The sequence below is a fragment of the uncultured Devosia sp. genome (assembly GCF_964244875.1).
Classification (GTDB): domain Bacteria; phylum Pseudomonadota; class Alphaproteobacteria; order Rhizobiales; family Devosiaceae; genus Devosia.
The window spans coordinates 282038-339708 of sequence record NZ_CAXTKA010000002.1; the positions used below are offsets into that span (position 1 = coordinate 282038).

The 57671-nt window shown below is 64.2% G+C and carries 53 protein-coding genes and 1 pseudogene (2 of these 54 running past the window's edge); 15 read left to right on the forward strand and 39 right to left on the reverse strand.

Going from position 1 to position 57671, the window contains the following annotated elements; all coding sequences use genetic code 11:
• A protein-coding gene (locus tag ACFE8X_RS03835; protein WP_375450130.1) for a 2-hydroxyacid dehydrogenase crosses the window boundary here: on the forward strand, positions 1-404 show its 3' portion. 535 nt of this gene lie to the left of the window's left edge; only the last 404 of its 939 coding nucleotides appear in the window; the start codon falls outside the window, past its left edge; it ends in the stop codon at positions 402-404.
• Here ACFE8X_RS03835 and ACFE8X_RS03840 read toward each other — a convergent pair.
• Together ACFE8X_RS03840 and ACFE8X_RS03845 are read right to left on the reverse strand one after the other, a co-directional pair.
• Positions 398-1321 carry a GNAT family N-acetyltransferase gene (locus tag ACFE8X_RS03840; RefSeq protein ID WP_375450131.1) on the reverse strand — a complete coding sequence of 308 codons (924 nt, stop codon included), beginning with the start codon at positions 1319-1321 and terminating at the stop codon, positions 398-400. The genes ACFE8X_RS03835 and ACFE8X_RS03840 overlap by 7 nt on opposite strands.
• A gap of 54 nt (positions 1322-1375) precedes the next feature.
• Positions 1376-2716 (reverse strand): M17 family metallopeptidase, encoded by a 1341-nt coding sequence (locus ACFE8X_RS03845; RefSeq protein ID WP_375450132.1) that lies wholly within the window; start codon positions 2714-2716, stop codon positions 1376-1378.
• Between the two features lie 168 nt (positions 2717-2884).
• On the opposite strand from ACFE8X_RS03845, the gene ACFE8X_RS03850 reads away from it, so the two are divergent.
• Entirely contained in the window at positions 2885-3619 is a 735-nt protein-coding gene (locus tag ACFE8X_RS03850; RefSeq protein ID WP_375450133.1) for a tetratricopeptide repeat protein, read from the forward strand.
• 36 nt (positions 3620-3655) lie between these two features.
• On the opposite strand, the gene ACFE8X_RS03855 is transcribed toward ACFE8X_RS03850, so the two are convergent.
• From ACFE8X_RS03855 to ACFE8X_RS03890, 8 genes are all read right to left on the reverse strand, one after another.
• Entirely contained in the window at positions 3656-4657 is a 1002-nt protein-coding gene (locus tag ACFE8X_RS03855; RefSeq protein WP_375450134.1) for a type II secretion system F family protein, read from the reverse strand.
• Positions 4658-4694: 37 nt separating this feature from the next.
• Positions 4695-5669, reverse strand: coding sequence for a type II secretion system F family protein (locus ACFE8X_RS03860; protein ID WP_375450135.1), 975 nt, complete (start codon positions 5667-5669; stop codon positions 4695-4697).
• 4 nt (positions 5670-5673) lie between these two features.
• Entirely contained in the window at positions 5674-7149 is a 1476-nt protein-coding gene (locus tag ACFE8X_RS03865; protein WP_375450136.1) for a CpaF family protein, read from the reverse strand.
• A gap of 42 nt (positions 7150-7191) precedes the next feature.
• On the reverse strand, positions 7192-8463 hold the full coding sequence (locus ACFE8X_RS03870; RefSeq protein ID WP_375450137.1) for a CpaE family protein: 1272 nt from the start codon (positions 8461-8463) through the stop codon (positions 7192-7194).
• Between the two features lie 71 nt (positions 8464-8534).
• On the reverse strand, positions 8535-9962 hold the full coding sequence (locus ACFE8X_RS03875; protein WP_375450138.1) for a type II and III secretion system protein family protein: 1428 nt from the start codon (positions 9960-9962) through the stop codon (positions 8535-8537).
• A gap of 16 nt (positions 9963-9978) precedes the next feature.
• On the reverse strand, positions 9979-10881 hold the full coding sequence (gene cpaB, locus ACFE8X_RS03880) for a Flp pilus assembly protein CpaB (RefSeq protein ID WP_375450139.1): 903 nt from the start codon (positions 10879-10881) through the stop codon (positions 9979-9981).
• A gap of 197 nt (positions 10882-11078) precedes the next feature.
• Positions 11079-11579 (reverse strand): prepilin peptidase, encoded by a 501-nt coding sequence (locus tag ACFE8X_RS03885; RefSeq protein WP_375450140.1) that lies wholly within the window; start codon positions 11577-11579, stop codon positions 11079-11081.
• Positions 11580-11744: 165 nt separating this feature from the next.
• A complete protein-coding gene (locus tag ACFE8X_RS03890; protein WP_375450141.1) occupies positions 11745-11927 on the reverse strand; it encodes a Flp family type IVb pilin in 183 nt (60 codons plus the stop codon).
• 384 nt (positions 11928-12311) lie between these two features.
• Here ACFE8X_RS03890 and ACFE8X_RS03895 point away from each other — a divergent pair, with 384 nt between their 5' ends.
• The 4 genes from ACFE8X_RS03895 (at position 12312) to ACFE8X_RS03910 (ending at position 14754) form a co-directional block, all read left to right on the forward strand.
• Positions 12312-12761, forward strand: a complete 450-nt coding sequence (locus tag ACFE8X_RS03895) for a pilus assembly protein N-terminal domain-containing protein (protein WP_375450142.1) — start codon at positions 12312-12314, stop codon at positions 12759-12761.
• A gap of 140 nt (positions 12762-12901) precedes the next feature.
• A complete protein-coding gene (locus ACFE8X_RS03900) occupies positions 12902-13471 on the forward strand; it encodes a TadE/TadG family type IV pilus assembly protein (RefSeq protein WP_375450143.1) in 570 nt (189 codons plus the stop codon).
• Entirely contained in the window at positions 13468-14052 is a 585-nt protein-coding gene (locus ACFE8X_RS03905) for a TadE/TadG family type IV pilus assembly protein (protein WP_375450144.1), read from the forward strand. The genes ACFE8X_RS03900 and ACFE8X_RS03905 overlap by 4 nt, the downstream gene beginning before the upstream one ends.
• Before the next feature lie 78 nt (positions 14053-14130).
• A complete protein-coding gene (locus ACFE8X_RS03910) occupies positions 14131-14754 on the forward strand; it encodes an HAD family hydrolase (RefSeq protein ID WP_375450145.1) in 624 nt (207 codons plus the stop codon).
• Positions 14755-14905: 151 nt separating this feature from the next.
• On the opposite strand, the gene upp is transcribed toward ACFE8X_RS03910, so the two are convergent.
• From upp to ACFE8X_RS03975, 13 genes and pseudogenes are all read right to left on the reverse strand, one after another.
• Positions 14906-15550, reverse strand: coding sequence for a uracil phosphoribosyltransferase (gene upp, locus ACFE8X_RS03915; RefSeq protein WP_375450146.1), 645 nt, complete (start codon positions 15548-15550; stop codon positions 14906-14908).
• A gap of 15 nt (positions 15551-15565) precedes the next feature.
• Positions 15566-16783 (reverse strand): phosphopentomutase, encoded by a 1218-nt coding sequence (locus ACFE8X_RS03920; protein WP_375450147.1) that lies wholly within the window; start codon positions 16781-16783, stop codon positions 15566-15568.
• A 9-nt stretch (positions 16784-16792) separates the two neighbouring features.
• Positions 16793-18115, reverse strand: coding sequence for a thymidine phosphorylase (gene deoA, locus ACFE8X_RS03925; RefSeq protein ID WP_375450148.1), 1323 nt, complete (start codon positions 18113-18115; stop codon positions 16793-16795).
• A gap of 153 nt (positions 18116-18268) precedes the next feature.
• Positions 18269-20638, reverse strand: a complete 2370-nt coding sequence (locus ACFE8X_RS03930; RefSeq protein WP_375450149.1) for an aldehyde dehydrogenase family protein — start codon at positions 20636-20638, stop codon at positions 18269-18271.
• A 157-nt stretch (positions 20639-20795) separates the two neighbouring features.
• On the reverse strand, positions 20796-21785 hold the full coding sequence (gene deoC / locus ACFE8X_RS03935) for a deoxyribose-phosphate aldolase (protein ID WP_375450150.1): 990 nt from the start codon (positions 21783-21785) through the stop codon (positions 20796-20798).
• Positions 21782-22576, reverse strand: a complete 795-nt coding sequence (locus ACFE8X_RS03940) for a purine-nucleoside phosphorylase (protein WP_375450151.1) — start codon at positions 22574-22576, stop codon at positions 21782-21784. The genes deoC and ACFE8X_RS03940 overlap by 4 nt, the downstream gene beginning before the upstream one ends.
• Positions 22577-22673: 97 nt before the next feature.
• Positions 22674-23081 (reverse strand): cytidine deaminase, encoded by a 408-nt coding sequence (locus tag ACFE8X_RS03945; protein WP_375450152.1) that lies wholly within the window; start codon positions 23079-23081, stop codon positions 22674-22676.
• 19 nt (positions 23082-23100) lie between these two features.
• Positions 23101-24072 (reverse strand): ABC transporter permease, encoded by a 972-nt coding sequence (locus ACFE8X_RS03950; protein ID WP_375450153.1) that lies wholly within the window; start codon positions 24070-24072, stop codon positions 23101-23103.
• Positions 24072-25166 carry an ABC transporter permease gene (locus ACFE8X_RS03955; RefSeq protein WP_375450295.1) on the reverse strand — a complete coding sequence of 365 codons (1095 nt, stop codon included), beginning with the start codon at positions 25164-25166 and terminating at the stop codon, positions 24072-24074. Before ACFE8X_RS03955 ends, ACFE8X_RS03950 begins: the two co-directional genes overlap by 1 nt.
• Positions 25167-25297: 131 nt before the next feature.
• Positions 25298-26848 (reverse strand): annotated as a pseudogene (locus ACFE8X_RS03960) (ABC transporter ATP-binding protein); the annotation flags it as partial.
• A gap of 24 nt (positions 26849-26872) precedes the next feature.
• Positions 26873-27874: a BMP family protein gene (locus ACFE8X_RS03965; protein ID WP_375450154.1), complete on the reverse strand. Its 1002-nt coding sequence runs from the start codon at positions 27872-27874 to the stop codon at positions 26873-26875.
• A 169-nt stretch (positions 27875-28043) separates the two neighbouring features.
• Complete coding sequence (locus ACFE8X_RS03970; protein ID WP_375450155.1) at positions 28044-28166, reverse strand: hypothetical protein; 123 nt, start codon at positions 28164-28166, stop codon at positions 28044-28046.
• 100 nt (positions 28167-28266) lie between these two features.
• Entirely contained in the window at positions 28267-28746 is a 480-nt protein-coding gene (locus tag ACFE8X_RS03975) for a CoxG family protein (RefSeq protein ID WP_375450156.1), read from the reverse strand.
• Between the two features lie 233 nt (positions 28747-28979).
• Here ACFE8X_RS03975 and ACFE8X_RS03980 point away from each other — a divergent pair, with 233 nt between their 5' ends.
• From ACFE8X_RS03980 to ACFE8X_RS03990, 3 genes are read left to right on the forward strand one after another with little or no spacing between them, the layout of a single operon-like run.
• On the forward strand, positions 28980-30206 hold the full coding sequence (locus tag ACFE8X_RS03980) for a cell surface protein (protein ID WP_375450157.1): 1227 nt from the start codon (positions 28980-28982) through the stop codon (positions 30204-30206).
• Positions 30207-30238: 32 nt separating this feature from the next.
• Positions 30239-31177: a DUF6384 family protein gene (locus ACFE8X_RS03985; RefSeq protein ID WP_375450158.1), complete on the forward strand. Its 939-nt coding sequence runs from the start codon at positions 30239-30241 to the stop codon at positions 31175-31177.
• Between the two features lie 4 nt (positions 31178-31181).
• Positions 31182-32717, forward strand: a complete 1536-nt coding sequence (locus tag ACFE8X_RS03990; RefSeq protein WP_375450159.1) for a hypothetical protein — start codon at positions 31182-31184, stop codon at positions 32715-32717.
• Here ACFE8X_RS03990 and ACFE8X_RS03995 read toward each other — a convergent pair.
• The 15 genes from ACFE8X_RS03995 to ACFE8X_RS04065 all read right to left on the reverse strand — a co-directional run bounded on the left by ACFE8X_RS03995 (position 32714) and on the right by ACFE8X_RS04065 (position 48329).
• Complete coding sequence (locus ACFE8X_RS03995; protein ID WP_375450160.1) at positions 32714-33112, reverse strand: VOC family protein; 399 nt, start codon at positions 33110-33112, stop codon at positions 32714-32716. The genes ACFE8X_RS03990 and ACFE8X_RS03995 overlap by 4 nt on opposite strands.
• Positions 33113-33184: 72 nt before the next feature.
• Complete coding sequence (locus ACFE8X_RS04000; protein WP_375450161.1) at positions 33185-33772, reverse strand: SCO family protein; 588 nt, start codon at positions 33770-33772, stop codon at positions 33185-33187.
• 3 nt (positions 33773-33775) lie between these two features.
• Positions 33776-34276 carry a copper chaperone PCu(A)C gene (locus tag ACFE8X_RS04005; RefSeq protein WP_375450162.1) on the reverse strand — a complete coding sequence of 167 codons (501 nt, stop codon included), beginning with the start codon at positions 34274-34276 and terminating at the stop codon, positions 33776-33778.
• A gap of 46 nt (positions 34277-34322) precedes the next feature.
• Positions 34323-34703, reverse strand: a complete 381-nt coding sequence (locus tag ACFE8X_RS04010; protein WP_375450163.1) for a hypothetical protein — start codon at positions 34701-34703, stop codon at positions 34323-34325.
• A 71-nt stretch (positions 34704-34774) separates the two neighbouring features.
• A complete protein-coding gene (locus ACFE8X_RS04015; RefSeq protein ID WP_375450164.1) occupies positions 34775-35686 on the reverse strand; it encodes a LysR family transcriptional regulator in 912 nt (303 codons plus the stop codon).
• A gap of 42 nt (positions 35687-35728) precedes the next feature.
• Entirely contained in the window at positions 35729-36466 is a 738-nt protein-coding gene (locus ACFE8X_RS04020; protein ID WP_375450165.1) for a TSUP family transporter, read from the reverse strand.
• A gap of 101 nt (positions 36467-36567) precedes the next feature.
• Positions 36568-37863 carry a hypothetical protein gene (locus tag ACFE8X_RS04025; protein WP_375450166.1) on the reverse strand — a complete coding sequence of 432 codons (1296 nt, stop codon included), beginning with the start codon at positions 37861-37863 and terminating at the stop codon, positions 36568-36570.
• Positions 37864-38508: 645 nt separating this feature from the next.
• Positions 38509-39000, reverse strand: a complete 492-nt coding sequence (locus ACFE8X_RS04030) for a hypothetical protein (protein WP_375450167.1) — start codon at positions 38998-39000, stop codon at positions 38509-38511.
• A gap of 271 nt (positions 39001-39271) precedes the next feature.
• Positions 39272-41170, reverse strand: a complete 1899-nt coding sequence (locus tag ACFE8X_RS04035) for an ABC transporter ATP-binding protein (RefSeq protein WP_375450168.1) — start codon at positions 41168-41170, stop codon at positions 39272-39274.
• Complete coding sequence (locus ACFE8X_RS04040) at positions 41167-43023, reverse strand: ABC transporter ATP-binding protein (protein WP_375450169.1); 1857 nt, start codon at positions 43021-43023, stop codon at positions 41167-41169. The genes ACFE8X_RS04035 and ACFE8X_RS04040 overlap by 4 nt, the downstream gene beginning before the upstream one ends.
• A gap of 195 nt (positions 43024-43218) precedes the next feature.
• Positions 43219-44184: an acetylxylan esterase gene (locus tag ACFE8X_RS04045; RefSeq protein WP_375450170.1), complete on the reverse strand. Its 966-nt coding sequence runs from the start codon at positions 44182-44184 to the stop codon at positions 43219-43221.
• Between the two features lie 65 nt (positions 44185-44249).
• Positions 44250-45296 (reverse strand): heparan-alpha-glucosaminide N-acetyltransferase, encoded by a 1047-nt coding sequence (locus ACFE8X_RS04050; protein WP_375450171.1) that lies wholly within the window; start codon positions 45294-45296, stop codon positions 44250-44252.
• Complete coding sequence (gene recQ, locus ACFE8X_RS04055; protein WP_375450296.1) at positions 45289-47145, reverse strand: DNA helicase RecQ; 1857 nt, start codon at positions 47143-47145, stop codon at positions 45289-45291. The genes ACFE8X_RS04050 and recQ overlap by 8 nt, the downstream gene beginning before the upstream one ends.
• A 104-nt stretch (positions 47146-47249) precedes the next feature.
• Positions 47250-47567, reverse strand: coding sequence for a plasmid stabilization protein (locus tag ACFE8X_RS04060; protein WP_375450172.1), 318 nt, complete (start codon positions 47565-47567; stop codon positions 47250-47252).
• A 195-nt stretch (positions 47568-47762) separates the two neighbouring features.
• Entirely contained in the window at positions 47763-48329 is a 567-nt protein-coding gene (locus ACFE8X_RS04065; RefSeq protein WP_375450297.1) for a DNA-3-methyladenine glycosylase, read from the reverse strand.
• A 93-nt stretch (positions 48330-48422) separates the two neighbouring features.
• On the opposite strand from ACFE8X_RS04065, the gene ACFE8X_RS04070 reads away from it, so the two are divergent.
• Entirely contained in the window at positions 48423-48674 is a 252-nt protein-coding gene (locus ACFE8X_RS04070; protein WP_375450173.1) for a hypothetical protein, read from the forward strand.
• On the opposite strand, the gene treY is transcribed toward ACFE8X_RS04070, so the two are convergent.
• On the reverse strand, positions 48671-51133 hold the full coding sequence (gene treY / locus ACFE8X_RS04075; protein ID WP_375450174.1) for a malto-oligosyltrehalose synthase: 2463 nt from the start codon (positions 51131-51133) through the stop codon (positions 48671-48673). The two genes, ACFE8X_RS04070 and treY, sit on opposite strands and share 4 nt — an antisense overlap.
• 165 nt (positions 51134-51298) lie before the next feature.
• Between treY and ACFE8X_RS04080 the strand changes: the two genes are divergently transcribed.
• The 5 genes from ACFE8X_RS04080 to ACFE8X_RS04100 all read left to right on the forward strand — a co-directional run.
• Entirely contained in the window at positions 51299-52552 is a 1254-nt protein-coding gene (locus ACFE8X_RS04080) for a D-amino acid dehydrogenase (protein WP_375450175.1), read from the forward strand.
• Between the two features lie 173 nt (positions 52553-52725).
• On the forward strand, positions 52726-54138 hold the full coding sequence (locus ACFE8X_RS04085; RefSeq protein ID WP_375450176.1) for a cytochrome ubiquinol oxidase subunit I: 1413 nt from the start codon (positions 52726-52728) through the stop codon (positions 54136-54138).
• Entirely contained in the window at positions 54128-55132 is a 1005-nt protein-coding gene (gene cydB, locus ACFE8X_RS04090) for a cytochrome d ubiquinol oxidase subunit II (RefSeq protein WP_375450177.1), read from the forward strand. The genes ACFE8X_RS04085 and cydB overlap by 11 nt, the downstream gene beginning before the upstream one ends.
• Before the next feature lie 512 nt (positions 55133-55644).
• Positions 55645-56796 carry a glycosyl transferase family 1 gene (locus ACFE8X_RS04095; protein ID WP_375450178.1) on the forward strand — a complete coding sequence of 384 codons (1152 nt, stop codon included), beginning with the start codon at positions 55645-55647 and terminating at the stop codon, positions 56794-56796.
• Positions 56793-57671: the 5' portion of a glycosyltransferase family 2 protein gene (locus ACFE8X_RS04100; protein ID WP_375450179.1), read on the forward strand. It continues 153 nt past the right edge of the window; the window shows 879 of its 1032 coding nt (coding positions 1-879); its start codon is at positions 56793-56795; its stop codon lies beyond the right edge, outside the window. Before ACFE8X_RS04095 ends, ACFE8X_RS04100 begins: the two co-directional genes overlap by 4 nt.

Genomic DNA, 57671 nt, shown 5'->3' on the forward strand with positions numbered 1-57671 from the left:
TCGATGCGTTTCTCGGCGGCACCGACATCCTGGTCAACCTGCTGCCGCTGACGCCCGAAACCACGGGCATTCTCAACAGCGACACCTTCGCCAAGTTGCGGCGCGGCGGGCTCGAGGGCGGTCCGGTGATCATCAACGTAGCGCGCGGCGGGCACCAGCGCGAGGCCGATATCGCCCGGGCGCTGGGGGACGGAACTCTGGGCGCAGCGAGCCTGGATGTTTTCGAGGTCGAGCCGCTGCCAGCGACGAGCCCCCTCTGGGACATCCCCAATTGCTACATCACCCCCCATATCGCGGCGATTTCCAGCGAGACGGCCGGGGTGGCCTATTATGCGGCGATCATCAAGGATCACGAGGCGGGCAAGCCGCTGATCAACGTGGTGGATCGTGCGCGCGGCTACTGAAAACTCAAGGCCCAGTATTGCCCGTTGAGGTCGGCGCCGAAGGCATGGTGGCGTTCCTCCTCGACCAGTTCAAAGCCGGCCGCCTGATAGATGCGACGCGCCGAGACCAGACAATCCTGGGTCCAGAGGATCAGGCGGCGATAGCCGGCGGCACGCGAAAAACGGATGGTTTCATCGACCAGGCGCCTGCCGATGCCCAGGCCGCGAAAGGTGGGCTCGACATAGAGCATGCGCAATTGGGCGGTGCCCTCCTCGCCCGCCGCGGGTAAAACGAAGATCGAGCCGGCAAGGTCGCCCCCGTAGTCGGCAATCCAGAGCGCCTTGGTGGTGGGGTCGGGAGCGCTGTCCAGGTCCGCGTAAAGTCGGGTGATCAGCAGCTCGAAATCCCGGTTCCAGCCCTGTTCGAGATGATAGAGCAGGCCCTGACGGGCAATCAGCTGGCCAATTTCACCGATGCGCGGAGGCCGCAAGGTGAGCGCACTATCGGGGGCGGGACCGGCGAGAATGGTCTGGATGCGGCGCATGGCAGCCACGAGGTCATGCCGGCCCATCAGATCGAGGGGCGCGAGCAGTTCGGCGGCCGCCGCTTCACTGCCGGCATCGAGCTCATCACGAACCGCATCGCCTTGCGATGTCAGCGCCAGAGTGTTGGAGCGCTTATCGGTGCCGGGCAGGCTGGTCAGCAGGCCTTGATCGCTGAGACGCCAAACCAGCCGGCTCATCTGTCCGCGATCCATAAGTAAAGCCTCGCACAACGCGCTCGCGGTGGTGGCGCCACGCTTGCCGATTTCGTGGACGACGCGCGCTTCGCTCAACGCATAGGGGGTGCTGTGCATCCCCTCCTCCAACAGCCCGATGATGCGGGTGTAAAACCGATTGAACGCGCGCATTTCGGCAATAGCGTCTGGCAAGGTCATCGGTTGTTCCAACCCGTTTGTTGAAACAGTCAACCATTTGGTTGCCTAAGTCAACTATGCTGGGAAGCGATGTTTGAGCACGCCATAGACCGAGCGGATACCCTGATCGGTGGCGCCCATCGGCCGGCCGGCGCGCGCTTCGGATGCCCAAGCCATGATGTCGAGATGCACCCAGGCCTTGGCGTTGCCGACAAAGCGGCGCAGGAACAGCGCGGCGGTGATGGAGCCGGCAAAGCCCCCGGTGCCGGCATTGTTCACGTCGGCGATCTTGGAGGCCAGCATCGCATCATAGGGCGACCAGAGCGGCAATTGCCAAAGCGGGTCGTCGGCGGCAAGACCGGCGGTCATCAGATCGGTGGCGAGGGCATCGTCGGTGCAATAGAGCGGCGGCAGGTCGGGGCCCAGGGCCACGCGGGCGGCGCCGGTCAGGGTCGCCATGTCGAGCAGGATGACGGGACTTTCCTCGTCCGCCAGGGCCAGGGCATCGGCCAGGATCAGGCGCCCCTCGGCATCGGTATTGCCGATCTCGACGGTCAGGCCCTTGCGCGAGGGAAGCACGTCGCCGGGGCGGAACGCGCTTCCGGCAATGGCATTTTCTACCACCGGGATCAGGACGCGCAAGCGCACCCGAAGGCACGCATCGACGATGGCGCTGGCAAGGCCCAGCACGTTGGCTGCGCCGCCCATGTCCTTCTTCATCAGCAGCATGCCGGCGGCGGTCTTGATGTCGAGCCCGCCGGTATCGAAGGTAACGCCCTTGCCCACCAGGGTCACCTTGGGATCGTCCAGCCTGCCCCAACTCAGATCGAGCAGGCGCGGGGCTTCGGCACTGGCCCGGCCGACGGCGTGGATCATGGGAAAATTGGCGGCCAGCAGGTCATCGCCCACAGTGGCCCGCACGTCCATCTGGCGGGCGGCGGCAAAGGCGCGGATTTCGCGCTCGAAGGCCTCGGGGCCCAGATCGTTGGCGGCGGTGTTGATCAGATCGCGCGCCAGACAGGCAGCCGTGGTCTGGCGCGCGATCTCGGCACTATCGGCGCCGGCCGGCGCGGCCAGGGTCGGCGCTGCCTTGCCGGTGCGGTAGCGGGTGAACCGATAGGCACCCAGATGAAAGCCAATGGCCGCCAGCGTCGGATCACCATAGGCGCCGTCGAGTTGATAGTGTCCGGCGGCAAGATGCGCCCCCGCCAGGCCCGCCACCAGTGCGGGGCGCTCCGCCGGCGTACCGGTGCCGAACAGATAGGCAGCAATAGCGCCGGTTTGGTCCGGCATAGCGAGCAGGCGCCCGCGCTGGCCGGAAAAGCCGTTGGCGACGGCCCAGGCGACTTGCGTGGCGGCAAGGCCGGCGGCCGCCAAGTCATCTTCTTCGACAAAGATCAGCGGCGTGGGGTTCATCAGCGCTCTCCGCAGGAATCGAGGGTCTTGGTGTAGCCCCGACCCAAGCCGTCGGCAACGGCGGTTTTAACCACCTGTTAGGGTTAATGTTTTATTGAGAGTGGAATGCGGTCACGCTGGCCAGGGAGTGCATTGCAAGTGTTGCCTGCCATTGGTTTTGCGAGAAACATGCGCATTGTGCTGCTGGCCGGCGTGGCGGCGGCGGCAATGTCGGGCTGCGCCATGAACAGCACCGTCTCTCCCGATTATGCCGGCCAGCCCCGGCTGCAGGGCCAGCAGGGGCTGGTGGACCTGGCGGCGCGCTACAAATCCAACCCCGACGACAAGACGATTGCCATTCACTATGCGGCGGCGTTGCGCGCCCAAGGCCAGAGCGGCCAGGCGGCGGCGGTGCTGGAAGTGAGCATGGCGCGCCATCCGCGCGACGTGGAGGTGAGCGTTGCCTATGCCAAGGCGCTGACGGCGGAGGCGCGGTTCGAGCAGGCGCTGACCGTGATCGACAATTCGATCCGTCCGGATGCGCCGGACTGGAATGCGCTGTCGGTCAAGGGAGCCATCCTGGACCAGATGGGCCGTAGCCCCGAGGCAAGGCAGCTCTATGGCCAGGCCTTGACCATCGCACCCGGAGAAGCCTCGATCGAGGCCAATTACGGGTTGTCCTATGCCATGACCAATGATCTGGGCTCGGCCGAGCAGCACTTGCGCCGCGCCGTCGCCATGGCTGGCGCCACCAGCCAGATCCGGCAGAACCTGGCTTTGGTGGTGGGCCTGCAGGGTCGGTTCGATGAGTGCCAGGCCATCTATGCGGCCGAATTGCCACCCGACCAGGTCGAGGCCAATATGGCCTATGTGCGGGCGCTGCTGACCCAGCAGAACCGCTGGGATGTCGTCGCCAAGGGATAAAGCCTGCCGCGTGCCACGATGGCAACCGGGTCCCCCCTAGCCGCCCATCGGATTGTTCTGGACCGCGAACACCTTGATCATCGCCGGGGCGATGATGACGATGAACAGCACCGGCAGAAAAAACAGGATCAGCGGCACCGTCATTTTCGGCGGCAGGGACGCCGCCTTCTTTTCGGCGTCCATCATGCGGGTTTCGCGGCCTTCCTCGGCCATGACGCGCAGGGCCTGGCCAACCGAAGTGCCGTAGCGATCGGCCTGGATCAGGGCAGTCATCACCGAGCGGACATTGTCGAGCCCGGTGCGGCGCGCCAGGTTTTCATAGGCGCGGCTGCGATCCTCCAGAAACGAGAGTTCCGCATTGGTCAGGGTCAGCTCCTCGGCGAGCTGGGCCGATTGATTGCCGATCTCCTTGGCGACCCGCTTGATGGCGTGTTCCACCGACATGCCGGCCTCTACGCAAAGCAGCATCAGATCGAGCGTATCGGGCCAGGCCCGCTTGATCGATTTCTGGCGTTTGACGGTGGCGTTCTTGAGCATTACGACCGGCAGGTAGGAGCCGACAAGCCCCGCGCCGATGCCGTACACGACATTGAGATAGGCCGGCCGGCTGCCGGGGGCCAGAAACAGGTAGGCCGTCACCAGCACGAAGATGATAATGGGGGTGATGAAGCGCATGAACAGGAACGTGGTCAGATGCCCCTGCCCGCGATAGCCGGCGATGGCGAGTTTATCGACCGTTGCATCGTCCTGGAATGCCTTTTTGAGATCGAAACCTTCAACGATCGCCTTCATGTAATTCTTGGTTTCGGCCTGGCGGCGCATGGTGCTGCGCTGGTCGATCGGACCCGAACCGCGCAGGCGGGCCATTTCCTCGGCGCGCAACTTGTCGCGTTCGAGCGCCACGCGCTTGATGCGGGTGCGCATCTCGGTCTTGACCACGAAGGAACTGCCGAAGGTAAACACCACCGCAGCCACCGAAATGGCGGCCAGGACGGAAATCAGGAAGTCCGGCGAGGTCAGAAGATCGATATAGTTCATGATGTTGTCACCCCGGACCGCGCCGGCCGGCCCTCGCCTAAAAGTCGAACTGCACCATTTTTGTCATCACGAAAATGCCCATGGCCAGCATGCCGGCGCCCACGCCGGCCCAGATATAGCCGAGCTGGGTGGTCCAGAACGGCTGCAGGTAAAGCGGGGATGTCAGCGACACCAACGTGGCGACGATGAAGGGCAGCGCACCGATGATCATGGCCGAGGCCTTCGCTTCGGACGACATCGCCTTGATCTTCTGCTTCATCTTCTTGCGGTTGCGCAGTACGCGCGCCAGATTGCCCAGCGCCTCGCTCAGGTTGCCGCCGGCCTGTTGCTGCACGGTAATGACGACGACAAAGAAATTGACCTCGGGCAGCGGCACGCGATCGAGCAGTACGGTGACCGCTTCGGTCATGGACATGCCGAAGGCCTGCTGATCGAGGATGCGGGCAAATTCGGACTTCACCGGTTCCTTGGAATCCTTGGCCACCACGCGGATGGAGTCGTTGAGCGGCAGGCCGGTCTTGACGCCGCGCACGATGGCTTCGACGGCGTTGGGCAATTCGTCGAGGAACAGGCTCTGGTATTTCTTGCGCTTGCGATTGACCCACATGCGCGGCAGCAGATAGGCGCCAGCCAGCCCGAAAATGGCGGCGAAATAGATCGGCACCTGGACGATGAACAGGATGACCGTCAGGCCGATGCCGAACAGCACGCTGTTACGAATGAACGCTGCCGGCTTGATGGTCATGCCGGCCTGGAACAGCAGCGCCGGCAGGGGAATGCGTTTCTTGCGGTTGAGCAGGTCGTTCTGGGTCTTGAGCGCCTGCTGCACGCTTTTGCGGCGCGAGTCGCGGGTCTTGGCGGCATCCATCTCGCGCCGGTTGGCCTGAATATCGCCCTGAAAGGCCTTGCGGCGCTTTTCGGCGCGCCCGCCCCCCAGCATGGACGGCACCAGCGCAAAGCCCGCGGCGCCGACGGTCACTATGGCCAGAAAAGCGAGGAGAAGGACGTTCATGGCTTCATGAATCCAGCAGTTCGCGTTGCTCGGTGTTGGATTTTTCCAGCGCCTCGACCAGATTGGCTTCTTCGTTGAAGTATTTCGCGCGCTCGGTGAATGCCGGCTTGGTGATGCCGGTGGAGCGGTGGCGGCCCATCAGCATGCCGGCGCTGTCCTCGCCCATGATGTCATAGAGGAACACGTCCTGGGTGACGATCACGTCGCCTTCCATGCCCAGCACTTCGGTGATGTGGGTGATGCGGCGCGAACCGTCGCGCAGTCGGGCGGCCTGCACCACCACGTCGATGGACGAGCAGATCATCTCGCGAATGGTGCGGCTGGGCAGGGCATAGCCGCCCATGGTGATCATGGATTCAAGGCGGCTGAGCGCCTCGCGCGGCGAGTTGGCGTGCAGCGTGCCCATCGAGCCGTCATGGCCGGTGTTCATGGCCTGCAGCAGATCGAAGGCCTCGGGTCCGCGCACTTCGCCCACGATGATGCGTTCGGGGCGCATGCGCAGGCAGTTCTTGATCAGGTCGCGCATGGTGATTTCGCCTTCGCCCTCAAGATTGGGCGGCCGGGTTTCCAGGCGCACCACGTGGGGCTGCTGCAATTGCAGTTCGGCGGAATCTTCGCAGGTGATGACGCGTTCGTCCTTCTCGATGAAGGCGGTCAGGCAGTTGAGCAGCGTGGTCTTGCCCGAACCGGTACCGCCCGAGATCAGCACATTGGCGCGCACCCGGCCCAGGATGCGCAGCACCTCGGCGCCTTCGGGCGAGATGGAGGCATATTTGACCAATTGCTGGAGGGTCAGCTTGTCCTTCTTGAACTTACGGATGGTGAGCGCGGCCCCGTCGATGGACAGCGGGGGGGCGATCACGTTGACGCGGCTGCCATCGGGCAAGCGGGCGTCGCAGATGGGGGAGCTTTCATCGACGCGGCGGCCGACCTGGGACACGATGCGCTGGCACACATTCATCAGGTGCGCATCGTCGCGGAAGCGCACGTTGGTGAGCTTCACCCGCCCGGCGACTTCGATATAGCACTTCTGGGACCCGTTCACCATGATGTCGGAGATGTCGTCACGCGCCAGCAGCGGCTCGAGCGGCCCATAGCCCAGAACGTCGTTGCAGATATCCTCGAGCAGGTCTTCCTGCTCGGAGATGGACATGATGATGGATTTGAGCGCAATGATTTCGGCGACGATGTCGCGAATTTCCTCGCGTGCGGCGTCCTGGTCCATCGTTGCCAGCTGGCTCAGGTCGATGGAGTCGATCAGCGCGTTGAAGATTGCCGACTTGGTCTGGAAATAATCCTTGTCGCGCTGCGCGTCGACAGGCGAGCGGACATCCACGATCTCCTCGCGCAGGCGGGCAGCGGAGCCATCGGGATCGGCGGCGCGACGGGCGGGCTCCGGGCGAGCCGGACTGGCGACTGGACGCGCCAGTTCCGCGACCCCCGGGGTATTGCCGCCAAATGATGTGCGCTTGCCAAACATGGGTACTACCGTTTCAACGTGACGAGCTTAGGAGATCGCTGGTTAAGCCCGCTTTTTCAGGAAAGTGGGCATTTTCATGAGTGCAGCACCCTTGCCTGCCGATTGCACGGCCTGGCGGCCGGTCACATGCAGGCCGACGGCGCGATAGGTGTCGTTGATCTTGCTGTTGGCCGAGACCTCGGCGATCATCTGGCCATTGTTGGCGGCGGTGCCGAACAGGGCAGCGTCGAACGGGATGGTGCCCAGGAGCCGGCATTCGATGGAGGCGGCGAATTCGGCGGCGCTGATCTCGGGGCGGCGCGGCAGGCCGAGCTTGTTGATGATCAGGTTGGGTGCGGTTTCCGACGGGCGCAAGGCCTTGATGGTATCGGCCAGGTTCTTGGCGTTGCGCAGGTTGGCCAAGTCCGGTTCGGCCACGATCACCACTTCATCGATGGTGGCCAGGGTGTGGCGTATCCAGGCATTCCAGGCATGGGGAATGTCGAGCACCACGACGGGCATGGTGTTTTGGCTGAGCTCGATGATCTGCTCGAATTCGCGCTCCTCGAAATCGAAGGTGCGATCAAGAGTGACCGGAGCGGTCAGCAGGTTGATGTGGTTGGCCGCCTTGCTCATCAGCCGATCGAGCATGGTCTGGTCGATCTTCTGGTTGACGTTGAGCGCGTCGGCCAGGCCATGGGGCGGGTCCTGGTTGAAATTCAGCCCGGCGGTGCCGAAGGCCAGGTCCATGTCCAGGATCAGCGAATCCTGGCGCAAAGCCTGGGAAATCGCCCAGGCGACATTGTGGGCGACGGTGGACCCGCCGGCGCCGCCCTTGGCCGAAACGAACCCCACGGTACGCCCGATGGGGGCCGCGCCTTCGGAGGCGAACAGTTCGGTGATGGCGGTGACGATCGACTGCGCCGAAGTCGGCAGCACGATATATTCGGACACCCCGCCCCGGATCAGTTCGCGATAGAGCAGCACGTCGTTGACGTGGCCGAGCAGAATCAGGCGGGTCGAGGCGTCGCAGACCTCGGCCAGCCGGGCGAGCGATGCGGGAATTTCGCTGGGCGGCAGGGTGGTTTCCACCATGATCAGGTTGGGCGTGGGATTGGATTTGTAGGTTTCGACGGCGCCGTCGAGGCCACCATTGTGGGTGGTCAGCGCCACCTTGGACATGCGCCGGTCGTGAATGGCGCTTTCCACCAGTTGGGCGGTCTGGGAATGCTCGCAAAAGGCCTGGATGGTGATGCGCGGAATGAGCCGCGCGCCGCCAACGATGTCGGCGGCCGGCTCTTCGGCCCTCTTGGGGTCCGGGTTGAGAAAACTCATGACGCTTCAAGCTCCTTGCTGCCGGTCGCCCGGCGCCGTCTCATTGTTTGCCGCCCGTGGGCAGCCACAGCTCAGTCGAGCACGAAGCCCACCGAGCCGTTCAACGTGCCGCGCATGCCATTGCCGCCGCCGACGCCATATTGGGTTTGCATGTGCCCCAGGAAAATCGCCTCGGCGTCGCTGGCCGGCACGAAGGCGTCGGTGGGCAGCGGCAGGGCCTGGGTCGTCGGCTTGGCGATAAAGGGGGTCACCAGAATCACCAGTTCGGTCTGGCTGTGCTGGAACTCGCGGGAGCGGAACAGCGCGCCCAGGATGGGGATATTGCCCAGGCCGGGCAGGCCGCTGATCTGCTGGCGCACCTTGTCCTGGATGATGCCGGCGATGGCCAGGGTTTCCCCGGCGCGCAGCTCGACCGAGGTTTTGGCGCTGCGCGTATTGAAGCCGGGGATATCCTCGGTGCCATTGTTGAACGACTGCTCGGACAATTCGGAGACTTCGGTTTCGACGGCGAGGCCAATCAGCCCGCTGGACTTGATGGTGGGGGTGAACTTTAGCTTCACGCCGAAGTCCTTGAGGGTATAGATGCGCTCGCCGTCGTCGATGGAGCTGAGCACCGGGATCTGGCCGCCGGCGAGGAATTCGGCGGTCTGGCCGGAAATGGCGGTCAGGGCCGGTTCGGCCAGCGTGCGCACCGCGCCACGCGTTTCCAGCGCGCGCAGTTCGGCGCTGATGGAGACATTGGGCACTTCGAAGTCGGCGCCGATCCCGTTGGGCAAGGCCGTCTGGGCGCTGCCGAAACTGGCATTGAGCGAGCCGACGCTGAGCGAGCCGCTCAGATTGATCCCCAACTGCTTGACCGCATCGCGCGATACTTCGGCGACGGTGACCTGCAACAGCACCTGTTGGCCGCCCGAAACGTCGATGACGCTGGCGACATTGGTAGGATCGCCGGCATATTGGATGGCAATCGCCAAGGCGCGGTCGGCATCCTGGCTCGAGGCGACGGTGCCCGAGAGCACCACGCGGTTGGTATCGTCCTTGAGATTGACCGAGTCGACCTGGATGGCCGAGCCGGGCAGGATCCGGGCGAGCGCGGCCTCCAGCGCTTCCCCGACCTGGGACGGCTCCTTGGCCACCTTGAGGTCGAGCACGGCGATGGCTTGCCCGTTGGCATCGAGGAACAGGATATTGGTGTTGCCGCCCAGAATGCCCTGGATGATGGCGCGGCGGGTGGTGCGCATGATGGCCCCGGCCACGGTGGGCTGGGACACGACGACCTCGGCCACGTCCGCCGGCAGGTCCAGGATCATCGACTTGTTGGTTTCAAGCGCGATGCTGCGGGTGCGGCCGTAATCGGAGATGGTCATCTGCGCCTGCTGCTGGGCATAGGCGCCGGTGGTGCCCAGGGCCGAGCCGGCCAGCATTGTGCCGAGCATCAGGGCGGCGAACCCCGCCTGGCGCAGCGCTTTGAAGCAAGGATGGATGGTCGGGGTGAACATGATGGTTTCCTCGCTCCTATTGGGGCACGGACTGGGGCGGGATCGCCGCCATCGGCGGGGTGGCGTAGCTGGCCGGCTCGACCGTCGGCTGGACCCCGGCAGGCGGCGTGACCCCCGAGATGACGTTCTGCTCCTGGCCGAAGCGGATGACGCGGACCGAGGCGGTGGTGCCGTCGCGGGCAATGGTGTTGTCGTTGAAATCGGTGATGGAGCGCAGCGACAGCGACAGCACCCCGCGCGAGGCCGCATTGACCAGCGATTCGGCCTGGCCGGGGGTCAATTCCAGCGTGGCGATGGTGCTGTCGGCAAAGATCTGCGCCTGGGGACCGCCCTCGGCATTTTCAGCAGTCGCACCGCCCGATGCGCCCACTTCGCCGAGCCGGTTGCCAATGGCCAGCACGCGGGCATTGGCCAGCACCAGTTCGGACACCTGGCCCTGATCGCCCTGGCTTGTCAGCAGCACGTCGACATGATCATTGGGCACGATATAGCCGCCGGCGCTGGCCTCGGGATTGACCGGCACGGACACGCCGCGCATGCCCTTGCTCAGGACGGCGGACATGTAGCCCTGCGCGTCGGTCACCAGCTTTTGCTGGCGGATCGGCTCGCCGGGAAAGAACTCGAAGCGCGCCACCGCGCCAGCCAGCTCGGTCGGCGCATCGGGCATGGCGGAGATGGTGACATATTCGGAGCGGATGGCGCCTTCCGGCCAGTCCTGCCATTCGACGGTGGCGGGGCTCAGGCGCTCGCCCATGCCGATGGGGCCGCGGGCCACCAGGATCTGGGTCTTGGCTTCCTGGCGCACCACTTCATTGGTGACCACATTGGTGGTGGCCGGGCGACCGCGCGTGACTAGGAAGGCAGCCAGCCCGCCGGCGACGAGCGCCACAAGCAACAGAATAATGCGTGCCGGTTTCATGACCCACTCCGGTTCTGTGGCGCGACGCGCCCATTCCCACCGGACAATTCTGTACGCAAAGGGTCAAAGTTTGGTTAAGAGGAGCTTTGCAGTTGCGGTTACCGAGCCGTAAATATTCGCGTTTTGCAAAATTGTCCGGCGCCAAGAACATTCAAGCCGTTACCGGGGCGCAGGAAGGGCACGCTCCGGCGCATTCTTCAGGCGGCGAGCTGCTGGAAGATGACCGAATTGGAATAGACCAGCATGCCCGCAGCGGCCATGGCAATGCCATAGGGGACGCCGGACTTGGGATCGTGCAGGCGTTCGAGCCAGCGATAGCGGGCGATGAGCGGCGTCAGCGGCATGCCGCGCAGCGCCAGGATGGTGAGCGTCAGCACGCCCCCGGCGAGGCCCGAATAAATCACGAACATCGGCGTCAGCCCGAAGCCGAGCCACAGGGTCGTGGCCGCCGCCAGCTTGGCATCGCCGCCACCGACCCAGCGCAGGGCAAACAGCACGAACCCCACGACCAGCACCAGCAGGGCGCACATGACATGGAGCGCCAATTGTTGCAGCGGCAGGTTGATGGCGATGGCCATGACGAAAAAGCCGGCGACCAGCACCAGGACCAGCTTGTTGGAAATCTTCATGGTCAGAAGGTCAGAGGAGGCGGCCAGTGCCATGGCAGAGGGAAAGAACAGCAATGCAATAGTGGACATGTGCCGCCTCGGAAGCGTTGCGGGTCAAATCCGCTTGCCCGCACTCTGCGGCAAACGCGTTAAGGAAGAGCCAATGAGAAAGGGGAGAAGCAAATGCCTCTCCCCTTCTGGATCCGTTGCCAGCACGCCGTGCGGTCGCCTGCGCCCGGCAATGGGTCCGCTTGATCAGGCAGCCGGGACGGCCACGTTCAGGCGGCCGGCAATGCCGTTAAACAGAGTGCTGAGGTTGCCGCCGACCAGGGTGGCTGCAGCAATCAGGGCGACGGAAATCAGGGCGGCGATCAGGCCGTATTCGATAGCGGTTGCGCCGGACTCGTCCTGGGCGAAACGTGCGAAAATCTTCTTCATAGTGGCTCCTTGCTCACGTCATCCAGTGACGCCATGGTTCGACACGTCACACATCGAACATGACCGGAAGTTAGCTGAGACTTCTTGAAATTGCGTTAATCGGTCGATCACGCCAAAGCAGCAATCTGGATATTTCTCATAGTTTTCAAAGGTTTAATGATATAGCTCACATTTTATGAATTCCGGACTCGGACTGGCTATAGTACATATAAAGAGCGTAATACTCTGTCAGCTTTAACAATTGCGCTCAGCTACAGGTCATCAAGACGTGATGACAGCGCCAATCTGTCGATGTGACTGTGATCGGCAAGTCTCGACGTTTGCCATTTATTCACCATTCGTCGCGAAAATAGATCAAAGCGTATCAGCATCCGGAACCGTTCGATGTCCAAGTTCACCGCCGCTCTCGCGTTGCTGTTCACCCTGGCCGGCGTCGTCGCACCGGCCTGGGCGCAGGACAGCGCCCCGATCACCGTCAATGTGAACATGGCGCGCGTGCTGCGCATCAACTCCCCCGCCGCCACCGTGATCGTGGGCAATCCTGGGATTGCCGATGTCACTATCCAGGACCCGCAAACGCTGGTGCTGACCGGCAAGAGTTTCGGGCAGACCAATCTGATCGTCCTGGACGGCGCGGGCAACCCGGTGGCCGATACCCTGGTCAATGTGGTGCAGCTTCAAGCTGGCGTGCTGACGGTTTACCAGGGCAGTGCCCGCACGAGCCTGGCCTGTGCGCCGGTGTGCCAGCCCACGATCATGCTGGGCGACCAGAACGACTTCACCAGCAGCCAGGTCGACTCGTCCAACATGATCAAAGGCACCGCTGCCGACTAAGGGCGTGCCGGCGGATGCGTAGTTCGCCTTAATCCGCCATTAACCGAACGGCCAAAGTTTGCCGGACGTACCGATGCTTGCTAACCATCGATTAGCCATAGCGCCCTAGCGTTCAGCCGTTGAAGGCGGGCGCGTCACCCATGAGCAGACCACTGACATCGCTGATCGGGCGATCGCTTCTGAAGCCGTTGGCCCGGTTCTGTCGCGACGACAGCGGGGTCACCGCCATCGAGTTCGGCATCCTGGCATTTCCCTTCTTTGCCATTGTCGGTGCGATCCTGGAAACCTCGATCGTGTTTCTGGCCGGCCAGTTCCTCGATAGCGCGGTGCAAGACGCCAGTCGCGCAATCCGCACCGGCCAGTTGCAAACCAGTAATTACACGCTGCAGAATTTTGAAGACTTGGTCTGCAGCAGGCTTAGCGGCCTGTTTTCAGACTGTGCAGGCCTGCAGATTTATGTGCATCCGGTAGACGATTTTGCGTCGGCCACCATCCCGTATCCGCTTTCGCGCACCTGCACCAATACCTGCCCATGGCTGTTTCCGGAGGAGTTTCGCCCCGGCTCGGCATCCAATACGGTGGTGGTGCAAGTTTATTACAAGTGGCCGCTGGTCTTGCCGGCAGGACCGTTCTCATCCACCGCCCAGCCCGATGGCACGCAGCTATTGGGTGCCGTGCGGGTGTTCCGCAACGAGCCATTCAACTCATGAGCTGGCGGGCGCATTTAGAGCAGTCGCTGAACCGCTTCCGCCACGATGCAACGGGAGTGGCGGCGGTCGAGTTTGCGCTCATCCTGCCAATCATGCTGCTGCTTTATATCGGAGCGGTGGAAGCCAGCTCGCTGATCTCCATGGACCGCCGGGTGCAGACCATCGCCGGCACCATGGGCGATCTGGTGGCGCGGGCCAATGGCAAGATTTCGGCCTGCGAGATCAAAGACTATTTCCAGGCGGCGTCGGGCATCATGGCGCCCTATCCCGTCGGCGACACCAAGCAGATCGTGACCTCGGTGTTCGTCAAGCCGAACGGCACGACGGAAATCGCGTGGTCCAAGGCCGCGGGCGGCGCGACCCCCCATGTGGCGGGACAGACCTATCCGCTGCCCGCCGAGATGAAGGCCATATCGCTCAACACCTATGTCATCGTGTCCGAAGCCACCTACGACTACCTGCCCATTACCGGCTTCATCTACGAGGAGGCCATCCAATTGCGGCGCGAGAACTTTTTCCTGACGCGCTTTGAAGGGGCCATCGATATCAATCCCACTTCGACGGCGGCTTGTCCGGGCTGACCCCAGGGGCGTCGCACTGCGCTTGCAAGGGTCCAAAGCCCGTGGCACAAGCCGGCAGGTTGTTCGCAGCGAGACATCATGGCCGACGATACGCTCATTCCCGTTTTCGATCTTGGCGGCGTCTTCGTCGATTGGAACCCGATGTATCTGTTCCGCAAGCTCTTCGACACCGAAGAGGACGCGCAATGGTTCAAGGACACTATCTGCACGCTGGACTGGAACCTGGAGTTCGATGCCGGCGAGATCTATGCCGAGGGCGTGGCCAAGCTGATCACCCGGTTTCCCAAATACTGGCGCGAAATCCAGGCGTTCGATCTGCGCTGGAAGGAAACGCTGGGGCCGTTCATCCAGGGGACCATCGATATCCATGACGAGTTGATCGCCCAGGATATCCCCACTTTCGCCATCACCAATTTTTCCTGGGAAAAATGGGTCAGTTGCCTGCCAGAATGGCCGTTTCTCGAAAAGTTCGACGGCGTGATCGTGTCCGGGCTCGAAGGGTTGGTGAAACCCGATCCACGCATCTATCGCGTATTCTGCGAGCGCTACGGCATGGCTCCCGACAGTTGCGTGTTCATTGACGACAGCGAGCCCAACGTGATCTCGGCGCGCAAGTTCGGCATGAAGGCGATCCATTTCACCGAGCCAAAAGCGCTGCGCAAAGAGCTGATCAACTTGGGCTTGCCGCTCGGGGGGAAGTAGCTCTTATTCCTCTCCCCATCGGGGAGAGGGTGGATCGGCGAAGCCGAGACGGGTGAGGGGGATTTCGTTGCCAACTCCAAACTCTCGTTAGCCCCTGACACCCCTTCGTCCGGCGCTGCACGTCACCTTCTGCCCGACGGGGAGAAGAAAACTACCTCGTCCCGTACATGCGATCGCCCGCATCGCCCAGTCCGGGGATGATGTAGCCCTTCTCATTGAGATGGCTGTCGATGGACGCGGTGAAAATCGGCACGTCGGGATGGCTTGCGGTGAACCGCTCCACGCCTTCGGGCGCCGCCAACAGGCACAAGAACCGGATATTGTTGGCGCCGCGCTCCTTGAGCTTGTCGATGGCGGCGGTGGCCGAATTGGCGGTGGCCAGCATCGGATCGACAACGATGATCAGCCGATCCTCAAGATTGGACGGGGCTTTGAAGTAGTATTCCACCGGCTGCAGCGTCTCATGGTCGCGATAGATGCCGATATGGGCGACGCGGGCCGCCGGCACCAGGTCGAGCATGCCATCGAGCAGGCCGTTGCCGGCCCGCAGGATGGAGGCGAACACCAGTTTCTTGCCCTTGATGGCAGGCGCCATCATCTCGGACATGGGGGTCTCGATCGGGATCATCTCGAGTTCGAGATCGCGCGTCACCTCATAGCACATCAGATGGGCAATCTCGCGCAACAGGCGGCGAAACCCGGCGATCGAGGTGTCCTTGTCGCGCATGATGGTCAGCTTGTGCTGGATCAGCGGGTGATCGATGACGGTGACGTTATGGCGGCTGACATCGTTCATCGACAGGTCCAATCATTACAAGAAGCTGCGCCCATGGACGCCGGGAGGCAGGCCGAGCCAATGGGCGATGCTTTCGCCAATATCGGCGAAGGTGGAGCGGATGCCAATCTCGCCCGGTGGAAGGGCTGGGGAAAACATCAGGATGGGGATCTGCTCGCGGGTATGGTCGCTGCCGGGCCAGGTCGGATCATTGCCGTGGTCGGCGGTCAGGATCAGCAGGTCGTCATGGTTGAGCGTGGCGATCAGTTCGGGCAGGCGGCGGTCGAACGCTTCCAGCGCCGCCGCATAGCCGGGCACGTCGCGGCGGTGGCCGTATTCGCTGTCGAAATCGACGAAATTGGTCATGACCAGCGCACCATCGGTCGCCATTTGCAGCGCCTCCAGCGTTTTGTCGAACAGCGCCATCAGCCCGGTGGCCTTGAGCTTGTGGGTGACGCCATGGCCGGCATAGATATCGGAAATCTTGCCGATGGCGAAGACCTGGTGACCGGCCGCCTGATTGCGATCGAGCAGGGTCGGCGCGGGTGGCGGGATGGCAAAGTCCCGACGGTTGCCGGTGCGCTTGAAGCTTGCGGCGCTCTCGCCGACGAAGGGGCGGGCGATGACGCGGCCGATTAGCAGCGGCGCGGTCAATTCAAAGGCGATCCGGCAAATCCCGTAGAGCCGGTCGAGCCCGAAATGGGTCTCGTGCGCGGCGATCTGGAACACCGAGTCGATCGAGGTGTAAACGATCGGCTTGCCGGTGCGGATGCTTTGCTCGCCCAATTCGGCGATGATATCGGTGCCCGAGGCATGCTTGTCGCCAAGAATGCCGGGCAGCTTGGCCCGCTCGATGAACTGGGCGATCAGATCGGGGGGAAAAGTCGGCTCGGTCTGCGGGAAATAGCCCCAGTCGAACGGCACCGGCACGCCGGCGATTTCCCAATGGCCCGAGGGCGTATCCTTGCCGCGCGAGACTTCGCGCCCGACGCCGAACCGGCCGCCCTTGGGCGTGGCCGAAAGATTGGGGGGCAGCGTGCCGGTCGACAGGTTTATGGCGGCGCCCAGCCCCATCGCATCCAGGTTGGGCACATCGAGCGGGCCGCTCCGCAGACCGGCGCGATCGGCCTTGCCGGCTGCGGCATAGTGGGCGATATGGCCCACGGTATTGGCCCCTTCGTCGCCATAGGCCTGGGCGTCCGGCGCACCGCCGATGCCGACGCTGTCGAGAACCAGCAGAATGGCGCGGGGCATGTTCGCTCCTTAAGTGGTGGGGGCGACGCGGTCGGCAATCAGGGGATTGGCCGGTGCGTGATCGCCCAGGCGATAGGCCGCCTTAAGGCGGTGTTCGGCATCGGCGGCGGAGGCGTCGTCGCGAGCGTGGATGCGGGCAATGGGCATGGCGCCGTCGGCCAGCGCCCCCAGGCCCAGCAGCCGGTCGAACCCGACGCCATGGTCGATGGTGTCGGTCGGCGTGGCCCGCCCGCCGCCCAGCGCGACGACAGCCATGCCGACCCCCTTGGTATCGATCTCGGCAATAGTCCCCTGCCCCGTGGCAAAGACGTCGCGCACGATCGGGGCGGGCGCCAGATGGGTATCCATGCGCTCGACGAAATCGGGCGGACCGCCCAGCGCCGCGACCATGCGGCCGAACCGCTCGGCGGCGCGGCCACTGCTGAGCGCGTCCTCGACCAGTTGGTGTCCGGCATCCAGATTTTCGGCGATGCCGGTCATTTCGGCGAGGGTGGCGCAGAGCGCCAGCGTCACCGCCTTGAGCCGCGGATCCTGGTGCCGGCCAGTGAGGAAATCGACGGCATTGCGCACCTCCAGGCCATTGCCGGCCGCCGAAGCCAGCGGCTCGTTCATGTCGGTGATCAGCGCTCCGGTCCTCAAGCCGGCGCCATTGGCGACCTCGACCAGGCTTTGGGCAAGATCGCGCGACTTTTCCAGCGTCGGCATGAAGGCGCCCGAGCCGGTCTTGACGTCGAGGATCAACGCGCCAAGGCCCGCAGCGAGTTTCTTGGACAGGATCGATGCGGTGATCAGGGCGACGGACTCCACCGTGCCGGTCACGTCGCGAATGGCGTAGAGCGTGTTGTCGGCGGGGGCGAGATCGGCGGTCTGGCCGATAATGGCGCAGCCGACCTGTCGAACCACCTGGCGGAACAGGGCGTTGTCGGGGCTGGTCTGGTAGCCGGGAATGGCGTCGAACTTGTCCAGCGTGCCCCCGGTATGGCCCAGGCCACGCCCGGAAATCATCGGCACGTAGATGCCGATGGCGGCCAGCATCGGCGCGAGCATCAGCGAGACATTGTCGCCGACGCCGCCGGTGGAATGCTTGTCGGCGACCGGGCCGTCGAGATCGGACCAATCGAGCACGGTGCCGCTGTCGCGCATCGCCAGCGTCAGCGCCACCCGCTCGGGCATGCTCATGTCCTGGAAATACACCGCCATGGCGAAGGCGGCAGCCTGGGCATGAGAGACGGTGCCGGAGACGAAGCCGGCGATGAAGGCCGCGATTTCCTCGGACGACAGGGCATGGCCGTCACGTTTCCGCGCGATAATTTCTTGGGGGAGGAAGACCAACTTTTGACGCCTCGCTTGGGTGGCACGCCCTCGTGGTTCGAGGGTCGCTACGCTCCCACCTCACCCTGAGGGCTACTGGGAGCGCGGAACTCTGTGAGCCCTCATGGTGAGGTGCAAGTTCTTCACGAGCCTCGAACCACGAGGGCGGGCACACTACGCCCCGTACGGAATCCACACGTTCTTGACCTGCGTGGCCTTGCCCAGGAAATAGTCCGCCTCGAACAGGCGATCGGCCAGATCGTAATACAGCCCCCGGCTGGTCCAGGTCTGCTTGAGGTTGGTGATCGAGGCCTTCTCGACCATGGTGGAGGCCTCGGCGTCGCCGGCAAACCATAGCGCGTCGACGCCGTCGTGTTCGGCCAGGCTCCTGGCGAGCGTCACGCTGTCGCCGGTGACGATGTTGATGACGCCATTGGGCACATCGGAGGTTTCGATGACCTGGTAGAGATCGGTGACACTGAGCGGCGCGCGGGCGGAGGGGACCAGCACCACCGGATTGCCCATGGCCAAGGCCGGGGCAATCAGCGCGATGGCACCCAGCAGCGGGCGCGAGGGTGGCGCCACCACGCCGATGACGCCAAGGGGTTCGACCATGGCGACGGCCACGGTGCGCTGGGGCGGATTGTGCACGGCGCCATCGTACTTGTCGGCCCAGCCGGCAAAGGCGAACAGCCTCTCCACCGAAAGCGCAACCTCTTCAGCCCCGTCCTCGCCGGTCTGTGCGGTGATGCGGGCGGCAAATTCGTCGCGGCGATAATCCAGGTTCTCGGCGAGGAAGTAGAGGATCTGCGCGCGGGTGTGGGCGGCGGTGGTGGCCCAGCCGAGCGCAGCGCGAGCGGCTTCCACGGCATTGCGGATATCCTTGCGATTGCCCTCGCCCACTTCGCCGATCAGCTTGCCTGATGGATCGAACACTGGCCGATCATAGCCGCTGTCGGGTCGGGCCTGCTTGCCGCCAATATACATCTTGGCTGTTTGGTCCAGGTGGCCGGTATCGAGCGGGTTGACGGACTTGGATGCAGCCGGTTTGGCTGATGGGGCAGGCTTGAGGTCCTTCTCCCATCTTGGCTTCAGATAGGCCGCCATGCCTTCGCGGCCACCCTCACGGCCGAAGCCCGATTCCTTGTAGCCGCCGAAGCCGACCGCGGCGTCGAAATTGTTGGTGCCGTTGATCCAGACCACGCCGGCCTTGATCCTGGGGGCGATATCGAGCGCCAAGTTGATGTTCTCGCTCCAGATCGTCGCGGCAAGGCCGTATTTGGTGTTGTTGGCCAAGGCCACCGCTTCCTCGGGCGTGCGGAAGCTCATCGCCACCAGCACCGGCCCGAAGATTTCCTCGGCGACCAGCGTATTGGCCGGGGACACATGGGTCACCAGCGCCGGCTTGAGGAAGCACCCGGCTCCCGGCAGCGTCATCGCGTCGGGCTCATAGATCACCGCGCCTTCGGCGGCACCGCGCAGCATCAGGTCCTTGATGCGTTCCACCTGGACGGGCGCGACCAGCGCGCCGATATCCACCGACTTGTCCAGCGGATCGCCGACGCGCAGCGTATTCATCCGCAGCTTGAGCTTGGCGATGAAGCGCTCCTCGATACTCTCCTGCACCAGAAGGCGCGAGCCGGCGCAGCACACCTGGCCCTGGTTGAACCAGATGGCATCGACCAGGCCTTCGATGGCGCTATCGATGTCGGCGTCCTCAAAGACGATATAAGGCGATTTGCCACCCAGTTCGAGCGAGAGGCCCTTGCCGGTCCCGGCGGTCGCCGCGCGGATGGCCTTGCCCACTTCGGTAGAACCGGTGAAAGCGATCTTGTCGATGCCCTGATGCTCGACGATGGCCGCCCCGGTTGCTCCGGCGCCGGTGACGATATTGACCACGCCCTTGGGCAGGCCGATGCGCTCGCAGATTTCGGCGAACAGCAGCGCCGTCAGCGAGGTGAACTCGGCGGGCTTGAGGATGACGGTATTGCCGGCGGCCAGTGCCGGCGCAATCTTCCAGGCCAGCATCAAAAGGGGAAAGTTCCACGGGATGATCTGCCCGCACACACCATAAGGCACATGGTCGGGAAAGCTGCGCGCCAGATGCTGGGCCCAGCCGGCATGATGGTAGAAATGGCGGGCGACCAGCGGGATATCGATATCGCGCGATTCCCGGATCGGCTTGCCATTGTCGAGGGTTTCGAGCACGGCGAAGAGGCGGGCATGCTTTTGCACGGCGCGGGCGATGGCATAAAGGTACTTGCCGCGCGCATAACCCGAGAGGCCCGACCATGCGGGGAAGGCGGCGCGGGCGGCCTTGACCGCGGCGTTGACGTCCTCGGGCGTGCCATCGGTGATCTGCGCCAGCGCCTTGCCCGTCGCCGGATTGTCCGACGCAAAGGTCTTGCCCGGCTTGGTCCAGGCTCCGCCAATGAAGTGCCCAAACGTGCGCTCGTGGCTGTCGAGCCAGGCATTGGCCTGGTCGGGACCCTCGGGCGCCGGGCCGTAATCGAGAGACTGGAAGATTTGCGCGATCTTGTTCATGTCATTCTCCTCAGCGCGGCGTTGCGCGCCATCCCCCTCATCCGCCCTTCGGGCACCTTCTCCCACGAGGGGAGAAGGGGACGGAGCCGAAAGTTTTCAGTCGTCACCCTTCTCCCCTCGTGGGAGAAGGTGGCGCGTAGCGCCGGATGAGGGGGCGCTAAACCATCGGCTGCCGATAATCGGCTGCATAATGCCCGGTCAGCCCGTGCTCCAGCTGACGCTCGATATCGGTCAGCAGCGAACTGGCCCCGAACCGGAACAGGTGCGGCTGCAGCCAGGCGACGCCCAGCTCTTCCTTCACCAGCGCCATGTACTTCAACGCGTCGCCGGCCGTGGCGATGCCGCCCGCCGGCTTGTAGCCGATCTCGATGCCGGTTTCCTCTGCGAACCAGCGGATCATGCGGATCATGGTCAGGCTGGTGACGAGGTTCGCATTGACCTTTTCCTTGCCGGTCGAGGTTTTGATGAAGTCCGCCCCCGCCAGCATGCAGACCAGCGAAGCCTTGGCGATATTGGTCTGCGTCGCCAATTCGCCGGTGCCCAGGATGGTCTTGATATGGGCATCGCCACAAGCCTTGCGGAAGGCCTTGACCTGGTCGTAAAGCCCCTGCCAATCGCCGCGCAGCGCCATGCCGCGCTCGATGACGATGTCGATTTCCTTGGCGCCGTCGGCGACCGACAGCTCGATTTCGCGCAGCTTGGTCTCGACCGGCGCCAGCCCATGGGGAAAAGCCGTCGATACCGCCGCTACCGGAATGCCGGTGCCGGCCAGAGCCGCGACGGCTGGCTTGACGAAGGGATGGTAGACGCAGACCGCGCCCGGCAGGATGCGCAGGGTGCCGATGCCCAGGGCTTCGATGATGTCGCGCCGCAGCGGGGTCCGCGCCTTGGCGCAGAGGCGCTCCACGCGCCCATCGGTATCGTCGGCATTGAGCGTCGTCAGGTCCATCAGCGTGACGGCCTTGAGCAGCCAGGCAAGCTGGTAATCCTTCTTGACCGTGCGCCGCGCGCCGATGCTGCCGGCGCGGCGCTCCAGCGCCGAACGGTTCATGCGCACCCGGCCGACCCAATCCAGATCGAGCGGAAACCCCGGATTGCGTTTATGGCCGATGCCGTGCTGCGTGTTGTCGACGATTTTGAGGCTCATAGTTCCTCCACCAGCGCGGGGACGAGTTTGCTCAGTTTTTCCGCGCCTTGCACTGCCATGGTCTTGGTATGCTCATGGCTGATAGTTTCGCTCGATAGGCCCGCCCCCATATTGGTGATGGACGAGCAGGCCCAGACCTTCAGACCCAGGAAACGCGCCAGAATGACTTCGGGTGCCGTCGACATGCCGACGGCGGTCGCGCCGAGCCGGATCGCCATCTGGATTTCGGCGACGGTCTCGAAGCTTGGTCCCGAATACCAGAGATAAATGCCCTCATTGAGGCGGATGTCCAGTTTTTCGGCGAGGCCCCTGGCCTTGGCGCGCAGGTCGGGTGCGTAGCAATCGACCATGTTGACGAAGCGCCGATCGGTCTTTTCGCCGATCAGGGGGTTCATGCCGGCATAATTGATGTGATCGGCGATCAGCATCAGCTCGCCGGGACGGAATCGTTCGTCGAGCGAGCCGGCCGAATTGGTCAGCAGCAGGGTGGATGCGCCCAGCTCAGCCATGGTTTCGAGCGCCGTGCGCATGGCGGCGGCATTGCCGCGTTCGTAGTAATGCTCGCGCCCGGTCAGGACGGCGATGCGCTTGCCGCCCATGGTGCCGATCAGCAGGTCACGGCCATGGCCGGACACGCCGGCACCGGGAAAGCCCTTGAGCTCGCCATAGGGAATGGTAAGCTTGTCGCCCAACGCTTCGCCAAGGGCGGAAAGCCCGGAGCCCAGCACGATGGCAGCAGCGATCGGTTCGCTGCCGGCGATCTTGCGGATGGTGTTGAGGGCTTTGCTCACGGGTGACTCACAAATAGAAGGTGGCCCCTCATCCGCCCCTGCGAGGCACCTTCTCCCTCAGGGGGAAAAGGGGGGCTCGGTTGATCAGGAGGCACCATCATTTCCCCAAAAACTCGGGCCCAAACGAATGCGGCAGCAATTGTTCGAGCGTGCAAGTCAGCGGCTCGCCCTCGATGCCATGGGAGATCACCGTCACATCCAGATTGGCGAATTCGCGGATGCGTTGCCGGCAGCCGCCGCAGGGCGTCACCGGCGCCTTGCCGGGGCCGGTCACGTAAATGCGGGTGATGCGCTTGCCGCCCCCCGCGATCATGGCGGCGATAGCGGAGGTTTCGGCGCAATTGCCCTGCGGATAGGCGGCGTTTTCGATATTGCAGCCTGAATAGATAGTGCCGTCATCGGCCAGGATGGCAGCGCCGACCTTGAACTTGGAATAGGGCGCATAGGCCTTGGCGCGAATGGCTTCGGCAGCGCTGAACAGGGCCTGGTCGGTCGGTGTGCTCATGGCGGTCCTTTGGGCAGCGCTAGCGCTCTTTGGTGTAGGGAATGCCCGAGGCCTTGGGGGCCACGGCGCGGCCGATGAAGCCGGCCAACAGGATGATGGTCAGGATATAGGGCAAGACCTGGATGGCCTGGACCGGCACCTCGCCGATGATGGCGAACTTGATGCCCTGCAGCCGGAACTGCAGCGCGTCGAGAAAGCCGAACAGCAGGCAGACCAGCAGCGCGGGCCAGGGCCTCCACTTGGCAAAGATCAGCGCCGCCAGCGCGATATAGCCACGCCCGGCCGACATATTGTTGTTGAAGCCGGCCGATTGAGCAATCGACAGATAGGTGCCGCCGATGCCGACCAGCACGGCGGTGATGATCAGCGCCTGGTAGCGCAAGAGCGTCACGGAGATGCCGGCGGTGTCGAGCGCCTTGGGGTTTTCGCCGACGGCGCGCAGGCGCAGGCCGAAGCGGGTGCGGAACAGCACGAAGGCGGTCACCGGCACGGCGACAAAGGCAAGGTAGGTCAGGATATTGTGGCCCGAGATCAGCTCGGAATAGAGCCCGCCCAAGATCGGCACATTGGCCAGTTCGGGCGCGAAGGGCAGCGTGATGGGGTTGAAGCGCTGGTCGGCGCCAAGCTGGGGGGTGAAGCCGCCGCGGTGGAACCAGCTTTGGCCTAAAAAGGTGGTCAGCCCGGCGGCTAGGAAATTCAGCGCCACGCCGGAAATGGTCTGGTTGCCCTTGAGATTGATCGAGGCAATGCCGTGAATGGCCGACATGCCCAGCGCCACCAGCACCCCGGCAAGCAGGCCCAGCCAGGGCGAGCCACTGACCGCGGCCATGGCGGCGGCGCCGAAGGCCGCGCCCAACAGCTTGCCCTCGAGCCCGATGTCGACAATGCCGGCGCGCTCCGAATAGAGCCCGGCCAGGCACGCCAGGATCAGCGGCACCGCCAGGCGCACCGTGGAATCAAGGATCAGTATCAGATCGGTATAATATTGCATCAGCCGCCTCCCGCCGTGCCGCTACCCCGCGCGGCGAACAGGCGCTCCAGCGGAATGCGCAGCATGTCGCCCATGGCGCCGGTAAAGAGGATCACCAGGGCCTGGATGGTGACAATCATTTCGCGGGTAATGCCGGGCATGGAAAAGGCCAGTTCCTGCCCGCCCTGGTAAAGCGCGCCGAACAGCAGCGCCGAGAGTGCCACGCCGATCGGATGAGCCTTGCCCATGAAGGCTACCGCGACCCCGACAAACCCGGCACCGCCGACGAAATTGAGGATCAGCCGGCCCTGCACGCCGCCCACATTATTGACCGCGACCATGCCCGCCAACGCGCCGCAGATGGCCATGGTGATCATGATCATGCGCGCGCTGGAAATGCCGGCATAGCGCGCCGCGGTCGGGTTATGGCCCAGCGTGCGCATGGCATAGCCGAACTTGGTGTGCCAGGTCAGCCAATAAACGAAGACCAGGGCGATGATGGCGAGGAAAATGGTGATATTGGCCGGGGAGTTCTTGAATAGCGGCATGAACTCGCGCAGCTGCGGCACGCGCGAAATGGCCTGGATCGGCGCGCTTTCATCGGACTGCACGCCTTCGGGCTTGAACACACGGGTGATCAGGTAGCCCATCAGCGAGACGGCGATGAAGTTGAAGAGAATCGTGGTGATGACGATGTGGCTGCCGCGCTTGGCCTGCAGATAGCCGGGAATGAAGGCCCAGAATGCCCCGAACAGGCCGCCAACGATGATCATCAGCGGGACCATGATCGCCCAGTGCAGCCCGTTCAGCGCCAAAGCCACCAGGATCACCCCGAGCCCGGCCACATAGGCCTGGCCCTCGGGCCCGATATTGAACATGCCGGCGTGATAGGCCAGCGATACGGCCAGCCCGGCGAAGATGAAATCGGTGGTGTAGTACAGCGTATAGCCAAAGCCGCTGCCATAGCCGAAGGCGCCGTAGATCATGTAGCCGACCGCTTCGAGCGGGTTCTGGCCCACGGCGAGCACGATCAGGCCGCCGATCAGGAAGGCCAGGATGACGTTGAGCGCCGGCAACAGGGCGATATCGACCCAGCGCGGCAGGGGGGTGCGCAGGCTCATGAGGATTTGTCCATGCTGTCGCCGCCGCCGCGATTGTCCCTGGGGCCGCGCTCGACCAAGGTCTTTTCGATCGGGGTTTCGTGGGCGGGAACGGTTCCGGGTCCGGGCCCCTGCCCGTCTTTGGTGACGCCCGCCATCAATAGCCCCAACTCCCCCTCGTCGGCAGTGGCCGGATCGGCTTCGCCGACGATATGGCCATCGAAGATGACGATGATGCGGTCCGACAGCGAGCGGATTTCGTCGAGCTCTACCGAGACCAGCAGGATCGCCTTGCCGGCGTCGCGCATCTTGATGATCTGGTTGTGGATGAATTCGATGGCGCCGATATCGACGCCGCGCGTCGGCTGGCCGACGATCAGCACGTCGGGATCGCCCTCCATTTCGCGGGCCAGGACGATCTTTTGCTGGTTGCCACCCGAGAAATTGGCAGTCTTGAGCTCGGCATTGGCGGGACGGATATCGAACTTGGCGATGCGCTCCCTGGCCTCGGCCTTGGCCTTGGCGATATCCAGGCCTGGTCCCTGGCCATATTCATGCTGGTAACCGAGGATGGAATTTTCCCATTCCTCGAACACGGTGACCAGCCCCATGCGCTGGCGGTCCTCGGGGACATGGGCGAGGCCGGCGGCGCGGGCGCGGGCGGCGCCGTCGTCGCCCTTGAGCGAGAGCGGCTGGCCGTTGAGCATAACGGTGCCCAGCAACTGGTCGCGCATACCCGAAATGGACTCCAGCAATTCGGATTGCCCATTGCCGGATACGCCGGCGATGCCGACGATCTCGCCGGCGCGCACATCGAAGCTGACGCCCTTGACGCGGGGAATGCCGAAATCGTCGGTGACGACCAGATCCTTGACCTCGAGCATGACCTTGCCCGGCGCGGCGGGACCTTTTTCGACGCGTAGCAGCACGCGGCGGCCCACCATGGCCTCGGCCAGTTCGGCCGGCGAGGTCTTGGCGGTTTCCAGCGTCTTGACCATGGCGCCCTGGCGCATCACCGACACGCTGTCGGTGATGGCCATGATCTCGCGCAGCTTGTGGGTGATCAAAAGGATCGTCTTGCCCTCATCGCGCAGGGTGCGCAGGATGCGGAACAGATGGTCGGCCTCGGCCGGGGTCAGAACGCCAGTGGGCTCGTCCAGGATCAGCACTTCGGCGCCGCGATAGAGCGCCTTGAGGATTTCCACGCGCTGCTGCTGGCCCACCGAAAGATCCTCGATGATGGCATCGGGATCGACTTCGAGGCCATAATCGGCCGCCAGCCGCTTGAGCTGGGCGCGGGCCTTGGTGAGCGTGGGACGCAGGAACGCGGAGTCCTCGGCGCCGAGCACCACGTTTTCCAGCACCGAGAAATTTTCCACCAGCATGAAATGCTGGTGCACCATGCCGATGCCGAGCGCCAAGGCGTGGCGGCTGTCGGTAATGGTCTGGGGGTTGCCATTGACCAGGATGGTGCCGCTGTCGGCGGTGTAAAAGCCATAAAGGATCGACATCAGCGTCGATTTGCCGGCGCCGTTTTCGCCGACGATGCCGTGCACCGTGCCGCGCCGCACGACCAGGTCGATGTCGCGATTGGCGTGGACCGGGCCGAAATGCTTGTTGATGGCCCGCAATTCGATGGCGGGCGCTGGCGCAGCGGCTGTCTGGAGCCGCTGCGCCGATGTGGTTGGCGTTGCCATAAGGCGGCTAAACTCTTGCCGCCATCAGACCGGGCAAGCCTTGTCGGTGCGGAAATCGTGCACTTCGAGGGTTCCCGAGACGATATCGGCACGCGCCTTGTCGACGGCAGCGGTCATTTCGGGGGTGATGAGGGACGCGTTGTTGTCGTCGAACGCGGCGCCGACACCGTCTTCGGCCAGGCCCAGGGTCACTACGCCCGCAGTCCAGGCGCCGTTCTTTTCATCCATGAAGGCATTGTAAGTGGCCACATCGACGCGCTTGGTCATCGAGGTCAGCACATTGCCGGGATGGAGGTAGTTCTGGTTGCTGTCGACGCCGATACCGAACTTGCCGGCATCGGCGGCGGCCTGCAGCACGCCCGCACCGGCGCCACCGGCGACCTGGTAGAGCACGTCCGCGCCCTGGTCGAGCTGGCTCTTGGCGACTTCGGCCGCCTTGGCCGGGTCGTTGAAGGCCTCAAAGCCGGCGCCGATATAGGTCTCGAGCACCTTGATGTCGGGGTTCACCGAATGGGCGCCCTGCTTGTAGCCGCAGGCAAAGGCTTCCAGCAAATCCAGGTTGAAGGCCGGGATGACGCCGATGGTGCCCGATTGCGACTTCATCGCGGCCAGAATGCCGACGAGATAGGAGCCTTCCTGTTCCTTGAACAGGACCGAACGCACGTTGGGCAGATCCACGGCGGCATCGAGGATGACGAAGTGCACATCCGGAAACTCGGGCGCCACGGCCTGCAGCGCGGTCACGAAATTGTAGCCGGGGGTCACGATCGGGCTATAGCCGCGGCTGGCGAACTGGCGCAGGGCCTGCTCGCGCTGGGCATCGCTGGTGATTTCGAACTCACCATAGGTTTCGCCGGTTTCCGTCTTGTACTGCTCGGCGCCGTTATAAGCAGCTTCGTTGAAGGATTTGTCGAACTTGCCGCCGCCGTCATAGATCACGGCCGGCTCGGCAAAGGCCACGCCCGTCAGGATCGCGCTCAGTGCGACGCCGCCGGCAATGGCCTTGGTGAAAGAAGTCAATGTCATGGAAGTCTCCCTGTTCGCACATGAGCGTGGACGCTAGGCTCCAACGGACAATCCCCGTGCGCTGCGGCCGATACAATCGTGCAAACGTTCGCCCCGCAAGAGGGAAAACAGCATTTTTGCCCAAGTGGTCAAAAATTGGGCGAATGCCCGCCTGACGGGCCTGCGCCGCTCAGAAGCGGGTCAGGATGTGGGCGAACAGGTCGGCCAGATTGCCGTCCGCGGAAAACACCGCAAGCAGGGCGGCAAGGCCGATGGCGAGAAGCGCGATGGTATCCTGGTTGCGATCGGTCATGAGGGGTCGATTGGTTGGCATTGCGGGGACGGTGTTAGCCCTTTCCTAACCCAGAACCGCAGCGGCGATCATGATCGTTTCAAGGCAGTGACGCGCAGGGTTAATCACTGGTTAAGACGGGGGGCGGTAGCGGGGTCACGGCCGCGCCCATTGCGGTTCCGAAGCGCTCGAAAAAGCCGTCGATGACCCGTTGCGCCGAATTGCCGATCATGGCCTTGCCCAGCCGCATGAGCTGGCCCGAAGCCCCGCCCTGGGCGGTGAACACCAGTTCGGTGTCCTCGCCCGCATCGAGCAGGACGATATCGGCAGCGCCCTCGGCCAGGCCCAGCAGGCCGCCCTTGCCCTTGCCGGTCAGGGTATAGCGCTCGGCCGGAACGATATAGGTCAGCGCCAGGCCGCCTTTGAACACGGGGTGAATGACGCCCAGATTGACCTTGATCTCGAGGTCCAGCGCCGCATCGCCCGCCCATTCGATGCGATGGCAGCCCGGAATGGCCGCCTTGAGGACGGCGGTGTCGTTGAGCGCGGCCCAAACCTGGGGGCGCGGCGCAGCGACGTGGTAGCGGCCACCGAACTCCATCAACAAACCCTTCCCACGGCGGCACGCGTCACAGGGGCGTCAACGCCCCATTGTAGCCCGAAAGCCCGGCTCTACCTGTGCTCGCCATGTCGTGCCATCCCGCTCTTTACGTGCGGCTTTTTCGCACCAATATGAACAAATAGTGGGGTCGGGCGGCACATGCAATTGTCACGGCGCGGCCCAGCGGCAATCTATTGCGCACGCGGCGCCGCGCAGGGATATGGGGAGCGACTATGACCGATGACACCGCCAATGCAACGCTGAGTGCGACGCCACCAACCCCTGTTGTCACCGAAAAGCCCTTGCAATACCTGGACAAGGCGGTCAACGCGATCCGCGACCTGGGCATCTGGCCCGAACAGCAGGGCGAGCAGCCGATCACCGGCCTTCTGGCGCAGATCACCGAACTGGACGAGACGCGCGTGGTGCTGATCGGGCGCACGCTGAGCCAGGCCGGCGCCTTCAACGAGGTGGTGCGCGAGCAGGTGGGCGCCATGAAGATCGGCGAACGCTACGAGGACATTACCAAGGGCTTTGATTCCATTCGCGACGATGCCAAGGGCATGGTCGACCAGTTGGCCGACAACCGGCTGGACATGATGGAGCGGGTGTCCAATGTGTGGATGAAGGTGAGCCGCGGCGACATCGCCCAGCGCTTCAACACCGTGCGCGACACCTATCTGTCGGTGACCGCCGATACCAAGGACCAGATCGATCGCGAGCATATCATCCTCGAAGCCTATCGCGATTTTCGCGGCGCCCTCAAGCAGGCCGAGGTAATGGCGCTGGAAGTTCTGGCGACCGCCGAGCAGCGGCTGGGCGAAAAAAAAGGCGTCCTGGAAGCCTCCTCTGCCGCCGTGGCCGGCTATGCCGGCACCGTACCGGCGGACCGGGCGCGTCTCGAAATGGATCGCGACGAGAAGCTGCGCGACATGCAGAACGAGGAAAACCGCTACCAGATCGCCAAGGACCTGTCGGACAATCTGACCATCTCCTACAACACGTCCGAAGTGGTGATGGCGCGGCTGATGCAGACGACCAATGCCAAGGAGCGCGTCTATCAGCAGTCGATCTCGTTTTTTTCCACCAACGAGACGGTGCTGACGGCGCTGAGCGCCTCGTTCACCGGCATGTTCGGGCTGCATGAATCCACCCAGACCCTCAATGCGATGAAAGAGGGCATGAGCAAGAGCCTCGAGACCCTGAGCGAAATCGGCGACAAGGTGCAGGAAGAGGCGGTCAAGGCCGGCTACGGCCCCACCGTGCGCGCCGATGCGGTTCGCAAGCTGGTCGACAGCGTCGTCAACTTCCAGGAAAAATCGCGCACCATCATCAACGAGATGCGCGTGGCATCGACCAGGAATTCGGCGGAAATCCGCGACGCGGTCGAGGACGGCAAGCGGCGCCTGGCGCGCCTGGCCGCCGACGGCAATGCGCTGCTGCTGGCCAGCAAATCCTGAGGCATCGGCAAGGATTTGGGTGACCCGCAACCATGAGTGACGTGACGGCCCGGCCGGCAGCTCCGCTGGATGAAGTCATGCTGGCGATGGACGTGGTGGACACGCTGCGCCACCGGCAGGATTTGGCGGTCCGCGAACTCGACGGGGTGACCCGCGAGCAGCAGCTGATCGACAAGCTGCGCGACATCTATCACCAACAGGGCATCGAGGTCACCGACGCCATCCTCAAGGAAGGTGTCGCGGCCCTGGCCGAAAGCCGCTTCCTTTACGAGCCGCCCAAGCCGAGCCTGGGCACCAGAATCGCCCGCCTTTACGTCAGCCGGGCCAAATGGGGCCGGCCCGCGCTCAGCCTCTTCGTGGTTCTGGCCGTGGTGCTGAGCGGCTATTTCCTGGTCTATCAGCCCTATCAGGCCGGTACCGCCGAGCAGGCGCGGATCGATCTGACGCAAGGCCTGCCGGCCGAGATGGACGCCATCTACCAGACCATCTTCGAAGAAACCAAAGTGCAGCAGGCGGTGGTGCAGGCCGAGCAGTTGCGCCTGCGCGGCAAGGCGTTTGCGGCCGAGGGCAATCGGGCAGACGCCGAGGCGGCGGTAACCCATCTGGCGGCGCTGCGCGACCGGTTGCGCCAGGAATATACGCTGCGCGTCGTCAACCGGCCGGGCGTGGATTCGGGAGTCTGGACCATTCCGCGGGTCAATACCGCGGCCACCAACTACTATGTGGTGGTCGAGGCGATCAATGCCGACGGCAAGACCCTGTCATTGCCCGTCCTCAGCGAGGAGGACGGCACGACCGAAACCGTCGATCACTGGGGCGTGCGCGTACCGCAGAACGTTTACGACGCCGTGCGAAACGACAAGATAGACGATGGCATCATCCAGGTCAACGAGGTCGGCCGCAAGTCGGACGGGTTCCTCGATGTCGAATATGTCATGCCCACCTTGGGTGGGGCGATAACGCGGTGGTAAGGCCATGAGCATCCGCGGACCCGAAGCCCTGGCCTCGCTGGACGAGGCGATGCGCGACATCCGTCGCGAAGAGGACGAGATTTCCAAGCGCCTGGCCCGCTCTGCCGAGCGCATCAGCAAGATCGGCGAAACCGAGGCGGAGCTGTTCCGCCAGTTGGCGCAGTTGCGGCTGGACCCTGCGGTACAGGCTGAGCTGGACGGGCGCATCTCGCAGGCCGAGGTCAAGGCGCGCGACATGCTCAAGGCCCACGCCAGGAACTTGAGCCAGACCGAAAAAGAACTGGCGGCGATCGACGGGGCGCTGGCCCGCTCGACCGAATTGCGCGCAGCGGCGCTCAAGGAGCTGGACGCGCGGCAGGCCGAGCTCAAGGCGCTGGCCGGCCGGATGGGCGCCAGCATCGCCAAGGAACCCGCTTTCGCCGCCAAACGGGCCGAGGCGCGTGAACTGGCCGAGGTCGCGGCTCAATCGATGCGCAAGACCGAACAGGCAGAAGGCGATCGCGAACAGAAGGGCAAGCCCTATCGCGAGGACCCGCTGTTCACCTATCTGTGGGAGCGCGGCTATGGCACCAGCGGCTATCGCGTCAACACGCTGATCCGCTATCTCGACAGCCTCGTGGCGGGGCTGGTGCGGTTCGAGAAGGCGCGGCCCAATTTTGCCATGCTCAATGAAATTCCCCTGCGGCTGCGCGAGCATGCCGAGCGCCAGATCGGCAATGCGCAGCAGGCCGAGGCCGAACTCGATGCGCTCGAGACCCAGGCGATCGATGCCGCCGGCGGCAAGCCGATCCGTGAGGCGCTGGAGGCCATCCACGCCCGGATCGAGGCGATCGACCACGAGATCGTCTTGGCCGAGGACAGGCGCGACGACACCGCCGGCGCGTTGGCCGGCCTGTCCGAAGGCAAGGACCCAGCCTTTGCCGATGCCCTGGCGGCCCTGGCGGCGGGGCTGGGGCGCGAGGATATCCAGACGCTGTTGGCCGAGGCGCGCCGCACCCGCACCGGGCAGGACGACACCATCGTCGCCCAGATCGACGATGCGCGCACCCGCATCAAGGACGAGGACAGCGAGACGCGCGAGCAGAAGGACCGCCTCAAGACGCTGGCGGCGCGGCGGCGCGATCTGGAGGATATCCAGTGGGAGTTCAAGAAGCAGCGGTTCGACGATCCCCGCTCGACCTTTCGCGAGGAGCGGCTGGTGGGCGACCTGCTCAACGATTTCCTGCGTGGCGGCATCAGCGCCGCGACCTATTGGGGCCAGTGGCAGAAAAGCCAGAACTGGAGCGCCGGCACCACCGACTGGGGCGGCGGGATCGGGCTGCCCAACAATGGCCGGGGCCGCCCGGATCGCGGCGGCGGCTTCACCTGGCCCGATTCCAGCATCAGCGGCAGCAAGCCCAGGGGCGGCGGTTTCGGCGGCGGCGGCTGGAACCGCCCCTCGGGCGGCCCGTCTCCCGGCGGCGGCTTCTCGCGCCCCCGCACCGGCTCCCAAGGCACCCGCAAAAGCGGCGGCGGCTTCACCACCGGCGGCGGGTTCTAGTTGGCCGGGGGCGTGGCCATCAGTTCCCACACATTGCCTTCGCTATCTTCGAAGTAAGCCGAATAACCCCATTCGGACTGGGTGCCCGGCGTGATCACGGCGCCGCCGGCAATCAGCACCTGATCGAGAATGGCATCGACTTCGGCGGCGCTGCTGGCGGTGTGGCTGAGCACGAACTGGGGCGTGCCCGCGACCAGGACGTCCTTGCCGGCAGTCTGGGCGATCTGTTCGCGCGGAAACAGCACGAAGGAAAAATCCTCGTCCATGAAGAAGGCCACGTGGTCCTCCCCGGCCCCGATGCTCTCGTCGGGCAGGTCGAACAATGCCCGGTAAAAGCTGAACGCGCGTTCCAGATCGTCGACGCCGATGGTGATGATATTGATCCGTGGCTGCATGGCCGGGCGCTCCCAAATCAGGTGGCGCCAGCTTACGCAGGCCGGGGCGGATTTGCACCCGCCCCGCTATGGTTATGCGCCCGCCAACAGCTTGCGCAGCTTGGCCAGTGCGGTGGCGCCGTCTTCGCGATAGGCGATGGTGCCCTCGAACTCGCCCCTGGCGTTGATCAGATACACCGAGGCGGTGTGGTCCATGGTGTAGTCGGCGCCCTCCAGCGGCACTTTCTCGTAGTGGACGCCCCAGGCCCTGGCCATCTTGGCGATTTCGGCCGGATCGCCGGTGAGCCCGGTGACGCGGTCGGAGACGAAGGCCACGTAGTCCGCGATGATCGCGGGCGTGTCGCGTTCGGGATCGATGGTCACGAAATAGGCGCGCAGATCGCCGGCCTCCGCGCCGAGCGCCTCGTACCAGGATGCCATTTCCGCCAGCGTGGTCGGGCAGACCTCGGGGCAATGGGTGAAGCCGAAGAACAGCATGGAGGGGTGGCCGGACAACAGGGTCCCGTCGACGCTTTGGCCGCGTTGATCGAGGAGGCTATAGTGACCGCCACCAAAACCACCCTGGGCGGACGGCCGCAGCAGCAATGCCGCCGTGGCGGCGGTGATGCCCAGGGCGGCAACGGCAACCCAGAGCCAGAGACGAACCGTCTTGATGGTCATGGCCTAGTGATCCATGTGCATGGGGGCGTCGGCGGCAGCGCCCAGCACCGGCAGATCGAGCGTCACCGTGCCGGCCCGCTCGAAGGTCAGGGTGACGGCAACGCTCTGGCCTTCGACGAACGCGCCCTTGAGGCCCATGAACATCATGTGCAGCCCGCCCGGCGCCAGGGTGACGGTCTGGCCGGGCGGGATGACGACGCCCTCGGTCATGGCCCGCATTTTCATGACGTCGCCGTCCATGGTCATGTCATGCAATTGCCCGACTTCGGCGGCGGGGGTGCTGACCGACACCAGCCGGTCGGGCGTGGCGCCATTGTTGGTGATGGTCACAAAGCCCCCGCCGACGGGGGCATTGGGCAGGGTGGCGCGGGTAAAGCCGCCGCGCAATTCGAGCGTCCCGATGGCAGTGGTGGGGCCCAGATCGTGGCCCTCATGGGCAAGGGCAAGCGTGGGATACAGCAGGACGATGGCCGCAAGCGCGGCACGAAACAAGGCACGAAACATGATGAAAGCTCCAACAATGGTCTGAACGGGCCCGGCGGGCCGATGATCAGGCGATTGCGGGGGGGCCTCGCGGCGGCGCGGAAGGATTAAGGCTTGTCCCGGCGCGCGTTGGCGACAGCGGTGCATAGGCGATCGCCAAGGCCGGCGTGATGGCGCCGAGCGCCAGCACCACGGGGGCCGGCGCCAGCAAGGTTTGCTTGGCGATGCCGGCCGCAGGACATTTGGTGACAAGGCTCTTGCCTTCGGCGGGATCGGTCGTGGACGAGCACAGCACCCAGCCGAGCTGGGTGGTCTGGTAACCGGCGGCGGCAAAATCGAGCTGGGTGGCGCGCGCCTGGTGCAGCGGGGTCAGGATGGTCAAAAGATACAGCGCCAGGACGGCAAACGCCGTGCCGATCTCCCTGGCGATGCTGCGCGACGATGCCATGCGGATGGGCTCCCCTCCCGCAGCTTTAGGGTTTTGCGGCGCCGGCCTCAATGGCTTTATTGCCGCAAGCCTCAGCTTGAGGGCGCATAGGTTTCGGCGCACAAGGCGATGAAGGCGCGCATCGCGGCCGATAGCGGGCTGGTCTTGCGCCGCGCGACCAGCAATTGGCGCAGCGCCCAGGGCTCGGCCAAAGGCGCGCAGACCAGGTCGGTGCCGGCCAGCAGGTGCAGGCTGGTTGAGCGCAAAAAGCCGATGCCGAAGCCCGCTTCCACCATGCGCACCAGTGCGGGAAAGCTTTCGACGCGGACGCGTTCGCCCAACGGCTTGCCGGCCTTGCTGGCCGCTTCGATCAACAGGCGATCGAGCGAGCCGGCATGGTGGATGCCCACGATGTCGTATGCCAGCACCTGGGCGAAGGCGATATTGCGCCGCGGCTTGATCTCGCCCGCCAGGGGATGATCGGGCGGCGCCAGCACCCAGACGCGGTCGTCCTCGAAGGGCTTGATTTCGAAGCGGCTGAAATCGTAATTGTCGGAGACGATGGCGATATCGGCGCGGCCTTCATCGAGCGCCAGCAGCGCCTTGGCGGCGCTGGTCTCCTGCAGGTCGAGCGTGATGGCCTGGTGCTTGCCGGCATAGCGCGCCAGAAGTTCGGGCAGGCGCCCGGTCAGCGCCGAACTGGTGCAGGCCAGGCGCAGGCTGCCGCGCTGGCCGGTGCCGAAATCGACCATGACCGTATCGAGGTCGGCAATGGCGCGCAAAACGGTGCGGCAGCCTTCGGCATAGGCCTGGCCGGAACTGGTCAGCTTGACGCCATGCGCCGAACGATCGAACAGGGCGACGCCGAGCCGCGCCTCCAGGTCCGACACGCGCCGGCTGACCGCCGAAGAGGCGATACCCTCGCGCTCGGCGGCACGGCCGATCGAGCCGGTGTCCGCCAACAGCAGGATCAGCCGCGCGGTGACGCTGTCGAAACTGTGCATGCCATCTCCCCCGGTGATGCCCATCGTAGCGGAGTGCATCGTTCAGAGCACCAGTGCAATGCCCTGAACCAGATAGTATCCTCCGATAGCCGTAACGATCCAGCGCATCCAGGCGCGAAAATTGACGTCGGTCAGGCGCTGCAGCACCCAATAGCCCGCGCTGGTGCCGGCAATGGCAAAGGGCGCCGCCAGCAGCACGGCGCCCCATTCGGTCGCGTCGAGCACCATGGCGGCCTGCCAATAGAACACAACCTTGGACAGGTGGGACAATACCTGCATGGCCGCCTTGGTGGCAACGATGGTGCGGCGATCCAGCGTCGTGCGGATGAAAAAGATGTCGATCGAGGGCCCGGACACCCCCACCGTCAGGTTGAGCCCGCCCCCCAGAAAGCCGCAGGCGAAGGCATGCAGTGGCCTGGCCGCATCCAGCTGCAGCCAGGACGGGGGCAGCCAGACCAGGATGGGCAACAGGCCGACCGCGATATAGACCGTGGCCAGCGCCGGCGTATAGCGCGATAGCCACAGGATCACGCCGGCCACCAGCAGCCCCAACATCATGGTGCCCAGGATGCGCCAATCGATGAACGCCCGCGACAGCATGGCACGCGAGCCATTGGCCACGATCTGGATGACGCCCTGCACGGCGATGGCGGTGCCGACGGGCAGGATGAGCAGGAGCAGCGCCAGAAGGATCAGGCCGCCGGCCATGCCGAAAATGCCCGAAATGGTGGAGGTGACAAACACCGCCGCCAGCATGGCCGCGCCAATCCAGATACTCATCGATTTGTCCTCATGCCGCCGGCCTTGTGCGCCCTCGATGGCGCCGGCACCAGCATGGATCGGGCATGAGGGGGTGCCGGATGGTGGGTGGCATGGCCGCCCTAGGGCAATCTGGGAAAATAGGCCTTGGCGGTCGGGGCCAGCAGCGCGGCGATATCGCGCAACTTCACGGTCAGCAGGTCCTGGCTGCAGGCGAAGTTGACATGGGGCAGGCCCTCGATGGTGAACAGCACTGCGTCGCCGGGGACGAACCGCAGGGCCAGGTTGGAGGCAATAAGCTCGTTGATGCCGCATTCGGCGTCGAAATCGGAATCATCGCCCGGCACGCGGTTGGCGATGGCATAATCGATCAGCGGCTGGCCGGCGGCCCAGACATAATCCTGCGGCGCGCCGATCGCGGCAGACTGGTCCACCGGCGCCTCGAAATCGAGCGCATTGCCGGTGGCAATCCAGTCCTGGAACACCTTGGCCAGCGCCAATGGCGCGCCCGTCCGGACATCGAGCATATAGGTGTTGCTATGATTGTCCGGGTGGGCGCCCATGCAAAAGGTGCTGCCCGACTCCACCCAGTTCAGCACAGTGGGCGACAGGTAGGACACGACGATGGTTTCGCTGTCGTAGTCGCCCAGCGTCCCGGCGCCCATGCCGGCGGCATATTGATTGGCGCCGAAGCCGGCATAGATTTGCCCCAGGCAGTCGAAGGCATAATAGTTGATCAAGGCATGGCGGGCGGCCAGGGCCGCATTGGCGGCATCGGGCGCGGTGCCATCGGCAAGCGAGACGATGCGCGGGAAGGCGAACTTGCTGCGCGGGTCGGTGACATAGCGAAAGCTCGAACCGTCCATGGTCTGGATCGCTCCCTCCTCCAGCGCCACGTCCATCTTGGCGAACTCATAGGGGGCGGTGGCGGGTGTGAACGGACCGCCATCACCGAAGGTCATCCGGAAGGCGCTATCATAAAGGCCATAGGGCGAAATTTCGGCAGCGCCGGGCAAGGTGCGGCGGCCGATCTCGGTCAGCCTGATGGCCAATTGCTTGCTCTTGTCCTTGGGCTCCCAGGTGCCGGTAAGCCCGGTGCCATCGGCCGATGGCGCCAGCGACCAGATCGCGCCAAGGGGCTTGTCGGGAACATTGCCGTCATCGTCCGCCATGCACGTTGTCGTGGTACAGGGCGCCTCCTCGGCCAGCAGCACCGGCATGCGGAGCCGCCCCATGGTATCGAGCGGAATATCGCCGCCCTGGCGCATATAGCTGTACCGCCCCACCAACCCACCAGGCGCGGGCGCTGCCAGTTCAGCCACGATCTCCAGCCCGCCCAGCGTGCCCTTGTAGGTGACGGCATCAACCGCAAACGCCGGAGCGGTGGCCAGAAGCAGAATGCCAAGAGCGACGCGCATGGAAAACTCCGATCTATGGCGGCGGCAGATGGTTAGCTGTCACCGGGTCCCGTGCCCTGTGTGAGCGTCGCTTTGAGAGTGTCATCAAGGGGCATGCCGATCAATGGATCGCATACCCACAACCTTCCCAAGAGCACGGCTATCGCCTCCGTCCAACGCCCTTGGCAAATATCCTAGTCAACGCCTCCCCCTTCCAGGGAAGGATCAAGGTGGGGATAGACCGGCTGTGTAGGGACACTTCATCTTGGAGTGAAAGAAAAAAGGTGAAAGGAGGCGGGAGGGGAGTGAAAACGCGTGATGGCGAGAGGGTTTGCGGGGAAACGGGCGGATCGGGGCATTGCGGCGGCCTGACACTTGAATTTGGAGCGACGGGCAGACGGGACACTTCGATTCGGAGCGGGCATCGGGCAGCGGCTGGCTTCGAAGGGAGCGTGAAGAGCCTTCGAAGTCCGGATTGCCGCGAGTTTAGGGGCGCGCGGCAGCGGAGTCGAGGACCCTGCACCCGCGCCAGAGACGACCGTAACGAGAAGGGGGCGCAACTGGTCCCGACAATGGTGCCTACCAGCCGGAAAGCCAGGCGCAGTGACGGTTTGAAGCGGACCTTCGCTCGTTCCGGCCGGCGGCGCGTCGTTGCAAGATGCACGTCTAGTTGGACGGGGCTTTAGACGCCGGAAGCGCCTCGAACGCCTGCAGATAGGTGCGCGCCAAAACTATCATCACCCCGGCAGTATTGGTCGCTGCCTCCATCTTCGCGATTCTGGCGTCGTCGATCGTATCGCCCAGAGCGCAAAGCCCCATCAATCCCAAAGCGTCGCTCGACAGGTCGAGGTGCTGGCGAACGGCCGGCAGCAACGCCTGCAGCGCCTCGTTAACCCTCGAATAGGCCGCTCGCTCCTCGGCGCTGACGATCTGCAGCGTGGACCAATCCACGCGATGGGCGCTGACCGCGTCCAGGTACATCTTAGCCTCGCGGGTCGAGGCTTCAAATGCAGCCGATGCCCGGGTGCAATCCGCGGCGTTTGCCGCCGTGACGAACAGGGCCAGGCCAAATGCGGCAAGGCATAAAAACAAGCGGCGCACGCAGTTCATAGGACGCTCCCGATCACAGATTTGCGCAGACCAGACGATACGGTGCAAGGGGGGGCGGATTTTCGGCGGGGACTGGAAAACGCCAATTGGCGTCGGCATCGGCGGTGAGCTCGATCCGGCCTTCGGGCATGCGGTAGACACGCCGCGCCACCAGTTCGTCACTGAGATCGGCTAGATCGGCCTACTATCGCACCGCTTTCACCCCCACCCAACCTCCCCCTGTCAGGGGGAGGAGCAGCGCTGTGGCACTGGAAATATTGTGCCCATCCATCTGCGACAGCCCTGCCCAAACGAGAACCCGGGCGCGGACAACACCGCCTCAGGTACTCGCCGCCCGGGCATTGACCTGGGCCACCAATTCGTCGGGAATGTCGTCGAAGCTGGCATAGTTCATGTTGTAGAGCTTGGCATAAAGCCCGTTCTTGTCCATCAGCGTGTCGTGGTTGCCGGTTTCGATCAGCTCGCCGTTCTGCAGCACGATGATGCGATCGGCGCCGCGGATGGTGGCGAGGCGATGGGCGATGACCATGCCGGTGCGCCCTTCGAGCAGGATCAGCAGCGCCTTCTGGATCTGGCGTTCGGTATAGCTGTCGATATTGGCCGTGGCTTCGTCGAGCACCAGGATCTTGGCATCGGCGACGAGGGCCCGGGCAAAGCTCAGCAATTGGCGCTGCCCCAGCGACAGGTTGGAGCCGCGTTGTTCGAGCATGCTGTCATAGCCGCCAGGCAGGCGCGAAATGAACTCATGGGCGCCCACGGCCTTGGCGGCGGCAATCACATCGTCCAGGCTCGCCGAGGCCTTGTTGTAACGGATATTGTCGAAGACGCTGCCGGTGAACAGGAACGGCTCCTGCAGCACCATGGCGACCTGCTCGCCCAGCGATTGCTGGGTGATGTCGCGCACGTCGTGGCCACCGACCAGCACCGCCCCCGACTGCACTTCGTAAAACCGGTGCACCAGCGACATGGCCGAGGTCTTGCCCGAGCCGGTCGGGCCGACCAGGGCGACGGTTTCGCCGGGATTGACCTTGAAGCTGACATGCTTGAGCACCGGGCGGTCGGGGCTATAGCCGAACACCACGTCCTTGAACTCGACCGAGCCATCCATGTCGCGCGTCAGCACCGTGGCATCGGGTTTGTCGTTGATCGAAGCGGGAACATCGAGCACTTCGGTGATGCGCCGCCCCGAGGTCATGGCGCGCTGCATGATCGAATATTGCATGGTCAGCGAGCGGATCGGGTCGAAGAACCGCTGGATGTAGAACAGGAACGCGACGATGACGCCGATCTCCAGCCCGCCATTGAGCACCAGCGAGCCGCCGACCACCACGACGATGGCCATGGCGATGCCGGTCAGGCTGTCCACGATCGGCACCATGACCTGGGCATAGCGCGAGCCGGTGAGCTGGGTTTGCAGATTGGCGAAGGCCTTGTCGTCGTAGAGATCGAAATTGACCTTCTGGCGATCCAGGTTCTGCACGGTGCGTACCCCGTTGATCCCCTCGGCCATGGCGCCGGCGGTGATCGAATTGGTTTCGTGCGCCGCCCAGAAGGCGCGCTTGGCCGGCGGCAACCAGAAGATGCGCACGATGAACAGGACCGGCATGGTCGACAGCGTCAACAGGCCAAGCCGGAAATCGAGCGACAGCAGCACGACCACGATGCCGACCAGCAGCACGATGTCGCCCACCGAGATCACCGAGGTTTCGAGGAATTCCTGCATGGAATTGACGTCGCCTTGCAGCCGGCTCATCAGGCGGCCGACCTCGGTCTTGTCCATGAAGCTGAGCGAGACGCGCTGCAACTGGGCGAACATGGCCCGGCGCATGTCGAACAGGACATGCTCCGCCACCTTGCCCACTTCGGTTTCCTGCACATAGGAGGCGCCGAAGTTGAACAGCACCGCCACGGCAAAGGCGAAGACGGCCCAGATCAGGTTGGTCAGGTTGCCGCCCTCGGTCATGCCGCTATCGATGGCGCGGCCGATGATCAGGGGAATGGCCAATTGGGTGGCGGTGAACACCAGGACCGCCCCGACCGAAAGATAGATATTGGTACGATAGGGCTTAACGAAGGCCCAGATGCGCCGCACGGTTCTGGGATCATAGGCCTTGCCGAAAACTTCTTCCTCGATCCGGTGCGAGCCGACGCTGGCGCGCGGCGGGCGCTGGCCGGGGAAAGATGCCACATCGCGATCGTCGTCCTCGATGACGCTCATTGGGCGGCACTCCCGATGTCGATCTCGTCGACCGGGCGGGTCTGCAGGTCGTAGAGCGCGCGATAGCGCCCATCCTTGGCCAGCAATTGCTCATGGGTGCCGCGCTCGACGATCTTGCCGCCGTCGAGGAACAGGATCATGTCCGCATGCATCAGCGAACTCAGGCGATGTGAGATGATCAGCGTTACCCGATTGCTAGCATAACGGCGCATGGCGCTGCGAATGCGGTGCTCGGTGCCGGCATCGATGGCGGCGGTGGAATCATCGAAGACCATCACCGCGGGCTTGAGCACCAGGCTGCGCGCAATGGACAATCGCTGGCGCTGTCCGCCCGACAGCGACACGCCGCGCTCGCCGACCACGGTGTCGTAGCCACTGGGCAAGCCCATGATATAATTGTGCAATTGCGCGCTTTCGGCGGCCTTCTCGATCTTGACTTCCTTGGACCAGGGATCGCCATAGGCGATATTGTTCTCGATGGTGGTGGTGAACAGGAACGAATCCTGCTGCACCACGGCCACCGAGCGCCGCAGCGATTGCAGGCTGACTTGGCTAACGTCCTGGCCATCAATGGTAATCCGTCCGCTGCCGACATCGTAAAAGCGGGGGATCAGATGCGCCAGCGTCGACTTGCCGCTGCCCGGAGCCCCAACGATTCCAATGGTTTGCCCGGCGCGCGCTTCGAAGCTGACGCCATCGAGCGTAGGGTGTCTGGCGCCGGGATAGGTGAAGCGCACATCCTCGAACTTGAGCGTGCCCTTGCTCACCTTGAGGTCGACCACGCCGGGCGCATCCTCGATCGCCAAGGGCTCATCGATGAACCTGAACAGGCGATCGCCGCAAATCGAGGCCCGGGCGAAGGAATTGACCATCATCCCAAGCTGGCGCACCGGCATTTGCAGGATGGTCATGAAGGTCAAGAACGAGGCGAGCGTGCCCACGCTCATGTCGCCGGCAATGACCTTGTTGCCGCCCACCCAGAGCACCAGGCCCATTGCGGCGAAAAAGGAAAAGGTCATGGCCGAGGTGTTGCGCACCCGGATGTCGACGCGGTCATGGGAGAGACTCAGGGCTTCCCTCGAGCTCTTGTCGAACTTGTCGAGCTCGAATTGCTGGCCGGAAAAAGCCCGCACCACGCGGATACCGCCCAGGTTTTCCTCCATGACGCGGGTCAGCGCGGACAGCTTGTCCTGCAGCACGATCCAGGTGGCGCGCAAGGTCAGTTGCGCAGCCGAAGAGCGCCAAGCGACAAAGGGCACGAAGCTCAGCGCCAGCAAGCCAAGCACGACATCGGTGGTGAGCAGCATGAAGGCGCCGACCCCGATCAGGACCGACAGCAGCACGACGCGCACGAGGCCGGTGGCAAAGAACATGCGTACGCCATCCAGGTCGAGCAGGCCCATGGTGATCAGGTCACCGGTATGGACCCGGTCATGGTAGGAATAGGACAGGCGCTGCACCTTGTCGTAAAAGGCCAGGCGCAGCTCGTAGCCGACATAGTGGCCCACCGATTCAGAATAATAGTTCTGCATCAGGGTGAAAAAGCCGCGCGCCACCGAAACCGCGAGCAGGGTCATGGCGCTCCAGAACAGCGCCTGCTGCGCGCCCTCGGCGCCAACGCTCAAAATGCCCTGAGCCTGATCGACCGCATGCCCCAACAGCCGCGGAATCATCAATTGCAGCACCGAAGCGACGATCGTGGCGCCAACCGCAGCGGCGGCCTGCCAGGGATGGCGCAGGGAATAGATGGTGATGCGGGTGAGCGGCTTTTTGCCCTTGCCGGCGTGAGCTGCGGCAACATGGGCACGAGCGTCGCCGCGCTGCTGCGCACGGCCAACCTTTTCGGTGGTCACGGGAAATCCAGACTTCAATAATCAAGCGCCCGGGCGGGGGCACGGCGGAGCCGAAACCTAGTGTCGGGCAAATCAAAACGCCTGCACATAGAAAGCCGATTTTTTGGCCGGTTCAAGGTTAAATCGCAGAAAAACGGCGTCGTTATTGATAATTGTTTGACTCGCGACATCGCCGCAACGGCGCTGGTGCAATAATCAAATGCCCTGGGCCGATAGCCAGTCCAGCTGCCGGCGCTCCTGAAAGCCGCCGCCGCCTTCGTGATCGTTGAAACCATAGGTTTCGATGGCCTTTGGCCCGGCGTAAACATTGTAGGCGCCATGGACCGTGGAAGCGGGACATACCGCATCCATCAAACCCACGGAAAACAGCGCGGGGGCCTTGGCCCGGCGCGAGAAATTGACGCCATCGAAGTAGCTCAGCGTTCTGAACGCGATGTCGGCCTTGTCGCGATGCACCGACAGGTAATTGACAATTTCGCCATAGGGACCGCGAACGGCAATGGCCGCGCCACGGCGAAAGTCGCACAGAAACGGCACGTCGGGCATGGCGGCACGCAGGTCGGGTACAAGGCCCGCGACGGCCAGCGTGATCCCGCCACCCTGGCTGCCGCCCACCGCACCGACACGGTCGGCATCGACTTCGGGACGGGTGCGAAGGGCGGCGACCGCCCGAACCGCATCGGTGAAGACCCGGCGGTAGAAGTAGCTCTTGGGGTCGGCAATGCCGCGGGTCATATAGCCGGCATGCGCGGGGTCGGAGCCGACGGGATCGGGCGTTTCCCCGTGCGAGCCGCCGCTGCCCTGCCCGCGCGTATCCATGACGAACACGGCCCGGCCCGTCGCCGGCCAGAGCAGGTGTTCATGCGCAAAGCCGCGCCCGCCATTGTAACCGATGAATTTGACCAGGGCGCTCAGGCCCGCAGCGGCGCCGCGCGGACGGATATACCAGCCCTTGATCGGATGGCCGCCGAACCCGGCAAAGCTGGCATCGAACACGTCGACCAGCTGCAGCCCGACATCGATGGGCTCGAACCGGGCGTCGAGCGGGATCGTCGCGGTTTCAGCCAGGGTCTGCGTCCAAAAATCGTCGAAGTCGGCTGGGTCGGCAACGTCCGAACGGTAGCGCAGGAGTTCGGCAGGCGACAGATCGATGAAGGGCATGGCTGGATTTCACTGGCTGGAGCGGACAGGCCAGCAGGTTACAGACGGGGAAGAAAACCGCAACCTCAAGGCGCGCTCGGAGCGACAGGATAGATCAGCGCCGAGCATTGGCGCGTGCTTTCGTCCAGCTTGGCCTGCTCGTCGGCCGAGACCATGCCGGTATAGATAGCGTTCCACAGATCGTTATCGATGACGCTCTGCAGTCCGCATTGGCAATAAGTGACGCACAGCTCGGCACTGGTGCCGCCAGCCTGGCAGGTGGCATGGCAGGAGGCGATGAAATTGTCCTCCCGCATGGCGATTTCGGGATGCAGCACGCCAGCCAGCGGAAACAGGATCCCCAGCAGGATCGGCTGGTGTACCAGATAGATCACCAGGCTCCAGCGGCCCAGCCGCGCCAGCCACCGCGCCGGCCGGTTTACGGGCTGGATGGCCGCGAGCGAAGCGGCAAGACCCGAGGCAAGCACCATGCGCGCGCCGATAACGCCGAGCAGCACCATCCCGAACCAGGGAAACACCGATACCAGGTCATTGCTTGGCGGCGGCTCGACCCAGAAGCCGATCCAGGAGATTTGACGCAGATCGAACAACGGGTTGGAATAGAGCGCGGGCAGCAGGATGACGATGGCGGCCGCGACAATCACCAGAACCAGTGGTGCGCGCAGGAACGGCAGTGCCAACAGGCTGCTCAGCGCGATGGCATGCAGCACGCCGAAATAGATGAAGGCCTGAGGAAGGGTAAAAGTGATAACGACAGGCCAAGGCCCGGCGTGGGGTACCACTGCTAATCCCAGCCCCTCTGCTAAAGTTCCTGCAGTAACCACAAGGGCACCGGTCACCAGAAAAATCCAACGTTTCCAGAAGGCTTTCCAGCGAATACCGCGCCCATGCCCCAGCACCAGGCCGATGCCCACCAGTATGAGAAAACCGGTGAGCACCAGTCGCCCGAAGATCACCCAGCCCAGATCGAACCCGACATTGGCGCTGATGAAGCGCAGATAGCTCAGATCCCAGCAGAAGTGGTAGATCACCATGGCGATGATGGCCACGCCACGGGCGATATCGAGCACGGCGAAGCGGGGCCGTGGCACAGAAGCGGCAGGTTCAGTCATTGGCGCTCGAACCTTCCGGCATCACAGCCGGCTGCTGGGCCAGAACCGCGAGGAACGCTTCGCCATAGCGTTCGAGCTTGGCCTGGCCGACACCGGGCAAGCTCAAAAGGTCATGCAATTGGCGCGGGCGGGCCTGCGCCATGGCGCGCAGCGTGGCGTCCTGGAACACCACATAAGGGGGCACGCCCTGTTCGCGGGCAATGCGCAGGCGTTCGGCGCGCAGGGCGTTGAAAATGCTCATTGCCGGCTCGGCCAATTGTACCGCCCCTGCCAGTTGGCGACGCACATCGGCGGCCTTTTTGGGCTGGTCCTTGCGCAGCGTGACGCGGCGTTCGTGCTTGAAGACGGCACGCGCGCCCTCCCCCAGCGTCAGGGCGCCATGGGCGGCGTGATCGACCACCACCAGCCCGTTGGCCGTCAACTGGCGCAACACCGATTGCCAGGTGCGGGCATCGATCGCCTTGCCGGCGCCGAACACGGCCTGGTTGTGATGGCAGAAGCGCGCGACCTTTTCGGTCGGCTTGCCGAGCAGCACGTCGATGACATGGGCCGCCCCGAAGCGCTGCCCGGTGCGATAGATCGCCGCCAGCGCGGTAATCGCGGCCTCGGTTCCGTCCCAGGATGCCACCGGCGAGCGGCAGGTGTCGCAATTGTTGCAAGGGGCCTCATAGTGCTCGCCGAAATGGGCCAGGATCACCTTGCGGCGGCAATCGGCGGTTTCACAGACGCCGAGCAGCGCATTGAGCTTGGTATGCTCGACCCGCTTGACCTCGTCGGGCGCATTGCCTTCATCGATCATGCGGCGGCGCTGCACCACGTCGGCCATGCCGTAGCTCATCCAGGCATCGGCCGGCGCGCCATCGCGCCCGGCGCGGCCGGTTTCCTGGTAGTAGGCTTCGATGGAGGCGGGCAGGTCCATATGGGCGACATAGCGTACGTCGGGCTTGTCGATGCCCATGCCGAAGGCGACGGTTGCGACCAGGCACACCTCTTCCTCCTTGAGGAAGATATCCTGATGCGCATTGCGCCGGGCGGCGTCCATGCCGGCATGATAGGGCAGCGCGCGAATGCCCTTGCTGGATAGCCATTCGGCCGTGTCCTCGACCTTGGCGCGCGACAGGCAGTAGACAATACCCGAATTGCCCTTGTGGGCGGACAGGAAGCTCAGCAACTGGTCGCGCGCCCGGTCGCGCTCAACGATGGCATAGGCGATGTTGGGACGATCAAAGCTCGCCGAAAAGACCTGCGCGCCCTCGAGCCCTAGCCGCTCGATGATGTCCTGGCGCGTCGTCGGATCGGCGGTCGCGGTCAGGGCAATGCGTGGCACCCCGGGGAACAGTTCGGTCAGTTGCGCCAGTTCGCGGTATTCGGGGCGGAAATCGTGGCCCCATTGGCTGACGCAATGGGCCTCGTCGATGGCGAACAGGGCGATGTCGACATTGACGAGCATTTGTCGGAAGCCCGGCGTCGCCACGCGCTCGGGCGCAACATAGAGCAGATCGAGTTCGCCATTGCGCAATTGCCGGCGCACGGTAGCCGCCTCATCGGGCGTCAGCGAGGAGTTGAGCGCCGCTGCCGGCACGCCGGCCTGGCGTAAGGCTTCGACCTGGTCGCGCATCAAGGCGATCAGCGGCGATACCACGATGCCGACGCCGGGGCGGCAGATGGCGGGGATCTGGAAGCAGGCCGACTTGCCGGCGCCGGTGGGGAACAGCACGACGGCATCGCCGCCGCCCGTCAGGTGGCGCACCACCTGTTCCTGCTGGCCACGGAAACTCTGATGGCCGAACACGTCGCGCAGCACCGAGAGCGGGTCGCGGGGCCTGCCCGCGTTGCCCGCGCCGAACATGTCGTATGTCGAATCCAAGCTGCTCACACTGCCTTGGATCATGGAGGCGTGCTGCGCCGCAAGGCGGCTGTGGCAAAATGGCCGCCCTAGGCTTGCAAAACCGATCAATGCGCCGCGTGGGACTCGGCGTTGCGCTTGCGGGTTGCGGCGGCCTTCTTGGCGGATGCCGAACGATCGGCCGCAGAGCGGCTGGCGGACGCCTTGCCACCGGTTTCACCACCCTTGTGGGCTGCAGGATGGCCGGTGTCCTGGCCCCGGCCGGAGCCGGATTTCTTGCCGCCGCCATCGTCCTTGTTGACCGTCGTCCAGGCGCGGCGCTCGGCTTCCTGTTCAGGCACGCCGCGGTCCTCGTAGCTGTGGGCGATGTGGTCGGCTTTGCGTTCCTGCTTGCCGGTATAGGCGGATTTATCGCCTCGGGGCATGGCATCCTCCAAAAGATTGTTGAGGCGCAACACGGGCGGGATAAGGGCTCGGCTACCATTTCGTTGGTCAGGAGGGAAACCGGAAAAACCGTCCTGTTCCCTATGCCGCCACGTCCGGTTGACGCGTGTTGCCGCCTCGCGGAGATAACCGCCACGGCTAGCGATCGTTCCCATTGGTGCAATAGCGCACCAAACTCACGTCGAGAGTATCGGCTTGCTCAAGAACGCAGAACTGCGCAGCCCGAAGCGCCATGGGGTCTCGATCCCCTTGGTCAGCCCGATGCGGATGCCGGTGGCAATTTCGGGAGCGGCCCCCGGCAGAATGGCGAAAGGCGACGCGTCCAGCGGCAGGCCGTTTTCGGCGATGGTGATCCCCAGCGCCTGGCACAGCTTGCCGGGGCCCGAACACAATCGGCGCATCGGCAGCCCACCGCGCCGCTCCACCATGCGCTGCAACCCATGGGTGGGCTGCAGCGCCCGGATCAGCACCGCGCTGCCCGGCCGGCAGACGAAATTGAGGCACCAATGCATGCCGTAGATCTTGTAGACATAGGCCTGGCCTGCCGGGCCGAACATGGCGGCGTTGCGCGGGGTGGGACCGTTGAAACTATGGGAGGCGGGATCGGCCTGGTCATACGCCTCGGTTTCTACGATCACGCCGCCAACGCCATCGACCAGCAGGGTCGCCCCGATCAGCGCCGGCGCCACATCGAGGACGGGACGATCAAAAAAGGTGCGGTCAAGCGGCGCAAAATCGGGCATCATCGTGCGCTTTTGCGCAGGTAGGCAGGCTGCGTCAAGCGGCTATGAACTCTGGACCCGCTGGCGCGTTGTTCGCGCTGCAAGGAGACTGCAATGACCAAGATCACCTATGACATCGTCGCCCATGATGGTGGCTTCGCCTATAAGGTGGGCGATGTGTTTTCCGAAACCTTCCCCACCCATCAGGCCGCCCATGAAGCGGCTGCCCGGGCGGCCCAGCGTCAGCAGGTTTCGGGTGTTTCGACGGGCATCGAATACGAAACCCGCGATGGCGTGTGGCACCAGGAAGTCGCCAGCGGAGAAGACCGGCCCGAAGCGGTGGTTGAAGACAATTTGAAAGACTAGCGTTCCGCGCTGACCCAGACCGCCACCGATAGTGTTGCCAGCGCCGCACTGTCCGGAACCCCGTCGATGCCGGAAAACAGCTCGCGCCAGCGCCCCGTAGCGGCCGGCATCACTTGGCCGTCCACAGCATGCCATGGATGCAATGCCACAGCGACGACCATGGCTTGTCCCTCATGTCGTCGCTGAAAGGCAACCACATGCTCGCCCGCCGGCAATGGCTCGTAGGAGCCATGGGCGAACAAGGCGGGATGGTCAGCGCGCGCTTGCAGCAACCGCTCGATGACGGAGAGCTTGATCGCGCCATCGTGCCAATCGGCAAGATCGAGCGGACCCTGGCTGCCCAGCAGGCCCTGGCGCGCCGCGAAGTCCACCGGCCGGCGATTGTCCGGATCGACCATGCTCTGCTCCCACAGTTCAGCGCCCTGGTAGATATCGGGTACGCCGGGAGCGGTCAGCTTGAGCACGGCCTGGGCCAATCCGATCCGGGCCCCGGCTTCGCCGATAGCGGAGGCAAAGCGGGCAAATGCAGGCGGGAAACGGTTATCCGGCGTGTCGGCCAAGGCCACATCGACCAGGGTCTCGAGCGCGGTTTCATATTCCGCGTCGGGCCGGGTCCAGCTCGAATTGCGCCGCGCCTCGCGCACGGATTTGAGCATGGCCGCCTTGAGGCGCTGCCGGAACTGGTCACCGGGTTTTGCCGCGCCAACGGGCCAGGCTCCAAGCAGCATCTGGAAAAAATACCAGAGTTCATTGCGCTCGATGGCGTCGGCGGCCGGTCCCAGCAACTGCGACCATTCGGTGACCGACCTTGTCCACTCGTCGGCATGGCCGGACAGCGTCAGGATGCGGGCGCGCGTGTCCTCGCCGCGCTTGGTATCGTGGCTGGACGTGGTCAGCATGGCTTGGGGATATAGCCCCAGGCGCGCGCCGTTGAAGTCATGAAAAGCCTCGATGCCCAGGGAAAACCGGTCCGGGCGCTCGCCGACATCGTTCAGCGCGATAAGGCGGTTGTAGCGATAAAGCGCGGTATCCTCGAGCCCCTTGGCCATGACCGGCCCGCTATATTGCTGGATACGCCGGACCAGTTCGAGTTCGTCATCGTCGCGCGGACTGGCGATCAGGGTGTCGAGAAAATCGAACACTGCGGGATCAATGGTCGGCGCCGCCAGCCGCGCCGCGGCCAGGGCGACACCGACGTCGCGGCGGTCCGTGTCGCTGCTGCCTTGGGCATCGACATAGCTGCGATAGACCTCCATGGCGGCGACCAGCTCCCGGACGGCGCTGCGCAGGCCGTTGCGGGTCAGGTCGGCGCTGGTGCGGCGGCTTGCCGCTATGGTGCGTGCCAAGGTCGCCAGCCGATCGAGTTCAGCGGCCATTTCGGTATCGATGATGATCAGTTTGGCTTCACGCTCGATCTCGCCGAGCGAGCGTTGCTCGCCGGTGAACGCCGTGTAGCCGCGGTCGAGGGCAGTCTCGCCTGCCGGGTCGGCCCCCAAGGCGGTCAGATGGGCGGAAAACTCGTAACCGGTGGTGCCGTCGACGCGCCAATTGGCCGGCACTTGTTCGTGCGACGCCAGGATTTTCTCGACCACGAGATAGATCGGTTTGGGCGATTTCTCGCGCAGCTTGATGGCGTAGGCCTTGGGATCGTAAAGGCCATCGATATGATCGATGCGCAGGCCATCCACCAGGCCTTCCTCGATCAGCTGGAAGATCAAGGCATGGGCGTGATCGAACACCTCGGGCGCCTCGATGCGGATGCCGGCCAGATCGTTGACGATGAAGAAGCGACGATAGTTGATGTCGTCGGCAGCCACCGAATAGCGGGCAACCCGCCAGTTCTGCCGGCCGATCAGCACATCGAGCCGGTCAGGATCGGCGTTGATGGTTTGGACGGCCGCGGGGTCGGGATAGCTTGCCGGGTCCAAGGGCAGGCAATGGGTGTCGTCGGCCCAGATGGCAAAGCTGTCCGCGTCGGCATCGTGCTTGAGCACCAGGCGGCCCTCGGCAAGAGCGGCGTCATAGGCGCCGCCAAGCACCGGCACCAGCACCTTGTCGGCAAGGCTTGCATCGGCGGGCGACCAGTCGATATCGAACCAGTGGGCATAGCGGCTGGCCTTGCCGTATTTCAGCACGTCCAGCCAATAGCTGTTCTCGGTGCCGCCGATGCCCATGTGGTTGGGCACGAAGTCAAGGATGATGCCCATGCCGCGCTGGCGCAGGTCGCCGGCGAGGGCGCGAAAATCCTCGAGCGTACCCAGTTCGGGATTGATCTGGCGATGCTCCACCGTGTCGTAGCCATGGGTGCTGCCGGCGCGGGCGCGCAGGATGGGCGAGAGATAGAGGTGGCTGATGCCCAGGTCCGCGATATAGGGCACCAAGGCCTGCGCCTGGGCGAAGCCGAAATCCTTGTTCAATTGCAGGCGATAGGTGGCGCGGGGGATGGCGGCAGGGATCATCAAGACAACGCTTTCGGCAAGGCCGGGCGAGACCGGCGGTTCGCACGGCAACGGTTTCGCCACGGGTTCGGTTGCCCGGGTCAAGCGGCGCGGCATTTCGGCGATTGCACTGCCTTGGGCAGAGCGGCACTATTGCTTGGAGGCTGAACCGGAGAGCGTCGCGTCATGAAAGTCATCGTCCTGGGCGGCGGGGTCATCGGGGTCACCACCGCCTATTACCTGGCCATGGCCGGCCATCAGGTCGAGGTCATCGAGCGCCAGCCCGCCGTGGCGCTGGAAACCAGCTTTGCCAATGCCGGGGAAGTGTCGCCCGGCTATGCCTCGCCGTGGGCCGCGCCGGGCATTCCGCGCAAGGCGGTCAAATGGCTGTTGATGAAGCACCCGCCCCTAATCGTCAAAGCGGTAGCCGACCCCTATATGGCGCGCTGGGTCCTGCAGATGCTCGCCAACTGCACCGCGAGCCGCTACGCCCTCAACAAGGCGCGCATGGTGCGGGTGGCCGAATATTCGCGCGACGTCCTCAAAGCGCTGCGCGCCGAAACCGGCATCAGCTACGACGAGCGCATGGCCGGCACGCTGCAATTGTTCCGCACCCAGCACCAGGTCGATGGCGCCGGCAAGGACATCAAGGTGCTGGCCGAATATGGGGTGGCCTACGAGGTGCTGGATCGCGCCGGCTGCATCGCTGCCGAACCCGGGCTTGGCGCATCGTCCGCCCCCTTAGCCGGCGGATTGCGCCTGCCGGGAGACGAAACCGGGGATTGCCACATCTTTACCACCAGGCTTGCGGCGCTCGCGAGCGCGCTGGGCGTCGTCTTCCGTTATGGGGTGACGATCAACGCAATCGAAGTCGATGGCGGCGTCGTCACCAATGTCCAGACCAGTGCCGGAGCGATCAGAGGCGATCGGTATGTGCTGGCCATGGGCAGCTACTCGCCGCTCCTGGCGCGCGCGATCGGCATCGATCTGCCGATCTACCCGGTCAAGGGCTATTCGATCACGGCCCCGATCAAGAACGGCAATACCGCGCCGGTCTCGACCGTGCTCGACGAAAGCTACAAGATCGCCATCACCCGGCTGGGCGACCGCATCCGGGTCGGCGGCATGGCCGAACTGTCGGGCTATAACAGCGACCTGTCGCCCAGGCGCCGCGAAACGCTGGCCTATTGCGTCAACGAGCTGTTTCCCGGCGCGGGCGACACGGCCCAGGCCAGCTTCTGGACCGGCATGCGGCCGATGACGCCCGACAGCACCCCGATCATCGGGGCCAGCAAGCTGTCCAATCTCTTGATCAACAGCGGCCATGGTACGCTGGGCTGGACCATGGCCTGCGGCTCGGGCCGGGTGATCGCCGACATGGTCTCCGGCAAGCCCGCCGATATCGATGTCAGCGATCTCGGTCCCGAACGCTATCGATAAGCGGGCATAATTTGCCGCGTCGCCAAGTGCTCGGCACTATAGCTGCGGCGTATCGCAGCACTGGTATAGGCGTTTAGCCGCGGCGATTGAGCCGCTCGCGCCATGGTATTGTTCCCCTCGCAGGTTTAACTTGACGATATCGAGCCCGGTAAGGGCGAGCAGCGAGGCAATCCATGTTCCTGGGGTTTACTGCCGAAGGTCTGGCGCGTTTCCAGTTCGCCTTCACCATGTCGTTCCACTTCATCTTTCCCTCCTTCACCATTGGATTGGCAAGTTTCCTCGCGACGCTGGAGGGGCTGTGGCTGATCAAGAAGGACGACGCCTATCTGCGCCTCTTCGACTATTGGAAAACCATCTTCGCCATCGTCTTCGGCATGGGCGTGGTGACCGGCATCGTCATGAGCTACCAGTTCGGCACCAATTGGTCGGTGTTTTCCGACAAGGCAGGCCCGGTGGTCGGCCCGTTGATGGGCTACGAAGTTTTGACCGCGTTCTTCCTGGAGGCGGGTTTTCTGGGGATCATGCTGTTCGGGCGCAAGCGCGTCGGGCCGGGCCTGCATTTCTTTGCCACCTGCATGGTGGCCCTGGGCACATTGATTTCGGCCACCTGGATCATTTCAGTCAACAGCTGGATGCAGACCCCGCAGGGACACGGCACCAATGCCGCCGGCCAGTTCATTCCGCTGGACTGGTGGGCGATCATCTTCAACCCATCCTTCCCGTACCGGCTGGTGCATACGGTGCTGGCCTCCTACCTGACCACGGCGTTTGCCGTCGGCGGGGTGGCGGCCTGGCACCTGCTCAAGAACAATGGCAATCACCCGGCGCGGATCATCTTTTCCATGGCGATGTGGATGGCCGCGATCGTCACGCCCATCCAGATTTTCGTGGGCGACATGCACGGGCTCAATACGCTGCATTACCAGCCGGCCAAGATCGCCGCGATGGAGGGCCATTACGAAACCCAGAAGGGCGCACCGTTGATCCTGTTCGGCATTCCCGACGACGAGGCCGGCGAGACCCGGTTCGCCATCGAAATTCCCAAGCTGGGCTCGCTGCTGCTGACCCATGAGCTGGACGGCGAGGTCAAGGGGCTCAATGCATGGGACAAGCAGGATCGGCCCAAAGCGCTGATCCCGTTCTTCACCTTCCGCATCATGGTGGGGCTGGGCATGCTGATGCTTTTGATCGGCGCCTGGTCGGTGCTGGCCCGGGTGCGGGGCAAGCTCTACGAGTGGACCTGGCTGCACCGGGCCGTCTGGGTGATGGGGCCGTCCGGGTTCATCGCGGTGCTGGCGGGATGGTACACCACCGAGGTCGGCCGCCAGCCCTATACCGTTTATGGCCTGATGCGCACGGCCGACAGCATCTCGCCGGTTTCGGCCCCGGCGGTGGGGGCCTCGCTGATCGCCTTCATCGTCGTCTACTTCCTCGTCTTTGGTGCGGGTGTCCTTTATCTGCTGCAATTGATGCGCCGGCCTTTGCAGGATGGGGATGACGGCCTGGACGAAGGGCCGGTCAAGGCCGCGGGCCTCACGCCGGGTCCGCATCAGGATACGCCGCTGGGAGCTGGAAATGGCCATTGACCTTCCCTTCGTCTGGGCCGCCCTCATCGCCTTCGTGGTGCTGACCTATGTGGTGCTCGATGGTTTCGATCTGGGCGTCGGCATCCTGTTCCCGCTGTTTTCCGAACGCGGCGAGCGCGACATCATGACCAATTCGGTCGCCCCGGTCTGGGACGGCAACGAAACCTGGCTGGTGCTGGGTGGCGGGGGCCTGCTTGCGGTGTTCCCGCTGGCCTATGCCATCATCTTTCCGGCGCTCTACATGCCCATCATCCTGATGCTGCTGGGGCTGGTGTTTCGCGGCGTGGCGTTCGAATTCCGCTGGCGCACCGGGCGCTGGATCGGTTTTTGGGATTGGGGCTTTGCCGCCGGCTCGACGGTTGCGGGATTTACCCAGGGCATTGCGCTTGGCGCTTTGGTGCAGGGCATCAAGGTCAATGGCCGCGCCTATGGCGGGGGCTGGTGGGACTGGCTGACCCCGTTCAGCCTGTTGACCGGGGTCGCGGTGGTGATCGGCTATGCGCTGTTGGGCGCCACCTGGCTCAACCTCAAGACCCATGGACCGCTGCAGGCGCGCGCCCGCCGCATCGCCATGGTGGCGGGGGCGCTGACCGTGGTGCTGATCGGGGTGGTCAGCCTGTGGACCGCGCTGCTGAACCCGATCTATTTCGAGCGCTGGTTCGGCTTTCCCACCGCCGTCTTTTCGGCCATCGTGCCGCTCCTGCTGGCCGGTTGCAGCTTCGGGCTGTGGCACGGATTGACCACCGACAAGCATTTGCAGCCGTTCCTGGCGGCATTGGGGCTGTTCGTGCTGAGCTTTGCCGGCATCGGCATCAGCTTTTATCCCCACATCATTCCTGGGGCCCTGACTTTCGAGCAGGCCGCGGCGCCGGACAGTTCGCTGGCCTTCCTCCTGGTGGGCGCCGCGGTGCTGGTGCCGACCATCCTGATCTATACCGCCTATTCCTATTGGGTGTTCCGCGGCAAGATCAGCCCGGACGACGGGTATCACTGATGGCGGAACGGCTCGCTTTTCGCCTGTTCTGGTTCGCCGGCCTGTGGCTGGCCGGCGTAGCGGCGGTTACGCTGGTCGGGCTCGTCATCAAGCTGATGCTGGGACACTAGACTCGCGGCCCGGCGGGCCGCACGCGCGCAATCTCGCCGCAATTTGGCGTTGGCGCCTGGCGAAAAACCTTAATTTTGCGTTAACCGATCGCGGCATGGTCCCGTGTTCTTCGAAAATACAGCCATACCGATCAATACCTTATCGTGCCTGGGCAAGACATGCGCTGGCCGCAAGCCAGTTGTCCGGACACTCGCATTGACCCATCGGGCGGGCCGGGCCCTACTCCCCCGAACGTGCGCTCACGAAATCGCGATGCATCCGGCCCGGCGGCCGCAGCTCGATCCGCCGACATTTCGAGCCATCCCCGGGGTGGCCGCGCTGCTCGCGAGGCGTTTGCGGGCACCAGCAAGGAAATCGCCACAAGTTGAGGCGACTGGACCCTCGGGACAGGAGAAGCAACATTGGTCAAGGTGCTCTATCTGGTGCCCAATCTGAGCGACAGCGCCGTCGATCGACGCATGGCGATGATGCGCATGGGCGGCGCCGAGGTCGTGGTGGCGGGGTTCCGGCGCGGCGACGGGGTGGCGTCGGGCGATGCCATCGAGTTGGGACAGACCTTTGACGCCCGCTTCGCGCAACGGCTGTTGACGGTCTGGCGGGCGCGGGGCGCGATCACCCAAAGGGTCGGGTCGCTGCCGGTGCCCGACGTGATCATCGCGCGCAATCTGGAAATGCTGTCGCTGGCGAGCCGGCTGCAGGCGTTCTGGCCGGCACGGCCGCCCATCGTTTACGAATGCCTCGATATCCATCGCCTGCTGTTGCGGGGCGATCTGATCGGGCGGGCGATGCGGGGGGCCGAACAAAGGCTGACGCGCAAGGCCGCGCTGCTGGTCACCAGTTCGCCGGCCTTTTTGCGCAATTATTTCGATGTCCACGGCGCCCCGCCCTCGGTGGTGATGGAAAACAAGGTCTTTCGCGACGCCGGTGGGCGCGGCATCAATCCATCCATGCTGGCCGACGCGCCGCCGTCCGGGCCGCTCCGAATCGGCTGGTTCGGTGCCCTGCGCTGCAGCAAGTCGCTTGCGGCGCTGGCGCAACTGGCGCGTGCCACGGAGGGGCGGGTCGAAGTCGTGCTGCGCGGCCGTCCGGCGCTAGGCGAGTTCGCCAATTTCCATGGCTTCGTGGAGGCCCAGACGCATCTGCGCTTTGCGGGACCCTATCGCAACCCGGACGATCTGGCGGCCATCTATTCGGAGGTGCATTTCGCCTGGGCCATCGACTTTTTCGAAGAGGGCCAGAATTCGCAATGGCTGCTGCCCAACCGCATTTACGAGGGCTGCCTGCACGGCGCCATCCCGATCGCGCTCGCGGGCACCGAAACGGCTGCGTTCCTGCAGCGGCACGGCATCGGCGTGGTTTTGCCCGATATCGCGCCGGCAACGCTGGAAGCCCAGCTGACAGGCTTGAGCGGGGCGCAGATGGCGGCGCTGGCTGGCGCCGTGGCGGCCGCCGATATCGGCCATTTCACCTATGACGAGGCCGATTGCCGGCTGTTCGTGGATCGCCTCGGCAAGCTGCGTGGCACTGATCTGACCCTGACGGAGGCGGCATGATATCCAGCGCGGCGACTGCGCCAGGCGGGGCCAGGTGCCTCATCGCGGTGCCGACCTTGAACGAGGCGCGCCACATTGCCCTGCTGCTCGAGCATCTGCTGGTGGAAGCCGAAGCGATGGATGGCTCGATCGTGGTGATCGACGGGGGCAGTACGGACGGGACGCAGGACATTGCCGGCCGCTATGCCGCCGAGCACGAGCGGATCACCCTGATCCACAATCCCAAGCGCATCCAGAGCGCGGCGATGAACCTGGCGGTGGAGCAGTTCGGCGACGGCGCCGACTACGTCATCCGCATCGACGCGCATGGCAAATATCCACCCGATTACTGCCGCGCCCTGGTGCGCGAGGCCCGGGAGATCGGGGCCGATTGCGTCGTGGTGCCGATGCTGACCGTGGGGGAGAACACTTTCCAGCGGGCGGTGGCGACGGCACAGAATTCGCTGGTGGGCACCGGCGGGTCGGCGCACCGCAACGGCACGGGCGGGCGCATGGTCGATCACGGCCATCATGCCTTGATGTCCATTCCCGCCTATCGCGCCATCGGGGGCTATGACGAAAGCTTTCGTCACAACGAAGACGCGGAGATGGATTACCGCTTCACCCAGGCGGGCTACCGCATCTGGCTGACCAATGCGACGGTGATGACCTATTATCCGCGCTCGACCCCGTCTGGATTGTTCAAGCAATATTTCGGCTATGGGGGCGGTCGCGCCCGCAACGTCCTCAAGCATCGCATGGTGCCTCGCATCCGCCAATTGGTGCCGCTGGCGATCCTTCCGGCGGTGGTGCTGGCGGCCTTGTCGTTCGTGCATTGGAGCGCTCTCGTGCCGCTGGTGGCATGGTGCGTCGCGTGCCTGGCGCTGGGCCTGGTG

Coding starts and splice junctions, on each gene's coding strand:
- ACFE8X_RS04050 (WP_375450171.1), bottom strand. CDS start 45,296: ATGACTGAACCTGCCGCTTCTGTGCCACGGCCCCGCTTCGCCGTGCTC.
- ACFE8X_RS04065 (WP_375450297.1), bottom strand. CDS start 48,329: ATGCCCGATTTTGCGCCGCTTGACCGCACCTTTTTTGATCGTCCCGTC.
- ACFE8X_RS03900 (WP_375450143.1), top strand. CDS start 12,902: ATGAGCAGACCACTGACATCGCTGATCGGGCGATCGCTTCTGAAGCCG.
- ACFE8X_RS04020 (WP_375450165.1), bottom strand. CDS start 36,466: ATGAGTATCTGGATTGGCGCGGCCATGCTGGCGGCGGTGTTTGTCACC.
- cpaB (WP_375450139.1), bottom strand. CDS start 10,881: ATGAAACCGGCACGCATTATTCTGTTGCTTGTGGCGCTCGTCGCCGGC.
- ACFE8X_RS04005 (WP_375450162.1), bottom strand. CDS start 34,276: ATGTTTCGTGCCTTGTTTCGTGCCGCGCTTGCGGCCATCGTCCTGCTG.
- ACFE8X_RS03980 (WP_375450157.1), top strand. CDS start 28,980: ATGACCGATGACACCGCCAATGCAACGCTGAGTGCGACGCCACCAACC.
- ACFE8X_RS03875 (WP_375450138.1), bottom strand. CDS start 9,962: ATGTTCACCCCGACCATCCATCCTTGCTTCAAAGCGCTGCGCCAGGCG.
- cydB (WP_375450177.1), top strand. CDS start 54,128: ATGGCCATTGACCTTCCCTTCGTCTGGGCCGCCCTCATCGCCTTCGTG.
- ACFE8X_RS03920 (WP_375450147.1), bottom strand. CDS start 16,783: ATGCCCCGCGCCATTCTGCTGGTTCTCGACAGCGTCGGCATCGGCGGT.
- ACFE8X_RS03895 (WP_375450142.1), top strand. CDS start 12,312: ATGTCCAAGTTCACCGCCGCTCTCGCGTTGCTGTTCACCCTGGCCGGC.
- ACFE8X_RS03905 (WP_375450144.1), top strand. CDS start 13,468: ATGAGCTGGCGGGCGCATTTAGAGCAGTCGCTGAACCGCTTCCGCCAC.
- ACFE8X_RS03885 (WP_375450140.1), bottom strand. CDS start 11,579: ATGTCCACTATTGCATTGCTGTTCTTTCCCTCTGCCATGGCACTGGCC.
- ACFE8X_RS04000 (WP_375450161.1), bottom strand. CDS start 33,772: ATGACCATCAAGACGGTTCGTCTCTGGCTCTGGGTTGCCGTTGCCGCC.
- ACFE8X_RS03945 (WP_375450152.1), bottom strand. CDS start 23,081: ATGAGCACACCGACCGACCAGGCCCTGTTCAGCGCTGCCGAAGCCATT.
- ACFE8X_RS03910 (WP_375450145.1), top strand. CDS start 14,131: ATGGCCGACGATACGCTCATTCCCGTTTTCGATCTTGGCGGCGTCTTC.
- ACFE8X_RS03970 (WP_375450155.1), bottom strand. CDS start 28,166: ATGACCGATCGCAACCAGGATACCATCGCGCTTCTCGCCATCGGCCTT.
- ACFE8X_RS04070 (WP_375450173.1), top strand. CDS start 48,423: ATGACCAAGATCACCTATGACATCGTCGCCCATGATGGTGGCTTCGCC.
- ACFE8X_RS04085 (WP_375450176.1), top strand. CDS start 52,726: ATGTTCCTGGGGTTTACTGCCGAAGGTCTGGCGCGTTTCCAGTTCGCC.
- ACFE8X_RS04010 (WP_375450163.1), bottom strand. CDS start 34,703: ATGGCATCGTCGCGCAGCATCGCCAGGGAGATCGGCACGGCGTTTGCC.
- ACFE8X_RS04060 (WP_375450172.1), bottom strand. CDS start 47,567: ATGCCCCGAGGCGATAAATCCGCCTATACCGGCAAGCAGGAACGCAAA.
- ACFE8X_RS03965 (WP_375450154.1), bottom strand. CDS start 27,874: ATGACATTGACTTCTTTCACCAAGGCCATTGCCGGCGGCGTCGCACTG.
- ACFE8X_RS03995 (WP_375450160.1), bottom strand. CDS start 33,112: ATGCAGCCACGGATCAATATCATCACCATCGGCGTCGACGATCTGGAA.
- ACFE8X_RS03850 (WP_375450133.1), top strand. CDS start 2,885: ATGCGCATTGTGCTGCTGGCCGGCGTGGCGGCGGCGGCAATGTCGGGC.
- upp (WP_375450146.1), bottom strand. CDS start 15,550: ATGAACGATGTCAGCCGCCATAACGTCACCGTCATCGATCACCCGCTG.
- ACFE8X_RS03840 (WP_375450131.1), bottom strand. CDS start 1,321: ATGACCTTGCCAGACGCTATTGCCGAAATGCGCGCGTTCAATCGGTTT.
- ACFE8X_RS04045 (WP_375450170.1), bottom strand. CDS start 44,184: ATGCCCTTCATCGATCTGTCGCCTGCCGAACTCCTGCGCTACCGTTCG.
- ACFE8X_RS03985 (WP_375450158.1), top strand. CDS start 30,239: ATGAGTGACGTGACGGCCCGGCCGGCAGCTCCGCTGGATGAAGTCATG.
- ACFE8X_RS03990 (WP_375450159.1), top strand. CDS start 31,182: ATGAGCATCCGCGGACCCGAAGCCCTGGCCTCGCTGGACGAGGCGATG.
- ACFE8X_RS04015 (WP_375450164.1), bottom strand. CDS start 35,686: ATGCACAGTTTCGACAGCGTCACCGCGCGGCTGATCCTGCTGTTGGCG.
- deoC (WP_375450150.1), bottom strand. CDS start 21,785: ATGAGCCTCAAAATCGTCGACAACACGCAGCACGGCATCGGCCATAAA.
- ACFE8X_RS03870 (WP_375450137.1), bottom strand. CDS start 8,463: ATGAGTTTTCTCAACCCGGACCCCAAGAGGGCCGAAGAGCCGGCCGCC.
- ACFE8X_RS04025 (WP_375450166.1), bottom strand. CDS start 37,863: ATGCGCGTCGCTCTTGGCATTCTGCTTCTGGCCACCGCTCCGGCGTTT.
- treY (WP_375450174.1), bottom strand. CDS start 51,133: ATGATCCCTGCCGCCATCCCCCGCGCCACCTATCGCCTGCAATTGAAC.
- recQ (WP_375450296.1), bottom strand. CDS start 47,145: ATGTTCGGCGCGGGCAACGCGGGCAGGCCCCGCGACCCGCTCTCGGTG.
- ACFE8X_RS03930 (WP_375450149.1), bottom strand. CDS start 20,638: ATGAACAAGATCGCGCAAATCTTCCAGTCTCTCGATTACGGCCCGGCG.
- ACFE8X_RS03855 (WP_375450134.1), bottom strand. CDS start 4,657: ATGAACTATATCGATCTTCTGACCTCGCCGGACTTCCTGATTTCCGTC.
- ACFE8X_RS04035 (WP_375450168.1), bottom strand. CDS start 41,170: ATGAGCGTCATCGAGGACGACGATCGCGATGTGGCATCTTTCCCCGGC.
- ACFE8X_RS03865 (WP_375450136.1), bottom strand. CDS start 7,149: ATGTTTGGCAAGCGCACATCATTTGGCGGCAATACCCCGGGGGTCGCG.
- ACFE8X_RS03975 (WP_375450156.1), bottom strand. CDS start 28,746: ATGGAGTTCGGTGGCCGCTACCACGTCGCTGCGCCGCGCCCCCAGGTT.
- ACFE8X_RS03890 (WP_375450141.1), bottom strand. CDS start 11,927: ATGAAGAAGATTTTCGCACGTTTCGCCCAGGACGAGTCCGGCGCAACC.
- ACFE8X_RS03845 (WP_375450132.1), bottom strand. CDS start 2,716: ATGAACCCCACGCCGCTGATCTTTGTCGAAGAAGATGACTTGGCGGCC.
- ACFE8X_RS04080 (WP_375450175.1), top strand. CDS start 51,299: ATGAAAGTCATCGTCCTGGGCGGCGGGGTCATCGGGGTCACCACCGCC.
- ACFE8X_RS03950 (WP_375450153.1), bottom strand. CDS start 24,072: ATGCAATATTATACCGATCTGATACTGATCCTTGATTCCACGGTGCGC.
- ACFE8X_RS03860 (WP_375450135.1), bottom strand. CDS start 5,669: ATGAACGTCCTTCTCCTCGCTTTTCTGGCCATAGTGACCGTCGGCGCC.